The 57,671-nt window shown below is 46.4% G+C and carries 50 protein-coding genes and 4 pseudogenes (1 of these 54 running past the window's edge); 44 read left to right on the top strand and 10 right to left on the bottom strand.

The features are described from left to right. The 15 genes from JOD01_RS17320 to JOD01_RS17250 all read left to right on the top strand — a co-directional run. A protein-coding gene (locus JOD01_RS17320; RefSeq protein ID WP_170163438.1) for a PD-(D/E)XK nuclease family protein crosses the window boundary here: on the top strand, positions 1-533 show its 3' portion. Its footprint begins 160 nt before the window's first position; only the last 533 of its 693 coding nucleotides appear in the window; its start codon lies beyond the left edge, outside the window; it ends in the stop codon at positions 531-533. A 13-nt stretch (positions 534-546) separates the two neighbouring features. Next, complete coding sequence (locus JOD01_RS17315) at positions 547-1,560, top strand: DUF932 domain-containing protein (protein WP_122905051.1); 1,014 nt, start codon at positions 547-549, stop codon at positions 1,558-1,560. A 111-nt stretch (positions 1,561-1,671) separates the two neighbouring features. Further along, positions 1,672-2,091, top strand: coding sequence for a hypothetical protein (locus JOD01_RS17310; RefSeq protein ID WP_204519552.1), 420 nt, complete (start codon positions 1,672-1,674; stop codon positions 2,089-2,091). 124 nt (positions 2,092-2,215) lie between these two features. After that, the gene (locus JOD01_RS17305; RefSeq protein ID WP_052660302.1) at positions 2,216-2,689 is read left to right on the top strand and encodes a DUF6573 family protein; all 474 of its coding nucleotides are present in this window, start codon (positions 2,216-2,218) and stop codon (positions 2,687-2,689) included. Between the two features lie 119 nt (positions 2,690-2,808). After that, a complete protein-coding gene (gene radC, locus JOD01_RS17300) occupies positions 2,809-3,474 on the top strand; it encodes a RadC family protein (protein WP_122905093.1) in 666 nt (221 codons plus the stop codon). A 108-nt stretch (positions 3,475-3,582) separates the two neighbouring features. Further along, positions 3,583-4,707, top strand: a complete 1,125-nt coding sequence (gene dnaN / locus JOD01_RS17295) for a DNA polymerase III subunit beta (protein WP_122905054.1) — start codon at positions 3,583-3,585, stop codon at positions 4,705-4,707. A gap of 152 nt (positions 4,708-4,859) precedes the next feature. Beyond that, on the top strand, positions 4,860-5,117 hold the full coding sequence (locus JOD01_RS17290) for a hypothetical protein (protein ID WP_122905055.1): 258 nt from the start codon (positions 4,860-4,862) through the stop codon (positions 5,115-5,117). Between the two features lie 14 nt (positions 5,118-5,131). Then, positions 5,132-5,653 (top strand): hypothetical protein, encoded by a 522-nt coding sequence (locus JOD01_RS17285; protein ID WP_122905056.1) that lies wholly within the window; start codon positions 5,132-5,134, stop codon positions 5,651-5,653. A 139-nt stretch (positions 5,654-5,792) separates the two neighbouring features. Then, positions 5,793-6,389: a hypothetical protein gene (locus JOD01_RS17280; RefSeq protein WP_204519551.1), complete on the top strand. Its 597-nt coding sequence runs from the start codon at positions 5,793-5,795 to the stop codon at positions 6,387-6,389. 72 nt (positions 6,390-6,461) lie between these two features. After that, entirely contained in the window at positions 6,462-7,559 is a 1,098-nt protein-coding gene (locus JOD01_RS17275) for a Mov34/MPN/PAD-1 family protein (protein ID WP_204519550.1), read from the top strand. Positions 7,560-7,563: 4 nt separating this feature from the next. Continuing rightward, entirely contained in the window at positions 7,564-8,397 is an 834-nt protein-coding gene (locus JOD01_RS17270) for a ThiF family adenylyltransferase (protein WP_204519549.1), read from the top strand. 272 nt (positions 8,398-8,669) lie between these two features. Beyond that, complete coding sequence (locus JOD01_RS17265) at positions 8,670-9,065, top strand: hypothetical protein (protein ID WP_204519548.1); 396 nt, start codon at positions 8,670-8,672, stop codon at positions 9,063-9,065. 457 nt (positions 9,066-9,522) lie between these two features. Continuing rightward, a complete protein-coding gene (locus JOD01_RS17260) occupies positions 9,523-9,771 on the top strand; it encodes a LexA family transcriptional regulator (RefSeq protein WP_238504249.1) in 249 nt (82 codons plus the stop codon). Between the two features lie 209 nt (positions 9,772-9,980). Beyond that, positions 9,981-10,352, top strand: coding sequence for an ArsR/SmtB family transcription factor (locus tag JOD01_RS17255; protein WP_122905062.1), 372 nt, complete (start codon positions 9,981-9,983; stop codon positions 10,350-10,352). After that, the gene (locus JOD01_RS17250) at positions 10,342-12,459 is read left to right on the top strand and encodes a heavy metal translocating P-type ATPase (protein ID WP_204519547.1); all 2,118 of its coding nucleotides are present in this window, start codon (positions 10,342-10,344) and stop codon (positions 12,457-12,459) included. The genes JOD01_RS17255 and JOD01_RS17250 overlap by 11 nt, the downstream gene beginning before the upstream one ends. 292 nt (positions 12,460-12,751) lie before the next feature. On the opposite strand, the gene JOD01_RS17245 is transcribed toward JOD01_RS17250, so the two are convergent. The 4 genes from JOD01_RS17245 to JOD01_RS17230 are packed head-to-tail and all read right to left on the bottom strand — an operon-like array spanning position 12,752 to position 14,850. Continuing rightward, positions 12,752-13,246 carry an arsinothricin resistance N-acetyltransferase ArsN1 family A gene (locus JOD01_RS17245; RefSeq protein WP_204519546.1) on the bottom strand — a complete coding sequence of 165 codons (495 nt, stop codon included), beginning with the start codon at positions 13,244-13,246 and terminating at the stop codon, positions 12,752-12,754. Positions 13,247-13,272: 26 nt separating this feature from the next. Then, entirely contained in the window at positions 13,273-13,464 is a 192-nt protein-coding gene (locus JOD01_RS17240) for a hypothetical protein (protein ID WP_204519545.1), read from the bottom strand. Positions 13,465-13,478: 14 nt separating this feature from the next. After that, positions 13,479-14,345, bottom strand: coding sequence for a permease (locus tag JOD01_RS17235; RefSeq protein WP_204519544.1), 867 nt, complete (start codon positions 14,343-14,345; stop codon positions 13,479-13,481). A gap of 55 nt (positions 14,346-14,400) precedes the next feature. Then, entirely contained in the window at positions 14,401-14,850 is a 450-nt protein-coding gene (locus JOD01_RS17230; protein ID WP_122905065.1) for a MarR family winged helix-turn-helix transcriptional regulator, read from the bottom strand. 206 nt (positions 14,851-15,056) lie between these two features. Between JOD01_RS17230 and JOD01_RS17225 the strand changes: the two genes are divergently transcribed. From JOD01_RS17225 to JOD01_RS17210, 4 genes and pseudogenes are all read left to right on the top strand, one after another. Beyond that, positions 15,057-15,380 carry an ArsR/SmtB family transcription factor gene (locus JOD01_RS17225; RefSeq protein ID WP_204519557.1) on the top strand — a complete coding sequence of 108 codons (324 nt, stop codon included), beginning with the start codon at positions 15,057-15,059 and terminating at the stop codon, positions 15,378-15,380. A gap of 21 nt (positions 15,381-15,401) precedes the next feature. Further along, positions 15,402-16,700: an arsenic transporter gene (locus JOD01_RS17220; protein ID WP_204519543.1), complete on the top strand. Its 1,299-nt coding sequence runs from the start codon at positions 15,402-15,404 to the stop codon at positions 16,698-16,700. A gap of 39 nt (positions 16,701-16,739) precedes the next feature. Then, positions 16,740-17,165, top strand: a complete 426-nt coding sequence (gene arsC, locus JOD01_RS17215; RefSeq protein ID WP_122905067.1) for an arsenate reductase (thioredoxin) — start codon at positions 16,740-16,742, stop codon at positions 17,163-17,165. 466 nt (positions 17,166-17,631) lie between these two features. Then, positions 17,632-18,408 (top strand): annotated as a pseudogene (locus JOD01_RS17210) (NAD(P)/FAD-dependent oxidoreductase); the annotation flags it as partial. A 49-nt stretch (positions 18,409-18,457) separates the two neighbouring features. Here JOD01_RS17210 and JOD01_RS17205 read toward each other — a convergent pair. Continuing rightward, the gene (locus tag JOD01_RS17205; RefSeq protein ID WP_275581971.1) at positions 18,458-18,736 is read right to left on the bottom strand and encodes an ATP-binding protein; all 279 of its coding nucleotides are present in this window, start codon (positions 18,734-18,736) and stop codon (positions 18,458-18,460) included. A gap of 286 nt (positions 18,737-19,022) precedes the next feature. Beyond that, positions 19,023-20,519, bottom strand: coding sequence for an IS5 family transposase (locus JOD01_RS17200; RefSeq protein WP_239565552.1), 1,497 nt, complete (start codon positions 20,517-20,519; stop codon positions 19,023-19,025). Between the two features lie 235 nt (positions 20,520-20,754). On the opposite strand from JOD01_RS17200, the gene JOD01_RS17195 reads away from it, so the two are divergent. From JOD01_RS17195 to JOD01_RS17140, 12 genes and pseudogenes are all read left to right on the top strand, one after another. Then, the gene (locus tag JOD01_RS17195; RefSeq protein ID WP_204519541.1) at positions 20,755-21,210 is read left to right on the top strand and encodes a hypothetical protein; all 456 of its coding nucleotides are present in this window, start codon (positions 20,755-20,757) and stop codon (positions 21,208-21,210) included. A 30-nt stretch (positions 21,211-21,240) separates the two neighbouring features. After that, positions 21,241-23,085 (top strand): N-6 DNA methylase, encoded by a 1,845-nt coding sequence (locus tag JOD01_RS17190; RefSeq protein WP_204519540.1) that lies wholly within the window; start codon positions 21,241-21,243, stop codon positions 23,083-23,085. Between the two features lie 164 nt (positions 23,086-23,249). Beyond that, on the top strand, positions 23,250-24,392 hold the full coding sequence (locus JOD01_RS17185) for a sigma-70 family RNA polymerase sigma factor (RefSeq protein WP_204519539.1): 1,143 nt from the start codon (positions 23,250-23,252) through the stop codon (positions 24,390-24,392). A gap of 11 nt (positions 24,393-24,403) precedes the next feature. Continuing rightward, positions 24,404-27,724, top strand: a complete 3,321-nt coding sequence (locus tag JOD01_RS17180; RefSeq protein ID WP_204519538.1) for a DEAD/DEAH box helicase family protein — start codon at positions 24,404-24,406, stop codon at positions 27,722-27,724. Further along, entirely contained in the window at positions 27,721-29,562 is a 1,842-nt protein-coding gene (locus JOD01_RS17175; RefSeq protein ID WP_204519537.1) for a hypothetical protein, read from the top strand. Before JOD01_RS17180 ends, JOD01_RS17175 begins: the two co-directional genes overlap by 4 nt. Before the next feature lie 59 nt (positions 29,563-29,621). Further along, on the top strand, positions 29,622-31,088 hold the full coding sequence (locus JOD01_RS17170; protein WP_204519536.1) for a hypothetical protein: 1,467 nt from the start codon (positions 29,622-29,624) through the stop codon (positions 31,086-31,088). Positions 31,089-31,485: 397 nt separating this feature from the next. Then, positions 31,486-31,893: pseudogene (locus tag JOD01_RS17165) on the top strand (transposase); the annotation flags it as partial. 112 nt (positions 31,894-32,005) lie between these two features. Next, positions 32,006-33,232, top strand: coding sequence for an IS256 family transposase (locus tag JOD01_RS17160; protein WP_204519535.1), 1,227 nt, complete (start codon positions 32,006-32,008; stop codon positions 33,230-33,232). Between the two features lie 224 nt (positions 33,233-33,456). Then, a pseudogene (gene istB / locus JOD01_RS17155) lies at positions 33,457-34,035 on the top strand (IS21-like element helper ATPase IstB); the annotation flags it as partial. Between the two features lie 338 nt (positions 34,036-34,373). Beyond that, positions 34,374-35,039 (top strand): hypothetical protein, encoded by a 666-nt coding sequence (locus tag JOD01_RS17150; RefSeq protein WP_204519534.1) that lies wholly within the window; start codon positions 34,374-34,376, stop codon positions 35,037-35,039. Positions 35,040-35,041: 2 nt separating this feature from the next. Continuing rightward, a complete protein-coding gene (locus JOD01_RS17145) occupies positions 35,042-35,509 on the top strand; it encodes a DUF6884 domain-containing protein (protein WP_035316981.1) in 468 nt (155 codons plus the stop codon). 120 nt (positions 35,510-35,629) lie between these two features. Continuing rightward, complete coding sequence (locus JOD01_RS17140; RefSeq protein ID WP_007780177.1) at positions 35,630-35,875, top strand: hypothetical protein; 246 nt, start codon at positions 35,630-35,632, stop codon at positions 35,873-35,875. Positions 35,876-36,053: 178 nt separating this feature from the next. Here JOD01_RS17140 and JOD01_RS17135 read toward each other — a convergent pair whose 3' ends face one another. Both JOD01_RS17135 and JOD01_RS17130 read right to left on the bottom strand, forming a co-directional pair. Next, complete coding sequence (locus tag JOD01_RS17135) at positions 36,054-37,382, bottom strand: aspartate aminotransferase family protein (RefSeq protein ID WP_007780175.1); 1,329 nt, start codon at positions 37,380-37,382, stop codon at positions 36,054-36,056. An 18-nt stretch (positions 37,383-37,400) separates the two neighbouring features. Further along, a complete protein-coding gene (locus JOD01_RS17130) occupies positions 37,401-39,143 on the bottom strand; it encodes a sigma-54 interaction domain-containing protein (RefSeq protein WP_204519533.1) in 1,743 nt (580 codons plus the stop codon). A 345-nt stretch (positions 39,144-39,488) separates the two neighbouring features. Between JOD01_RS17130 and JOD01_RS17125 the strand changes: the two genes are divergently transcribed. From JOD01_RS17125 to JOD01_RS19770, 13 genes and pseudogenes are all read left to right on the top strand, one after another. After that, positions 39,489-40,661: an amidohydrolase family protein gene (locus tag JOD01_RS17125; RefSeq protein ID WP_007780171.1), complete on the top strand. Its 1,173-nt coding sequence runs from the start codon at positions 39,489-39,491 to the stop codon at positions 40,659-40,661. Then, positions 40,658-42,022 (top strand): APC family permease, encoded by a 1,365-nt coding sequence (locus tag JOD01_RS17120; protein WP_007780168.1) that lies wholly within the window; start codon positions 40,658-40,660, stop codon positions 42,020-42,022. Before JOD01_RS17125 ends, JOD01_RS17120 begins: the two co-directional genes overlap by 4 nt. Before the next feature lie 15 nt (positions 42,023-42,037). Then, positions 42,038-43,243, top strand: coding sequence for a M20 metallopeptidase family protein (locus JOD01_RS17115; RefSeq protein ID WP_007780166.1), 1,206 nt, complete (start codon positions 42,038-42,040; stop codon positions 43,241-43,243). Then, a complete protein-coding gene (locus JOD01_RS17110) occupies positions 43,237-44,583 on the top strand; it encodes a glutamine synthetase family protein (protein ID WP_204519532.1) in 1,347 nt (448 codons plus the stop codon). Before JOD01_RS17115 ends, JOD01_RS17110 begins: the two co-directional genes overlap by 7 nt. A 474-nt stretch (positions 44,584-45,057) precedes the next feature. Continuing rightward, positions 45,058-46,221: pseudogene (locus JOD01_RS17105) on the top strand (IS1182 family transposase); the annotation flags it as partial. Between the two features lie 137 nt (positions 46,222-46,358). Further along, on the top strand, positions 46,359-47,870 hold the full coding sequence (gene istA / locus JOD01_RS17100) for an IS21 family transposase (RefSeq protein WP_204519531.1): 1,512 nt from the start codon (positions 46,359-46,361) through the stop codon (positions 47,868-47,870). A 44-nt stretch (positions 47,871-47,914) separates the two neighbouring features. Next, the gene (gene istB, locus JOD01_RS17095) at positions 47,915-48,586 is read left to right on the top strand and encodes an IS21-like element helper ATPase IstB (protein WP_338028579.1); all 672 of its coding nucleotides are present in this window, start codon (positions 47,915-47,917) and stop codon (positions 48,584-48,586) included. A 107-nt stretch (positions 48,587-48,693) separates the two neighbouring features. Then, complete coding sequence (locus JOD01_RS17090) at positions 48,694-49,608, top strand: AlbA family DNA-binding domain-containing protein (RefSeq protein ID WP_204519530.1); 915 nt, start codon at positions 48,694-48,696, stop codon at positions 49,606-49,608. Between the two features lie 26 nt (positions 49,609-49,634). After that, the gene (locus tag JOD01_RS17085; RefSeq protein ID WP_204519529.1) at positions 49,635-51,038 is read left to right on the top strand and encodes an SIR2 family protein; all 1,404 of its coding nucleotides are present in this window, start codon (positions 49,635-49,637) and stop codon (positions 51,036-51,038) included. Continuing rightward, a complete protein-coding gene (locus JOD01_RS17080) occupies positions 51,016-53,127 on the top strand; it encodes an ATP-binding protein (RefSeq protein ID WP_204519528.1) in 2,112 nt (703 codons plus the stop codon). The genes JOD01_RS17085 and JOD01_RS17080 overlap by 23 nt, the downstream gene beginning before the upstream one ends. A gap of 417 nt (positions 53,128-53,544) precedes the next feature. Beyond that, positions 53,545-53,871 (top strand): hypothetical protein, encoded by a 327-nt coding sequence (locus tag JOD01_RS19780; protein WP_239565550.1) that lies wholly within the window; start codon positions 53,545-53,547, stop codon positions 53,869-53,871. A 16-nt stretch (positions 53,872-53,887) separates the two neighbouring features. After that, on the top strand, positions 53,888-54,121 hold the full coding sequence (locus tag JOD01_RS19775; RefSeq protein WP_239565549.1) for a hypothetical protein: 234 nt from the start codon (positions 53,888-53,890) through the stop codon (positions 54,119-54,121). 27 nt (positions 54,122-54,148) lie between these two features. Further along, positions 54,149-54,496 (top strand): tyrosine-type recombinase/integrase, encoded by a 348-nt coding sequence (locus JOD01_RS19770; protein ID WP_239565548.1) that lies wholly within the window; start codon positions 54,149-54,151, stop codon positions 54,494-54,496. Between the two features lie 36 nt (positions 54,497-54,532). On the opposite strand, the gene JOD01_RS20085 is transcribed toward JOD01_RS19770, so the two are convergent. After that, positions 54,533-54,748, bottom strand: coding sequence for a helix-turn-helix domain-containing protein (locus JOD01_RS20085; RefSeq protein ID WP_204519527.1), 216 nt, complete (start codon positions 54,746-54,748; stop codon positions 54,533-54,535). Between the two features lie 689 nt (positions 54,749-55,437). Beyond that, complete coding sequence (locus JOD01_RS17065; RefSeq protein ID WP_204519526.1) at positions 55,438-57,411, bottom strand: electron transport protein; 1,974 nt, start codon at positions 57,409-57,411, stop codon at positions 55,438-55,440. Positions 57,412-57,671: the final 260 nt, after the last annotated feature.

Here is a 57,671-nt window from a genome sequence, read left to right as displayed (position 1 = left end):
CTCCGCCGGCGGGAATTCCGAAAGACGTGCAGGAGTTGGCGATAAAGGCGTATCGACTGTTGCAGACCCACATTTTCAAAGGGGAAATTGTCGCGGTCGAGCGTGAAATCATCACTCCCATTACGGAGACGGATCTGTTCCATGTGGTGATTGATCTCATTGTCCAATACGATATGTTTTCCCTCTCAATTTACGACTGGAAAACATCCTGGGCAGTTTATGAGGTCATGCAGAAGCCCAAGCAACTGCTTCTCTATGCTTGGAGCGCATGGCAATCCGACCTTTACGCTTCGGAGGTCGCTTATCTGTTTCCGAGAAAGTATGAAATCAAAACAGCACAGGTAACGCCTGAAGCGATTGCGGAAACCCTTGATTGGGCCAAGACGCAGATTCATCAGGCGAGACACGCTTATCAGGAACTAAAAAAAGGGACCCCACCGGAGATAGCATTCCCGCCCAAATTAGGAAGTGGCTGCACCAACTGCAGCTATATCCGCGAATGTCCCATGACGAAAAAATACCAAGTTCATTGAGGAGGAATGAATCATGAATTACATGCACAATGCAGGAGAAAATTTCAAGCGGATTTTAGACGAACTGAACCGTCAAGCACAGCTAAAAGAAGATTTCGTTGTACCGGCCAATCAGATTCGGATGCGTGACGATGGACACTTTACGTTCCAGACACTCTTTACGAATGAGGCCGCCAGCCCGGCAACCGAATGGGCCGAAAACCAGATGTATCAAAAACTGGAGCTGCCGGCTCGCTTCATGCGCCGCTGCCCAAGTTATTTGAGGGCAACGAACTTTAACTACTTCACAGAGCGGCTGCCAGCGGACGAGGAATGGCTGTTACGTACGTATCGGTCACGGGCCAATCAACTGGGCCACATGATTCGTGGTGCCTTGTCCAAGGATTATAGCCGGTTCGATGATGAACAGTTCTTGGGCATGATCGAATCCATGATCGGGACAGAAGAAGACCATCGGATTTCGTACTGGTACCGCGATGAGCGCGGCATGCACCTGCGGATCGTGTTCCCTGATCTGACAAGAAACATCGGTAGGACGCTGGAGGGACGACCGGATGTCCACATGGTGGGGGTTCACTTGTCCAACTCCGAGGTGGGCGCCCGTTCGGTTACGATTCAGCCGATGGTATACCGCCTGGTTTGCTCGAATGGCTTGATGCGCTGGACCAACGATGGGGAAGTGTTCAAGCAGCGTCACATTCACCTGCGGGAGCGCGAGATGTACTCTCGGGTGGCCGAAGCGTTTACGGCTGCCGTCAAAGCCGGGGATGACATGTTGGAACGGGCTTTGGCCGCCAAAGAGGTGAAGGTGGAAAACCCGCTGGATTTCATCAAAACGCTGGCCAAGGACAAAAAATACAGTCAGTCCATGACAGATACCATCACCAGCACCTACATGGCAGAACCCGGTGACAGCCTGTTCTACGTGATGCAGGCCATGACCCGCGCCGCCCAAACCCTTCAAGGGGATGCTCGGGTGGAGTTGGAACAAGACGCCGGCGAACTGCTTGCTAAGGTGGCTGTCTAACAGAACCAAAACGAAGAAGCCGATCTACATGGGTCGGCTTCTCCCATGATCAAAATGAAGGAGGAATATTGTATGAACGGTCAAACAGTGATATTTCCATGGGATGAACCAATGGATATCGAAGCGGCAGCTTTGATTGATGAAGGAGCAATCCCGAAGGATCTCCCGGAAGAAAATAAAGAAGAAGAGTATAAACAGGCTCAACAATTGGCGGCTGAGATTCTACATTTGGAAGCGATATTGAAAGCCAAGAAGGAAGAGCTAAAGCAGTATGTTGAGCAAAATGGAAAAGTCGTAGTGGGAGACACCCAATTTGATTTTGTTCCGTCGTATTCGTGGGAAGGGAATTGGGAAGCTCTTGCCCGACATATACGGGAAAAAGGGTTGAATCCGTTTGATTTCTTCAAGCTGGGATCAACTGAGGCAACGAAGCTCATGAAAAAGACGGGATGGGATGAAGAGCAGATGAAAGAACACGGTGTCTTTCGTGTCATGTCCGGTAAGCAATTCCGTTCCTCTAAGGTGAAATAACGGAGAAGGGAATACCAGAAGAGCTTGTATATTAATTGCAGCGGAAACTGCAAAGGACCGTAAGCCAGTATCTCAAAGGAGGTGCTGGCTTATTTTATTTATCCGAGGGGGAGGATTGCCAGTCATGAAATTGGAAACGTTTGAGGATTTCCAACGAGCCATATGCGAAGGAAGATTAGTCGACGTATCGGATACGGCTAAAGAGATTGGGATCAGTATTCCGGTAGCGGTCTCTTCTGCCTTATGGAAAACCTATATTGAACCCGAAGAGTCGATTACAGTAGGACAATCAACAAACGAACGAATCTGGAATGTGATTAGTTTACTGCTTTCAACCCTAAAAAGCGGGATGAAACCGTTCGACGATAGCTCTTCTCTCATGGTTCAGTATCAGGTTCATTTCGTAATCAATGGAGTCCTTACCATGTCAACCCTTAAGGCGATCATTCGGAAAACCGCAGAAAGGAAGTCATTCATTCAGATCATGTTGGAGGATGAAGCTGAACAAAACAATCCTGACAGAAAATACTTTTGCAGGGAGTGTAGGTTTACATTGTATCTCGAAACAAAGCCAGAAAGTTACATCGAATGTAGATGAGCTAACTGGTATGAAAAAACATTACATTTCGCCTACCACCGAGGCGATAAAACGTGTGGCTCAAACTTTGGGCCACACGGCCCGGTTTGAGTAGGGAGGTAATGGTGAAGCAAATCGAAATGTTTCAATACGATTTCATCGTAACTGAATTTGTCAAAAAAGCCAAAGAAAGCATCACGTTCTACGGGACGAAGGAAGCGAATTTGAACGATCTGTTGACGATCATTATTGGAAACGAAGCAGATGCTGCAAACATTCAAAAGTTAACTGGCATCGGGATTCAACAACTCGCTTCGATGTCTGCCCAAGAAATCATGGAACTTGTGTCTATCAGTGAAATGGCAGCACAGCGGATCGTCGCCTCCTTTGGTTTGGCACACAAATATGTAACCAGTCCAAGAGAGAAAAGGATAGCCATTCGTCTCCCGCGTGATGTAGCGGAACTAATGATGCCTGAAATGAGGTACTTAACGCAGGAACATTTTATATGTCTGTTTCTGAATACAAAAAATCGTGTAATCGGTAAGCAGACGATCTTTATAGGAAGTTTGGATTCATCGGTTGTGCATCCCCGTGAGATTTTTAAAGAAGCAATCAAGAGGAGCGCGGCATCGATTATTTGTCTGCACAATCATCCGAGCGGAGATCCAACCCCAAGTAAGGAAGACATTTCGATCACGCAAATTTTGCGGCAAGCAGGAGAGGTGGTTGGTATTAGCCTGCTTGATCACGTCATTATCGGGGATGGAAAGTATATTAGTTTAAAAGAACAGAGGTACTTTTAGTACGGTAAGGTAACGTATTTGCCGAAAAGATTCTACCTATCACCGGGGTAAGAAAACGAGTGGCTCGAACTATGGGGCCACTCGGCCCCGGTTCGAGTAGGAGGAAGCATGAAGACGAAAATCGTGATTAAGGATTCAGAACGTTTAGTTGCTGATCTGTCGAAAGCATACCGAGCAGTTGCAAAACAGACGACGATTCCGATTCTAACCGGTTTTCATCTCCAATTCACGGGAGAATCTTTGACCATTACCGGTTCTGATACGGATAACACCATCCAGATTACGGAGGATGACAATTGCTCATCGTCTCAACCATGTGCGGTAGTCGTACCGGCAAGAATATTCCTGGACATTGTGCGTAAGTTGCCAGCGGGTGAGATCCAACTGAAAATTGGGGAAAATGAGATCTCCATTACCGCGGGGAAATCGACTTTCGAGCTAAAGACGATGAAAGCTGATGAGTACCCATCCTTTTCGTTGGACGATACCGGCGTTTGTGTTGAGATACAAGCATCTGATTTGGCTAACGGGTTACGTTTGGAGTATGCCTGCTCGGTATCTGCTATGCGCCCTACCCTACAGGGCATCCATATCGTTAGCAAGGAAAAGGCAGTAACGTTCGTCGCAACGGATTCTCATAGGCTGGGATCTTGGACCGTTCAGCTGGATCAAGAACTGAAGTTACCGAAGATGATTTTGCCTGCCACGGCTGCAGAAGAGATGGTAAAGCTAATTGAGGACACGACCGATAAGGTCACCATCCACTGCACAGAGAACTCGTTACGACTCACTTGCAAGAACGTAACGTATGCTTCTAGGCTAATTTCCGGTACTTACCCGGAAATATCCAGGGTAATCCCAACAATTATTTCGACAACATTTGTGGCAAATCGGGATGAGTTAGTCAAGGTACTGGAGCGGGTGAGCATCGTCTCCAAGGAAGGAAAAGCCAATATGTGTCGCTTACAGGTGATACAATCCGCAATGCCTTCTCTTCTCATTTCGGCCAGTCAGGAAGGGATGGGAAAAGTACAGGAGGAAGTGTTTGTCTCGGATCTCGAAGGCGATACTTTTGAGATGAAGTTCAGTACGAAGTATCTCCTGGAGGCACTACGACATATGAAGGCAAAAGAAGTCATGTTTCAAGCATCTGGTGCAAATGCACCGTTAATCATACGACCGACAGGTGATGAAACAGGGTTTGCCTTAATATTGCCTGTGCGATCAGCATAATTTGCAGAGCAGAAGGGGATCTCATTCCCCTTCTGTTTCTTTGAAAGGATGCATTAGCGATGAAGAAAAGGAGATTTTCAACCAATGAGTTCCTAAAACAACTTCAGGTTCGCAGCATCTCATCAAATAGTCCACGTAGGCAAACTCCAGGTATGTTTCGCATCGTCGAATACCTGTATGCCGGCGCCGATGCATCGGAAGTCGATTTCGACAGCTTTACATTGGACGAACTGGATTACGTGTACAATGAAGCCCATTCTCTTTATTCGATGGAAGACATCTATGATGAAGAAACTGAGCGGGCCAATTGGTACAACGTAATCTATGAGTATGTCAGGAGCACGCAGAACATTTACACACTGCTTCATTCTAGGAAGAAACAGTATGCAGAAGAAGACGATTTTATCTGAGGGAGAGCATTGATATGTTTAGTATCGAGGATTGCCAAGTCATTCAGTCGTCCTTGGATAATTTGCTTTCGTTAAAGCTCCTTCACGATGCTGGGTATCGGGTATCCGACATGGGGTGCTGGGTAACGGATTATGCGTTTGAAAACATGGGGGGAGATATCTTTATGAAGGCAACGGAGCGACTGTTTGGTGCTTGCGCTGAGGAAGAAGAGGAAGACGGGTCATATGACATCCGGAAGTTTGTCATCCTATGTCCAGACGTCGAAGAACTTCTTGGGGTGTTTACAAAAGAATGGGTCGAAAGACAGCTCCGATGGAATAAGAGAGTTGTCTGCGACTGGACGGGAGCTGAGATGATCATCGAACTGAAGAAAATGGGCTTTATCATCGAGATCCACGAAAGTCCGTCCTATTTCAATCAGTTCATTCAAGAGCTCATCCAGATCAGGAAGTTACTCGATAGGTTGTTGGTGTATGCCCAATACTTAAAAGGAAATAGAGGTGCGAGGTATGCTGCATTTTACTGTGAAGTTTAGTGATGATTTTACGCAGCACACACCATACTGTACTGTCCAGGTTACCTCATCGGAGGGCGTAAAGGTAGACGAATACGTGATGAGTTTTGATGATTTTGTCGAGTCCATCCGAAATTCTGAATCGGAGAATTTAAAGCCAATGAGAATCCTGGGGGTTCAGAAACGGAAACGACTACGAAAAATCATCGGAAGAAAACGGATGAAAAATCCGGCGATACGTATCGAGACTCCTACCTTGCCCGTCAACTGTGTCAAACACATTTGGATTAATCGAGCGCAGAAGATCCAGATGGTATTTATCGAGGTGCCTAAAGGAAAATGGGACATTGCCTATTACAACACCACTTTTGAACAGGTGGGATTCCCGCGGATGTTGTTTGGGTACCGAATCCGGGATGGTCGCATTCAACAGCTGCACATCTTGGCCGTCAAGGACAAGGGGAGGATTCGCGAGGACACCGAACTATACAAGTTTCCTTACGCGAATGTATCGAATGGTGTGGTTTGTATGGGGGGAAATACGTTGCCGGTTATCAAAGACTTGGCTCAACTTGCTACTATGCACCAGGTCTTTTTTGCGGCTCCCAGTTCTACCTGCTATTACAACACGAACCGGAACGAATCCGGGATCAGTGATTTGCGGGAGCTATACAATCGCATGCAAGGGCAGGATTTTCCAGAGGAATGGTTAACATCCAAGCAACGAACGTTTGGACAATACTGCCAAGAACTGTAGATCAAAGACTTTAGCGAAAGCTATAGTCTTTATTTTTTTTTTGAAATGAATCCAAGAGGAGGCATGGAAAGCATGACTGACAAACTGTTTCAAGAAACTTTGTTCAGCTTTTTAGGAGAAGAGGAACCGGAGGCCATCCAGGACACAGGAAAAGGCAAAAAGACGACGGCAGCCACTAAATCACGGATAGCTTCCAAGGACCAAAAGAAAACGGCTGTATCTGTCACGAAAAGTGAACCGGAAACATGGGAACTAAACACCGAGACGATCATCCGGTATGGCGGGGAGAACATTCCTCTGACCGATTACTTTACACCGGAAGAAATCACGAATGGTCTTCCAGACAGTTCTCCAACTGATGAACAAACTAAAGGAGACAACACCGAAGAGAAGTTGAGGAACATTACTGGCGAAGACGTGAGGAAACGGATGGAGAATGACTTTGGCGAACTAACTGAAGAGTTAACAACGATGACATTCATCAAGGAAAAGAATATGATTATCCCTGTTCTAACCGCACGAAAGAAAGGAAGCGGCATGATCTTGGAACGCCGACATGGTGTCTATCTGAAGTTGGAGGATGCTGTGGCAAATCGCCGGTCCAACATGTATGTTCCCGGAGCTGATGGTCATATGTACCATATCCGCGAAACAGAAGCGTTAACAATCTGCAAAAGGGCTCGGAAGGTTCCTAGTGTTCCGACGTTGGTAGAAGGTGTGCGTCTAAAATTCCCCAGGATTCCCTGGGGGATTCTGACGCAGTTTTTGATTGTTGCCCGTTACTTCGCCCGGACACATGGCGCTGAGGTTCATGGCGAGATTTACTGGGGAGAAGAAGGGTACCAACTGGTGATTCCGGCACAGATTGTGTGCAGAGACATGTGTGAACCAACTGAGCAAGTAGCTTACGTGGAAAACGTCGTGAAAGTGATGGAAATCCACTCTCACCATACGATGGAAGCCTACTTTTCTTCCCAAGATGATCGATCTGAGCAGGCGCCAATCCTCTACGCGGTTGTGGGAAGGGTGCTGGATTTCTTCCCGCAAATCCTGGTGAGGACGTGTCTGGACGGGGAGTATCTGATCATCAATCCCCATTTCGTCTTTGAATCACCGTTGGAGTCTCCGACGAGCTTGGACTTTCCTCAAGTGTCCGTGAAAGGAGCGTGAGACGATGATACGGTTTAACGAACGGAAGAAGATCTTTTACTATATCGTTCAGATCGGCGCAGGCGCAAATGGCGGATATATTCTGCAGCAATGCGCTCAAATGATGAATATATTCAAGGTACAGGGGTTTTACCTGGTGGCCGATCCGGATACGGTAGAACAAAAGAATTTGGCTAATCAACTCTTTATACCAAAGGATGTCGGACAGAAGAAAGCTGCGGTACTGGCTAACCGGTACCGCAGCCATTATCAAGTGCCGATCGCTGCGTTTGATGAACGGTACATTGAGGATGAAAGAACGTTAGACCGATTGTTTCAGTTTACGGATTATCGAGGCTGTTACAGTTGGGACACGTTTTTTCTTCCGATTTTGATCGGCGCAGTAGATAACAACTACACACGCCAGGTCATGCACAGTTACTTTCTCAGTCAAGAAAAGCTGCTCTACATCGATGTGGGAGTGGAAGCTGCCTGGGTTCCTCGTGACCGCCGACCACGAGAAGAGTGGACGGAGGAGGAGAAGCAGCGTCACGCGAATACTGGATGGACAGGACAAGTAGTAGCCGGATTGAGATTGAACGGAAAAACGTTTCTGGAACCGGTGGCCGGCCGCTTTCCAGACATATTGGAGGATAAGGACGAGATTGCTCCTTCTGGAATGGCATGTTCCCAGGTGATTGCATCCGAGCCGCAGCGGTTGATTACCAACCGGTTTGCAGCGCAGGCAGTGGCCGGTTACTTGAATGAATTGTTTGGGGAGAGAACGTTGTCTACACACGTGACGTTCTTCCACGCGAAAAAAATGTACATGCGTGGGGAAAGGATTCAAGAAGGTTGAGAGTGTCCAGGAAATGGGCACTCGATTTTTGTTTTTGCTGCGAAAACGTAGTACTATTCGGATACTGTTTCGGTTCACCTGACTGTTACACGTCAGTGTATGGATGGTTGTTGTGGTAAGAATCGCAGGAAAAAATATTGAAGATATCAAATTACTCAAAAAAAACAATCAAAAAGGAGTCGAATATGTCTACAACATTTAACGAACGTCAGGCACTACATATGACATTGCAATCTCTGCTTGAGCAACGACTATCTCTAAGAAGAGAGTATATGGAACGAGACAAAGAACTGGGGGAGGAGATCAAGCAGATCTTACACCGAATCCGTGAGTTGGACGAGCGGTATGGTGTACCTTCTGGCACGGATGATCAGCAAGGAGAAACAACAAGTGGATCGGCGGTTCCCCATGAGATACAGGCACAGCGAGCGGGTAAAGCCCGAAAGCCGTATCAGCATCATGATTATCCGGGAATAGCCAGGGAGGTAGAAACGATTTTGGAGGAAGCGGCAGCACCGCTGACACTGACAGAACTTTACGGGGAACTGCAAAAACGTCGGGCAGTCGAATGGGCGAATCCGTACATGATTCTCCAAAAGGCGCTGAAGCATTCAGAGAGAGTCAAGATCGAGAAGGAAGGCAGAAAACTGGTGTTTTCGATTCGGTAAATTCTCTGATATGAGGCCTTGCCAGGGCACCGGAAAGACTGCATGTAGTTCGTCGCCTGGATGACAGTTGCGGGCGGATCGCTGGTAACGGAAACGGGCGACGCAGGACCCGAGGAATGAAGAAGGGCGTCTGCTCTTTGATCGGTTGATAACGACAGCGCGTGGCAACCAATAAAAGGCGACCTCGGCCAGATCGAGACGGAGTGGTGTCCTTCTCGTTGCCGAAAGCGGCCCAGACTGGAAAGCAGACAGCTGCGCCGGATGAGTTCAATTCGATTGGGGAGAAAGAGGCACGCTGATGTTTCTTGACGGTGGACCTGGATGGTCTCCAAAACTGTTAGACCCCAGGGAAAATAACTTACCGATGCTCCACTAATGTGGAGATTTTTTATTTGCATGTTCGTCCTTGTTCGCATATAATACAAACAAATGTTCGCATCATTGGGAGTGAGCTTCCATGCTGTCTGACATCGAGCGAAAGGTTTTGCGCATTATCGCCAACTTTTCCGTTGGTCGTCGGCGCACGCCGACAGTGGATGAGCTGTGCGTAAAAACCGGGCGCAGTCGTAGCGGCGTGATGGAGGTACTGGCCGCGTTGGCTCGGGAAAAGAGTATCGAGTGGATGCGATCCAGCCCCGGACGACATCACATTGCTGGAGGCGTGGGAAAGAAGGGAGTCAATAAGCTGGAGAGTAAGATAGGATAGATAACATGTTTGCTGCAAGTCGATTTGTTCTGCCTATATCTTGATGAGATTGTACATAATTCACTTAAAAGTAATTAGATGCTGTTAGGTAAATCCTAACAGCTTTTTAATTTATGCACACATACATTCAAAAGTTCATTTGAATGTATAAGGATAATGGTTTATGATAATAATGATCAAACGATGGTTTGATTGTCGGAGGTGATTTCATGAAAGAAAAAGATACATGTGAAATTTATTGTTATGACGAATCCAAGGTTCGTCGTGTCCAAGAGACTCTTGGTCAACAAGACATCCCAACTATGGCAAAGATGTTTAAGGTATTAGCGGATGAAACACGCATGAAGATAGCGTTCGCGTTATGCCAAGAAGATGAACTCTGCGTATGTGATGTAGCCAACATCATCGGGTCTTCGATGGCAACGGCTTCCCATCATTTGCGGATGTTAAAAGAATTGGGATTAGCAAAATATCGCAAGGAAGGGAAATTGGTTTTCTACTCGTTGGAAGATGAACATGTACGACAGCTTGTTCAAATTGCTTCGACACATAGTCAGGAGGTCGTGACCCATGGGAAGTAATGCAGAGCAAAAAAAGGTCTATCGGGTTCAAGGTTTTACCTGCACCAACTGTGCAGCCATCTTCGAGAAGAACGTCAAAAACCTGCCTGGCGTTCAAGAGGCACAAGTGAACTTTGGAGCTTCGAAGGTAACTGTTTTTGGAGAAGCAACTGTCGAGGAACTAGAAAAAGCAGGGGCATTTGAAAATCTGAAGATTATACCCGAAAGTGAACGGGTTGAAGAAAAGAAAGAACCGTTCTGGAAAGCGCACGGTAAAGTAGTGCTTTCAGCTGTCCTTCTACTCTTTGGATACCTGTTGGGTCAGCAATTCGGGGAAGAACATGTCCTTACTGCTGTAGTCTATGCTGCTTCCATTCTCATCGGCGGCTATGAGCTTTTCATTAAAGGGATTAAAAACTTGTTCCGTCTCCAGTTCGATATGAACACTCTCATGACCGTAGCCATATTAGGGGCGGCGGCGATTGGTGAATGGGGTGAAGGAGCAACAGTAGTCATCCTCTTTGCGATCAGTGAAGTATTGGAGCGTTACTCCATGGAAAAAGCTCGACAATCCATTCGTTCGTTGATGGACATCGCTCCGAAAGAAGCGTTAATCCGTCGTGGTAGCGAAGAGCTAATGGTTCATGTGGACGACATCCAAGTGGGCGACATTATGATCGTCAAACCAGGGCAGAAACTTGCCATGGATGGGGTTGTAATCAAAGGAACATCCACCATCAATCAAGCTGCTATTACAGGGGAATCTGTACCTGTCACAAAAACCGTTGGTGATGAAGTGTTCGCAGGTACGCTAAACGAAGAGGGGCTTCTTGAAGTCAAAGTAACAAAACGGGTTGAGGATACGACGATCTCCAAGATTATTCATTTGGTGGAAGAAGCGCAAGCGGAACGCGCTCCGTCTCAAGCATTCGTTGACCGATTTGCAAAGTATTACACGCCAGCGATTATGATCTTAGCACTGGGCATTGCTGTTGTTCCTCCGCTTCTACTTGGAGGCGGTTGGGGTGAGTGGATCTACCGAGGATTGGCGTTACTAGTGGTAGGATGTCCGTGCGCGCTGGTGATCTCCACACCTGTATCGATTGTCACTGCCATTGGGAATGCCGCAAAGAACGGTGTCTTGATTAAGGGTGGCATTCATTTGGAGGAAGCAGGACGATTGTCTGCAATCGCTTTTGATAAAACAGGAACTTTGACGAAAGGGGTACCAGTGGTTACGGACTTTATCACCTATGGTGGTCAAGAGAAAAATGAATTGTTGGCTATTGCAGCCGTCATCGAAAAAGGGTCCCAACATCCACTGGCTTCAGCAATTATCCGCAAAGCTGAAAACGAAAACGTCGATTTGTCATCCGAAGTAGAAGAGTTCCGATCCATTACTGGTAAAGGGGTAAAGGCAAAAGTAAAAGGGGAACTGTACTACATCGGCAGTCCGAATTTGTTTTCCGAGTTGAATACTTCGAACCTAACCGAAAAAATAAAAGCCGAAATCGAAGGTTTGCAAAAACAAGGAAAAACGGTTATGGTACTCGGAACGGAAAATGAGATACTTGCCCTAATTGCCGTTGCCGACGAAGTCCGGGAAAGCAGTAAAAACGTAATTCAAAAACTTCGAGAGTTGGGTATAACGAAAACCGTTATGCTTACAGGGGATAACCGTGCAACCGGGGAGGCAATTGGAAAACGGATTGGAATTCATGAGGTAAAGGCGGAACTGATGCCTGAGCATAAGCTGGAGGCCATTAAACAGCTGAAAGCACATGGGAAAGTAGCAATGGTGGGCGATGGTGTCAACGACGCGCCGGCACTTGCCACTGCTGATGTAGGGATCGCCATGGGTGGTGCCGGAACCGATACGGCTCTAGAAACAGCCGATATCGCACTAATGGCCGACGACTTGACCAAACTGCCGTTTACAATTAATTTGAGTCGAAAAACACTCAGTATCATCAAACAAAACATTGCTTTCTCGCTTTTAATTAAGCTGGTAGCACTACTGTTAATTGTTCCAGGATGGCTCACACTGTGGCTTGCCATCTTTGCCGACATGGGAGCGACTCTTATCGTTACGTTGAACGGATTACGCTTACTAAGGGTAAAAGAATAACTGTGTAAAGTGACTAAGAGGTTACGTCGGGACAATGAATTTGATCCGAAGGGTAACCTCTTTTTGTTTGGAACGATGGTTGCAGAAAAGATGGGGTTGAAGAAAAGTAAAAGGGAATGGTAAAAAGCGCCCTTATTTCAAGGCGATTCAGCGTGTAGACCTTGATATCCGGACTTGCATGTTATTATTGGGGGGATGTTTTTGATACGAAACTTCTAACTGGAAAATTTCTATCCATTTGATTAGTAAAAAAAGAAGGCTCCTCAACATGAAGAGCCGATAGCATTAGGAGCTATAAGATTTTTTCCATCGCCATCACGTCAACGAACTGGCCGTCCAGAATGCCCTGCTTTTCAAACACGCCGACTTCCCGGAAGCCCCTCTTTCGATATAGTCCCTGCCCGAGGCCATTGAAGGGGAATGTAAAGAGAACGATTTTATAGAATCCGTTGTTTTTCGCCTCTGTTTCTAATGCTTCGAGTAAATGGTTACCCACCCCACGGCCTCGTACACGGCGATCTACATAGACGGAAAGGTCAACTACGCCGTTATAGGCACAACGATGAGAATAACGGTTCAAGGAGGCCCATCCTACAACTGATCCCTCCACTTCAGCAACAAGTACGGTATATCGACCTTGATGTTCTTGAAACCAGTTGTCCATATAAGTTAAGTCTTTTGTATCCAACTCCAACGTGGCAATCCGGTCCTCAATTCCCTGGTTATAGATGTGAAGGATGGACCCCAGATCGTGATGCTGAGCTTTCCGAATCGTAACCTGTTTCATGGCCTTTCCCCCAAAATCCTGTTTCTTTATTTTTGATCACAGCAGTTCTCTTTGTCGTTCTTCACTTCTTCAATATTTACATTACAGCACGATTCTTTGTCGCTTTTCACTTCTTCAATATTTACATTACAGCACGATTCTTTGTCGCTTTTCACTTCTTCAATCTTCACATCGCAGCAAGATCCTTGCTTACCAAAGATTTTTTTCAACAAACCCATAGATATCACCTCCTTTAAATGAAGTAAAACAGGAAGCCGGATAGGGTAGCCATCATCATAACAGAAGCCACGAAAGCAGCAACCAATCGCTTCTGAAAGATGGTATTCAACAGTGTTACTTCAGGCAAACTGGCTCCGGCAGAACTGATCATCAAGGCCATGACCGGTGCAATTGCCATGCCTTTGGCAATCAGGATCTGGGACATGGGAATCATCATCGACAGACGAACGTATAACGGAATTCCAATGGCTGCAGCCACAGGAACCAACCACCACTGGTTACCGCCAAACATAGAGGAGATCCATTCAGTTGGAACCACGCCATGAATGACCGATCCAATAGCCGCGCCAATGATCAGATAGGGGTAGACGGTTTTCATTAGCCCTACCGTCTCCGACCAAGCTGCTTTCCAACTGAATGTGTTCGTTTTTTCTTCAAAACCGGTCATAACCACTCGCTTCACAGCCTTTTCGAATCCAAGCTTTTCAAGGGTAAAACCGATCATGACCGACAATACAGAGGTAATCACGGTATAGGCTACAGCTACTTTGACACCCAGCATGGCGCCCATCAGCGTGATAATGGTCGGGTCAAGGACAGGGGAGGAGAACAAAAACACCATCACGATGCCAAAACGAATTTTCTTATTCAATAGGTTCACGACAACGGGAATGGTGGAGCAAGAGCAAAACGGCGTGACAAAAGCAAAGAGCAGAGCTGCCAGCGCGCCCAAGACAGTGTTTTTGCCTGATAAGTACTGATTCAATTTGTCATAAGGAATAAATCCTTGAATCAGATTAATCAGGAGCGAAATTGCCACAAATAAAAGGGTTAACTCAATGGCAATCGAGAAGAAACTTTCCAATACATCCCAAAACATGATCATCACCCTTGTCTTTTTATTTGCAAAATGCAAGTATTATGTTGAAAAGAAACTACCCCAAGGGAGTAGTACAACACTTGTCGGTTTTGGCCATCGCCTCATTCAACAACTTAATGGAACGAATGACAGTCTCTTTTTCAAACTCGTTCATATGCGAAAAGATTTCATCCAAGTAAGCGTTCATCTGCTGATCGATTGTCGCGGCCACTTCTTTTCCCTCTGGTGTAAGGGAAAGGATATGTACCCGTCGATCTTCCGGATCGGGTGTTTTTTTCACCAGATTCATTTTCATCAACGTTTGGATCTGCCGGCTAAACGTTGTAATGTCTGTCCCCAACGCTTCTGATACTTGTTGCATGGATGGTTTGTGCTGCCGTTCGATTTCATATAAAATGTGGCTTTGAATCAAGGAAATCTCCCGGCCGCCTGAGATGCAGCAGTATTTATTGAGAAATCCGAAACGGCGGGTCATGATTTGGAATAGTTCTCGAAGGTTTTCCATGGAAAATCACCTCTGCTTAAGTTATATACGTTTTATTTGCAAAATGCAACTAAAAAATTATCAAGAAAAAAATTTGATCGATATCACATAATAAAGTGAACTTGGAATCAAGAATGCCCAAACTTGGGGGAAAGCCGTTTTTCATATTGAAATAACCATATGGTTATAATAATATTGTGTCGAGAGAGGAGGGTGTGAGATTGGACATGGACACGAAGACATTAGTCAATGCATTGAAAGCATTAGCTGACCCGACAAGGCTAAAAATCATCACCTTGTTAAATACCCGTAGCTGTTGCGTCTGCGAACTGGTCCCCATCTTTGGGATTTCCCAACCGGCTGTGTCCAAACACATGAGCCGTCTAAAAAGTGCGGACCTGGTGATTGAAACAAGAAAGGGGCAATGGGTTTTTTATTCCATCAACCAAGAACGGTTTGAACAAGTATGTCATGCATTGGGCAACCTGCCCGATTATTCCCATGAATTTGAGAAACTGGGAGAGCAGGGGTTGTTGGTGACCTGCGAATAGAAAAAAGATGGGAGAGAGATCATGTTTGCCATCTGGAGTGCCTTTCTGATCTTCGCCGTGACGTTGACCTTCGTCATTTGGCAACCGAAGGGACTGAACATTGGTTGGTCCGCAACGGGCGGAGCGATCTTGGCTTTGTTGTTTGGCGTGGTAAGTATTACAGATGTTGTTACGGTAACCGGCATTGTATGGAACGCGACGCTTGCCTTTGTGGCTATTATCTTGATTTCGTTGATTTTAGACGACATCGGCTTTTTTGAGTGGTCAGCCTTGCATATGGCGCGGTTAGCAAAAGGAAACGGCCGACTGATGTTCGTGTATGTGGTTCTCTTGGGAGCCGCCGTTGCAGCCTTTTTCGCCAATGATGGAGCAGCGCTGATTCTTACGCCGATTGTTCTTGCGCAAGTGAGGGCATTGAAGTTTCCAGACAAGATGATTCTTCCCTTTATCATGGCCAGTGGGTTTATTGCGGATACCACTTCGTTACCGCTTATCGTCAGCAATCTGGTCAACATCGTTTCTGCCGATTACTTTGACATTGGATTCGTTGAATATGCGTCACGCATGATTGTTCCTAACTTCTTCTCACTGGGAGCCAGTTTACTTGTCCTGTACTTGTACTTCCGAAAAGATATTCCCAAGCAGTACGATCTATCCCAGCTGAAACAACCCCATGAAGCGTTAAAAGACGTTCGCCTGTTCCGGTTGTCCTGGGTCATTCTGGCTATCCTACTTGCAGGCTACCTAATGAACGAAATCGTCGCCATTCCGGTTTCGGTTACAGCAGGAGTGGCAGCCATCATCTTTATGTTGGCTGCACAAAGGAGTAAGGCCATTGAGACAAAACGTATCATTAAAGAAGCCCCCTGGGCGATTGTTGTTTTTTCCATTGGGATGTACGTTGTCGTGTATGGCTTGCGTAATGTCGGTCTGACCGACATGTTGGGGCAGTTGATCCAAACTTTTGCCAATCAGGGACTGTTTGCCGCAACGGTTGGCATGGGTTTCTTGTCCGCAGTCCTGTCTTCCATCATGAACAACATGCCCACCGTCATGATTGACGCGCTGGCCATTCAGGGGACACAGACGTCCGGCGTCATCCGGGAAGCATTGGTGTACGCCAACGTAATCGGCAGCGACTTGGGTCCGAAAATTACCCCCATTGGCTCACTGGCGACACTGCTCTGGTTGCATGTCTTATCCCGTAAAGATGTAACCATTACATGGGGAAAATACTTCAAAACCGGTATCGTTCTGACGATCCCGACGCTGTTTATCACGCTGGTGGGACTCTATTTGTGGTTGCAAATTGTTGCCTAATAACCGACATCGATAACATCGTAAAGGAGATTGAAACACATGGAAAAAAAACCACTCGTGTACTTTCTGTGCACCGGAAACTCTTGCCGCAGTCAGATTGCAGAAGGCTTCCTGAAAGCATTAGGCAGTGACCGTTATGAAGTAAAAAGTGCCGGTCTGGAAGCACATGGGCTGAATCCCCGCGCCGTACAGGTAATGAAAGAAGCCGGTGTAGACATCAGCAGTCAAACATCCGATGTGATTGATCCAGAAACCCTCGCTCGTGCTGATTATGTGATTACGCTTTGCGGTCATGCCGATGAGCATTGCCCGATGATCCCCAACAAGAACGCAGTAAAATGGCACTGGGGTTTTGATGATCCCGCGAAAGCTACGGGAACCGAGGATGAAATCATGGCAAAATTCCGTACCGTTCGTGATTCCATTAAAGCCCGAATCGAACAGTTCCTTGCTGAAGGCAAATAAGGAGGAACAACATTAGAAGCATCAATACAGTTTTAACGTATCTTCTTCAGTGCGGAACCGACAAAGGTAAAAGAGAACTACGCCAAATTTGAACTGGACTCGCCAGCCCTGCATTTTTTCCTGAATGTACGTCCTTTTTGAGAAATAAGGTGTACTAAACCACTTGGGCTTCCAAGTAGATAACACAGAAGATGTGGTTGCAATGGGGCAAAAGGCTCCGTCAGGAAAAGCTTCTTACCATCGATGAAATGAATACGACTTGCTTCTATACCGTGCAGGATAAAGTGCGGGAGTATGATCCAGATTGAAATGCATGGGAGATATTCTACACGAAGGAAGATTCCGAGACCGGGATTTATCTCTATGCTGTGCACCACCATCTACATCAGCACCAATTGAACCTAGTTCAATCACATACCCCTCTAGCATGAGGGGTATTTTACTAAACACCTCAGGAGGAATAATCATGCAAAAAGTCGTTGTCCTTGGAACTGGTCCTGCAGGACTTACTGCCGCAATTTATCTTGCTCGTGCAAACATGAATCCGCTTGTCATTGAGGGAAATGAACCAGGAGGTCAATTGACCCTGACAACGGAAGTAGAAAACTTCCCTGGGTTTCCTGAAGGAATTATGGGACCTGAACTTATGCAAAACATGCGTAAGCAAGCGGAACGGTTTGGAGCGACATTTCAAAGAGGTTGGGTAACGAAGGCAGACCTTACGAAACGCCCTTTCACGCTAACGATAGATGGATCGGAACAAATTCAAACGGAAACCTTGATCGTCTCAACGGGTGCCTCTGCAAAGTTGCTCGAAATTCCAGGTGAGAAGGAGAATATCGGACGTGGTGTAAGCACATGTGCTACCTGCGATGGTTTCTTCTTCAGAGGGAAAAAGGTCATCATTGTCGGTGGTGGTGACTCTGCGATGGAGGAAGCCAACTTCTTGACGAGATTTGCAACAGAGGTAAGAGTTGTTCATCGTAGAAGCGAACTTCGAGCCTCAAAAATTATGCAAGATCGAGCTCGTAAAAACCCCAAAATTACCTGGAGTTTGAATTGTACTCCCATCGAGGTTATTGCAGGAGAAAAGGGAGTAACGGGTCTCAAAGTAAAACATAACGACACTGGCACTGAAGAAATCATCGAGACTGAGGGTATTTTTGTTGCGATCGGGCATCGACCAAACACTGCTTTCCTCCAAGGTCAAATCAAAACGGACGAAACAGGCTATATTGTCGTGTGAATGTCAATCAAAATGTTGACCACCGTGCTCATCAAAAAATTGACCACTATGGCAAAAACGAATCCACCCGCTGGGTGGGTAACTTTTTCATGATCACGATCTCTGAAATGCTTTGCTTAAAGCGATAACTATCTCCATTCATGACGAAGATATGGACACGATGTGTAAGCCGATCAACCAGAGCTGCCGTCATCTGTTCATCTTTAAAGATCTGTGTCCAATCAGCAAATTGCAGGTTACTGGTGATAATCATGCTGCCTTTCTCATAACGAGCTGCACAAAATTGAAATAGTAACTCTGCCCCCGTTTGCTGGCATGGATGCAGATCTGTTCTCGATAAAGGACAGAGATTAGATATGCGATTCCATTGGTTTTGGAAAGTACAGAGGAACGGATATCCACCGAAGTGAATCGGTCGAAGGATCTATTTTTCTTCTAAGAATATGTATTGGTCCTGGCGACAATTTCTGATAATATTTTACAGAGAGAGGTGAAACTCGTTGAAATCGGTCCAATATTTTGAAGATATTCTAAAAAGGGCACAATCTTTGCCTTTTTTGTTCATAGGTTCTGGTTTTTCACGAAGATACTTAGGGTCTGCTGAACGATCCTCAGACGACACAAATTGTCTGGGAACCTGGTAATTTTACCGCGAACAGTTGTTTCATCAACGAGACAAAAAGATCCCGCAACCTGCGTTCGAGGTTCATCACCAAGAGTTGCAGTGCGATGACGGTTTCACTCGTCGTTGCAAGGCGTGCTCGAATACGACCAAGCCCATACTTGCGCTTGCCCTCTCCGAATTTACCTTCGATAGCGTTACGTTCGCTCGCATCTTGCCTTGCGACCCGCCGTTGTTCCGCCGCCTCTTCGCCTTGCACCGGACGGCCAAGCGCAGGACCACTCAAGCGAATGCTATGTGTTTTGCAAAACGCCCGGTTCTCCCGCGTGCGATAAATCTGATCGGCCAGTACCGCCTTCGGGTAAAAGCCGAAGCGCTTCTTGTACGCTTCAAGCACTTCGATCAGCGTTACGCCCTCGTTGAAGTTATCCCACGACTGGCGTTCCAAAATAGCATAGCCGTTCACCATGCTGACCGATACTTTGGCACCAAACTCTACACGGGCTTTCGCTTTGCCGCGTACGATCGGGCGAACGTGTGGTTGACTGATGCTCACGATTCGATCTTCAATCTGATGCGACCTTCGCTCTAACATGATGCGTTGTTGCCGATACAGTTCCTGAATCACAAGCAAGTCGCGATATTGTTTCCGGTTCAAAAGTGTCAACGGCTGCCGTGAGACCAGGTTGCGGATAATGTGAAGGTTACGTGCAACATACTGAAGCTGCTTGCCGATCGCTCGACGAATGACCTTGCCGCTTGCCCGACGCTGTTTGGCCACGGCCAGGAACTGTTTTCGTGCTTTCTCCCGATATGTCCGTGGTTTGCGGGCATGGCCGACCAACGGAGCATGCAACGTGTCGATGATATCCTCCAGTTTCTCACGTGCCTCGTTCAGCAAGTTCAGATCGGTTGGATACGCCACATCCACCGGAGCACAGGTGGCATCCACCAATAAGACGCCCTGGTTCTGATCTTCTTCGGATGTTGACCGACGCCTGGCCGTACGTTTGCCTTTGGATTTTGTACCGGATTTCGGTTCATCGTCACGGTCGGAATCTTGTGTCGTTTTGGCGGCTTCGACTGCGATGATCTCGTTGATTTCACGGAGAACCTGCTCGCCCAGACGCTTGCGAAAATGCGTCATGAGAGACGGATGGAACGGCGGATGATCCTGATAGCCTTCCAGCCCGATGAAATATTGCAGATACGGATTTTCGACGATCTGCTGGACCGTTTCACGGTCCGACAACTGCAAGCGTTCCTGAATGATGAGGGCACCAAGGGCGACGCGAATCGAAACGGCCTTTTGACCACGAAACGAGTTACGGAAGGACTTGGCGTACTTTCCTTCCGCATACGCCCACGGTACCAACTGAGCCAGCTTTGCCCAACGATTTTCTTTATTCAACTTGCCGCCAAACGGCAAGAAAAAATCATCCGGAAGAAGCAATTGGTTTTCACGATGAGAGACGTATTGGTACATCCAGATCAGCCCCATGTGCAAGGAATTTGAAGGGAAATCGTTGATTTCCTTGCACATGATTTCCACACAAACTAGGAAAAACCCTTGTGGCTACTGGATTTTTAATCTGTTCAGCAGACCCTAAATAGAAGGATTTTTATTTTAAAAAATAAACGCTTTACTTTTTGATGAACCGGTGGTACATTTTACCTAAAGAAAAAATAAATTATTTACTTTTGAAAGTGAGGAACTAATAATGAAAAATCAATATCTTCCGCAAAGCACTTTGCAAGAGGCTCGCGACTTGGTGTACCAGGGCAAAGGCTCCATTATTCCACTGTACCGCAATCATTTTGATTGGGATTCTTTATGGGCAGCTCGGTTTACCGATACTCATGAAGGGGTGCCGGATGTGCTGGACTTGATTGCATTCAGCGATCCGGAAGAGAAGCGTTACCTGATCGAGATGCATTTGGGCACGAAAGAATTGCCCGAGGAAATGGTCACCAAAATCCGCGACAAAAAACTGTTCTTGGTGCTTGCGATAAAGGGGACGTATAGCTCGTCCAAACTGGAGTTTTTGGTTTGGATTGATCATCTGGAAAGACCGATGTTCATCGATCCGGTGTACGACCGCCATCAGATTTGCACCTACGTTCTCTCCGGGGAAATGCGCCGCAGTTTCCATTTTCAGCGCTGTATTCGCAGGTAGGTTTAAAATCTACAATAGGTGGGATGTTGCATGAAGGCAAGTATCATCGCGTTAATCGATCACGTCCGGGATATGGCTACACTCGCCGAGGCGGATCGCGTGCTTTTGCCAATATTGACGCTGCGATATGCCTATCAGCACAAGGAGAGGCTGGATCTGCGCTGCAATTATACTTGGGATGAGCTTTCCAATGACCGCACGAGTGAAAAAATCACCCGGGCGATGAACGACTTGGGCGATCAAATTCCACAAATCCGAGCCGGACTCGCTTTGTTTAAAAAACCGGATATGAAAAGCGCGTTGACGGAACTGATTTATCAGGCGGGCAAAATCGATTTTCCGGAGAACGGAAAGGACTTGATGGATGCCTATTTCGAAGCGGGGGCAAGAGCCAAGAACCGGGCCGGATTGCTGGTTGAGCAAAGTGAGCTGAACTCCATTGGGATCGGCATCTTGGATATTCAACCGGGAACTTCCGTTTATGATTTCTCTGCTTCAAACGGGAGAACCTTGGCGGAAGTGGCAAATTCTCAATCGAATGTGGCGGTATACGGTAATGTTTGGAATGAGGAAGCTTTCAGCATTGCACAATTGTACCTTTTTATTTGCGGAATCAAGCAATTCCACCTGACAAATCACGAACTGATTCCGCTACTTTCTTATGAGCAAGGCGAAGACCGCCAATATGATTATGTCATTTCTCATCCTCCGTTGGGGCTTAAAATGAAAAATGATATTCATACCAGGTTCGGAACGGTGAAAAGAGAAGCCTCTATGGCCTATATCATCTATGCGCTTAATTCGCTTAAAGAGCAAGGTAAAGCTGTTGTTACCGTATCGAACGGGACTTTGTTTCTAGGGGCGTCAACGGGGGAAATTCGCAGAATTTTAATTGAGGATGATCTTATTGAAGCGGTCATTTCTTTCGCGCCCGGTGTTTTTCACAATACGTCAATCCCGGTTTCAATGCTCGTCCTCAACAAAGCCAAGCCGGCCGAGCGTACTGGGCGCATCCAGATTATTGACGCTTCGGCATTGGGACAGCGTAAACGGGGAATTACGGTTTTGGACGATTCGGAAGTCACGCAAATAATAGACTGTTACAAAGGTTTCCACGAAGATAACAAGCTCAGCCGCGTCTTGGATTTGTTCGAAATTAGGGAAAACCGCTACAACTTGCTGCCCAGCTCCTACATGCAGATGGAAGACTCCGATTCGATTATAGGGAAAGTGCTGATTGACCGTTCAACCTACGAGCGCAAAATCGAAACGGTACCGCTCCGAACACTTGCCCGCATCTACAGGGGGTTAAATACGGCAGGGAGCACTGAAACCGGGACGATAGAAGCGAAAGTCATCCAGCTTTCCGATGTGCAACAAGGCATGCTGCATTTGGATACTGTGGAGACTTACCGAATTAAAAATACGACCAAGGAGCACGAGGCAGAAATTCAAGCGGGGGATGTATTGTTGACAAGCAGGGGCATTGCCATGAAATTCGTGGTCGTGCCTGACTTGGCCGGCAGAGGCCCGTTTTACTTATCGGCCAACTTTATCGGTTTGCAGCCCTTTGCAGGCGTAGATCCATATTTTTTGCTCACGTTTTTTGAAAGTCCGATTGGCGAATCTTACATCCGCTCACTGCGGAAAGGTTCGGCCCTGCCTATTATGAATGTAAAAGATATTCAAAATATTCCCGTTCCGAAGCTAAGCGAAAGTGAAATGGCGGAAATCGGACAAATGCACAAAAAGGCAATGGAAGATTATGCTCGAGCGATTGAATTGGCTCAGCAGCAGCGGACAAACGAATTAGAGCGATTATACGAAAAAATGGGAGTAAGCAAAGGGTATAAAAAGAAAAATGGAACGAAATGAGCCGACGGAGAAGGCGAGGGGGCACAACTCATTTATTCGACTAATAGGCAAGGATAACGATGTAAAATGTCGAATATGGCTAAATGCCCCCTGGTCCATTATTTCTTTTTTCCAGCGGCATCTTCAAATGGATTTTCACTCATATGTCCGGCAGAGGTGAACATATGCTCACTGAACAACAGCTGAAAAAATACGGAGAAGCGATACGGAAACTGACGAAAATCGCAATACGAGACAAAGTGCTGGATGCTTACGATATTCTTGAGAGCTTTCTCGAGGTAGACTACGAAGTTGATCATGAAGCGGCCAAAGCTTACGTGAAAAGCCTTCAAGACGCTAAAATTGAAGTGAAAAACGCAAATATATTCGACACGGACATTGATCCGGTTTTTATAGAGGAAGCGTCCCCATCTAAGGAGATGACGGAAGAGGAAATAATCGATTTTTATGAAAAAAGCGCTTCCTATTATGTTGGAGATTCACTCCGGCTTTATTTGCGGGATGCGGGCCGTTTTAAGCTGCTGACTTTAGAAGAAGAAATTGCTGTCGCGAAAGAAGCAGAACGGGGTAGCCGTGATGCAAAGGAAACGTTGATTAAATCTAACCTTAGACTCGTGATAAACATCGCGAAACGTTATCAGGGCCGAGGTTTGGAATTAATGGACCTGATTCAGGAAGGGAATTTGGGGCTGCTAAAAGCAGCCGAGCGCTTTGACATCTACAAAGGCTATCGGTTTACGACATACGCCACATGGTGGATTAAACAAGCGATCACCAGAGCGTTGGCGGACAAATCTCGCATCGTCAGGCTTCCGGTTCATCTAGTTGAAACGATCAATAAATTGAAGAGGCAAATCATTTTATTTGAACAAGACTTCGGCCGTTCGCCCACGGTAAAGGAGCTATCCGAATCTCTCGGCATTGAGGAAAAACGGATATTAGAGCTTTATTACTACATTCATGCCTTTGATTCCAGCCCTTCACTTGACATTTACGTCGGAGAGGAAGATGATTCAACGCTGTTGGAATTTATTCCATATGAAGGGATAGACGTGCTGGATGAAGTCATATTTTCCAGTTTAAAAGACAGCATAGAGCAAGTGCTCGACGAGCTGACCGAACGGGAAGAAAATATTATTCGGCTTAGATTTGGCATCGACGACGGGCGCTACCGAACTTTAGAGGAAGTGGGAAAAGTTTTCGGAGTGACCCGCGAGCGCATTCGCCAAATCGAAGCAAAGGCGCTTCGGAAGCTGAAGCATCCTACGAGAGCCAGAAAATTGAAAAATTATCTGTTTAACGGCTAGGAGGTGGCACAATGACACACACAGATGAATATCTTCTATCTCAATATATTGTGAATTCGATATTGGAAAAAGGCTCAGGAGAAGACAGAGACGTTTGCTTGATCGACCGTCCGAGAGATAAATATTTTATCGGCTCTCTTGCCCCGGCCGTTGACGGAATGTTTGAAGAACAAAGCGATATCGTCTCCGATTCGTTTTTTAATAAATTGTCTCCGACGAGTATGGCCATCGACGGATTGTTTCAACCTGCAGCACAGAGTTGCACGTTCGAAGTTGATGTACGCTTTCATGTTTATTACAGAGTCTATCCGACCTTTGACGAATTGATGGAGCAGGGCAAGCCGGAGCTGATCGAGAAGTTTAAAAAAGTACCGGTATCAATCAACGGTATACGCATTCCTTTTACGCAAAAATACGGAAAAATAACCAGCTCAACCGACCCGGCGCTCGGCGAACGATTGTCGCGAGCGATTGCAGAAGTGCACGACCTCATCGTTCGCGACCCGATGGCTTTTAAGCATAAGACAAAGAAAAAGCGATTTGCTGATGTGCAAACAGAAGAGGAATATGTAGACGTCATCCAAAGCATGGACGGCGAAACGATCTTGCCCGGCTGGAAACCGAAGCTGATTTGTGAATTCAAAAGGCACGACCTCGGCCCGCGCATGAAGCTTTATCTATGTAACGTTTCGGAAGACGATCGAACTGAACGGGAAACGGACCATTATTTTTTCAACTGCCAAATAACCGTTCACATTGAGGACGGTTCCTTTTTGCCGTTCGAGTTGTCCATGCTGCCTAAAGATTATCGGTATGATCGGCGTATGTATGGGCTTGGGCAAAACTGCGGAGTCATATGCTCCGACGACTTGCGTACGCTCGAATCAACCGCCAGCCCTGTATTTATTCAAAGACGACTAGTCTCCAACGACACGGTAAAAGCTTCGTTTTTCCAGTTATCGAAAGAGCCGCTGCCCGTATTAAAACGAATTGAAGAAGAGATGCGGAAATACGAGGAGGAGTGGCACGGTTTTATTGCTGAAGCATCGTTCGACGACTCGGAAATGGAAGCTTGCTTGACAGACTTGAAGCATTATTCGGAAGAAATAGAAAGGTTTTCGCTCGGTGTCAGCATGATTGAGCAAAAGCCGCTTATCCGGAAAGCATTTCAGCTGATGAATCAAACGTTTTACAACATTGACCAAAAGCGCACGCGGAAATTTGAAAGCTGGCGACTGTTCCAACTCGTTTATATTGTGATGATCATTCCGGACCTTGCGACAAGAGAATACCCGGAATTAGGCTCCGGCTCGCACGGCATGGATTATGTCGATGTACTGTGGTTTCCGACCGGCGGAGGAAAGACGGAAACATATCTCGGCCTTGCGATATTCAACGCCTTTTTTGACCGGTTGAGAGGGAAGCATGCGGGTGTCACTTCGTGGATCCGCTTTCCATTGCGGCTGCTCAGCATCCAGCAATTACAGCGCATAGCCGACGTGTATGCCGCTGCCGAGTTGGTTCGCCGACAAACCGCAGAAATTGCGGCTGGCGAGAGCGAGCCTTTTTCTATCGGATACTTTGTCGGCAAACAAAATACGCCTAACGAATTAAACGAACGGATGATTATGCATTGGATGGATGATCCGACAATCGTGGAGAAATACCGGATTATTCAAAAATGCCCTTTTTGCCATCAGGAGTCGGTCATCATAGACATCGAAGAACGTGTGCGCAGACTCGTCCATAAATGCACGACGGACGGCTGCGAAGGCGTCCTTCCCCTATATGTCGTCGATAGAGAAATTTTCAGATATTTGCCGACGATGATTGTAGGGACCGTTGATAAAATTGCCTCGTTGGGCAGTCAACGCAGATTTGCGCATATTTTCGGCCATGCCAACCAAAAGTGCAAAGTACACGGCTACATGAGCTGCGGAGAGTGCACGGAAGATGCGAAATGCATCGAACCGAAGGAGGATGTCGCGTTATACGATGCGGCGCCTTCACTGCTCATTCAGGATGAGCTGCATTTACTCAAGGAATCGTTCGGCACTTTTGCCGCCCATTATGAAAGCTTGATGGACGGTCTGCAGCAAATGATCAATCGCAGCAGAGCGAAGGTGATTGCCGCCACTGCCACCATTGAAGAGTATGAGCAGCATGTCCAGCACTTGTACAATCGGCGGCCACGTCGGTTTCCGCTGCCCGGCTATCAACTGAGACGGTCGTTTTATGCCCGTGAGCTGGACAAGCCGAGCCGCATCTTTGTCGGAATTATGCCCCACAATCGGACACATATTTTGGCGGTACAGGATTTAATCGGCTTTTTCCATCAAACGATTGAAGAAATTCGCAGAGACAAGCAAGGGTTTCTGCAGAAAATGAATTTCTCGCAAATTAAAACCGAAGAGCAGCTCGAGCGCATGCTGAATTATTATGAAACATCATTAACTTATGTCAATTCCAGGGATGACAGCTCCGCGCTGGAGAGAACGATTCACGGCCAACTGGAAGGGGAAATGCTCGCTAACGGATATGTACATCCGCTCATCGTGCAAAGCTTGACGGGCCAAAGCTCGTTCAAAGAAATTCGTGACACGATCGATCGGCTGGAAAAACCGGAGCTGTATCCCGATAAAGAGCGGCTGAATCTGATTATAGCGACTAGCCTGATCAGCCATGGCGTTGACATCGAACGGTTCAATTATATGGTGTTTTACGGGATTCCCCGCCAGGTGGCGGAATTCATCCAGTCCAGTTCACGCGTCGGCAGGACGCATACGGGCATCGTTTTTGTTTGTTTCAAGCCGGGACGCGAACGTGACATCAGCTATTTCCACTACTTCCAGAAATTTATCGAGTACAGCGACCGCTTGGTCGAGCCGGTGCCGATCAATCGCTGGTCCAAATTCAGCATCGAAAAAACGCTGCCCGGCATTTTTATGGCCATCATATTGCAATATTATCAACCGCAAATCCGGCATAAGTTGTCGAAAAACATGTTTTTCAGCGACGGAATCAAGGAAGCGATATTAAAAGGATATATTCAGTTGGAAGATTTAATCGGCCGCATCAAGCATATATATGGAGTTCGTCCGGATTTGACTGAAAGCGAAGACTTTAACAAACAGGTGGAAATCATGACGAGAAAAATTTGGAATGCGATGAAACATCCAGTTGAAGAAAAAGCGCCGGATGAGCTGAAGCGTTGTTTGCGATTCGTTCCGATGGACAGCCTTCGTGACATTGATGAAGAGATTGAAATTTTCAGGGACGAGGCATCCAACCATTTTCAGCAACGGTTTTCCAGAAGGAGACGAACAAGATGAGACGCGGGAAGAGCCAGGTCCTTTACAATTATTTGCCGGGCTGCACATTTGACTACGACAACGACGAAGGCATCTATATCGTCAAAGATTTCTACAACCGGAAGCTCGATACCGACGAAATCAACACCCAATACATTACGAAAAAAATCGTGCAATATTTGGCGCAATGGCCGGAAAGACAGATCGATTTATTAGATGCGCATCATCACCACAGCTACTATTATTGCAAAGTGACTAGCGTTAAATCGGCTCTGTTTCCTTTAACGTTTCAATGCGTAAACGAAAGGTGCAGAAGAGTTTACAGCTTTCGTTCCTTGGAAAATGTAGTTCATTCGTGCAGGCATTGCGGGAAAAGCATACGGCAGCTTCATTTTATAGCCTATCACTCCTGCGGGGAAATCAAGCCGCTTTATGTTCCGAAATGTCCCGCGCATGAGCAGCAGTCGATTGTTTTGGACACAAAAAACAGCCAAAGAATTGCTAATTTTGTCTGGTACTGCGCCGAACCCGGTTGCTCCTTCACGCGGAGAGTGTTTCAAGTGTGCAATTGCGATGAGCGGGAGCATATGAACATTACCGTCCATTCGAAATCGGAAACGTTTTTTCCACATCAAGTCGTGTTTATCAATTTACGCGACGATTTGATCGAGAAATGGATGGACGACAAGACGAGCACGCCGCACGTCATTTTGGCAGCTTATTTTCAATTGTTTGATCACCCGAACACAAGCTTGCGGGCTCTGCTCAGCAATGCTCCGGACCAGGATGAGCAAGTGGAGCAGATGATCAGCGCCTTGTACCGCAATTTAGGCTATACGGAAGAGATGATTGCGATAGAAGTGGAGCGGGCGCTGGCGAATTCGAGAAATCGGGAAAACGATCAAGTTGGCCGGTTGAAACAACAGGTGGAGCAGCTTGTCCCGCTGGATGAAGCCAGCCTTGCGGCCGCAGCGGAGCAATTATTTGAACTGATTAAATTAAAGGAAGAGTCCAAAATCAAAATCAAACCGCTGAAAAAATGGTTTGAGGACATTTCCGGAAGAGCGGCCCTTATCGAATCTTACAAACGGGCGTTGGATCGGGTTGGACTGAACGATGTGTATCTCATCGAAAATTTGCCGGTGACGACGGCCGTTTTCGGATATACGAGAGGATCGCGCGAGCCCGGATCAGCGAGAATAAAGCCTTTCCCGACCAGCTCTTATACCGAAAACAAGTATCCGGTTTATGTCGATACGACGAACAGCGAATCGCTGCTGTTCGAGCTTGATCATCGGCGGGTGCTGGCCTGGCTGAAGCTCAACGGCTTGCATGACCTGGATGTCGAACAGATGACCGACGCCGAAGTGAAGGCCTGGTTTTTAATGAATTTAGGTGAAATCGGGCCTTTCGGACATATCGACCAGACGGACAAAATTACAACGTATACGTACGGGCTGGTGCACAGCTTAAGCCATTTGATTTTGAAAAGCTGCACGCTCATGAGCGGCTTTGACCGGAGCAGCTTGAGCGAGTATATTTTCGAGAAAGCTTTGTCCTTTATCATTTATTCGAATAACCGGCAAAATTTCGTGATCGGCGGCATGTATACTGCTTTTGAAAATCATCTGGCGGAGCTGCTCAACCGGGTTGTTGATTTCGGGGACAGCTGCGTGTATGACCCGATATGCAGTGAGCACGGAGGCGCTTGCCACGGCTGCATGCATATCGCGGAATTTAGCTGCGATGGCTACAACCGCAATTTGGGACGCAGCTACGTGTTTGGCGGCTCACATCACGACGGCACCCGGATCGTTGGATTTTTTGAAATGGACGTCCGGACCCGGAAATCGGATTAACGGTATCTAGAGCATTCACTTTGAGGGAAAGAGGCATTTTAAAGACGGGAGGATGGCATATGGGCGTACCGGTTACGAGCTATACGATTTTAAGGGCGCTTGCCGACAATGAGCCGAAATCTTACGAATACGACATGGCGAAAATGGCCTTCGAGCCTTTTGACGTGTTTGCTTTTTTTATTCATGACCCGGTTCAAAACCGACAGTTTCATCAAAAAATGACCGGCGATTTTTATCGGTTTCACAGCATGACAGGCAAAAATCTTTGCTTTTTTGCGCTGGTGAACCCGCCCGACATTTGGGAGCAGCGTGCCGTGCATAGAGAGCACGTTCATTTTTTTCGCACGTGGGAGAGCGATACTTTAAGTGCGGCTAAGCAAAGCTTGACGGCATCCTCATTGGCCGAGGCGCTCGATATTCCTGCGGAGCAGCTGCCAGTGCTAGTCATTACGAACAATTTTCAATTGAAAAGCTTTTATTGGGTTCAAACGTGCGCGGAGCATGTGACGGAGCAATTTGCCCGCCTTACGGCTGTGGCGAACGAGTTTCAAGAACAATTTGCTTATTCGGTTAATGAGGGCAAGACTGCGGAAGCGCAACGCATCCTGTTTCAAATGCTGGACGATGCGGGCCTTAACCTTTGCAACGGCTACGGCAAAGAATCGCTTTATCAAAATATGGCTGCCGCCTTATCCGATATTATGGATTTTATCGCCGTGTCCGATCGGCAAATCGATGCCTATGTCCGAAAAAAAGCGGAGCGAAAAGTAAACGATACTTTACATCGATTGCTGGCCGAGCTAAATTCATTGAAGCAAAAAATGCCGCAGGACGTTGGCGATGCTGAGGAGCGGGAAGAATTTTTGCAGCTCGAAAGCTTGTCATTGAAAATATCGAAATACATTGCTCTAATGAAGAAAAAAACGGATACGGAAGATTTGTTTCACTTTGAACACGTCTTGGAGTCCGATACTTTGGAAATTTTGCGGATCGGCCTGCAGGTGACGGACTATTTGTCGCAATATACGAGTCTGAAGCCGACTCAGATGAATCGGTTTGACTTTACCCCCGGGCTCATTTGCCTCACGAAAGTGTTTGAAAAAGAAATTAATTTATCCGTCGTACAATGGTTGCGGAAAATATACGGAATCACGCTTCCGCAATATTACAACCGGTATCAGCCGGACAGGCAGGTGATCGTCGCTCCGCAAATTCCCGACGGTAAGCCGATTGATTTGAATCAACCGGCTGGACCCGTTCAGTGGAGGGCCCCGGGGATTGGGCAATCGGAATTGATCGCCCGTTTCAACATTAAAGCAGATAATTTGCCTCCTGATTGGAGCTTGCAGCATTGGAGTTATTTGCTTGACCGCTGGAAAAAGACGGCGAGATACCGGAATCGAGCCGCGCACACCGAGCTGGTCACGTTGGACGAAACCCATGAAGTCAAAAACATATTGCTTGATTTACATAAGAGCGGCATTTTTCAAAAAATGGCCGCTTTAAAGAAATTAGCCAGAGAATGAGGAGCGTTTTTGGAATGACGAGTGAGGCACTTTGTGGCAGGCCATTCTTCCTGCTTCACAAGGATTTTCTAAACAGTAAGAGTAATGAACTTCCTGATAGCGAATACCGAAGCTTAAACATGTTACTATTATTTATAAATTCTTTTCCAAGGAGGACTGGATTTGGCACAGCTTTCAAAGTGTCCACTTTGTCACGGTAATATTCAAGTAATCATAAAGTCATTCATATACAACGCGGACAATCAATCATTTTCAATACCTAATATTAAATAAGTAGGGGCTGCTGAACAGATAAAAAATCCGGTAACCACAAGGGTTTCGCCTCGTTTTCATCGAACTCATGTGCAAGGAAATCAACGATTTCCCTTTAAATTCCTTGCACATGGAGCGGATATGGATGTACGAATATATCTCTCATCGTGAAAACCAATTGCTTCTCCCCGATGATTTCTTCTTGCCGTTTGGCGGCAAGTTGAATAAAGAAAATCGCTGGGTCAAACTGGCTCAGTTGGTGCCGTGGGTATATGCGGAGAAAAAGTATGCCAAATCCTTTCGCAAATCATTTCGTGGACAAAAGGCCGTTTCTATCCGTGTCGCCCTCGGGGCACTCATCATTCAGGAACGTTTGCAACTGTCGGACCGGGAAACGGTCCAGCAGATTGTCGAAAACCCGTATCTGCAATATTTCATCGGGCTGGAAGGCTATCAGGATCATCCGCCGTTCCACCCGTCGCTCATGACGCATTTTCGCAAACGTCTGGGCGAGCAAGTTCTCCGCGAAATCAACGAGATCATCGCGGTTGAGTCCGTATAATTGTGTAAAAACAGAATCTCTCTGAAAAATAAGGGAGCCATTTCAGTTCCCTCCGGATAGAATGTGGTTGACTAGATAACATTCGAAAGAGAGGGAATTTGAAATGGCTCAATACCAGATTACCGTAGATTCGCAACTTTTGCATCAGCTTTTTCTCGGCAATTCACAGGATTCGGGAGTGTCCAAGTTGTTGGAATCCGTATTGAACCAAGTCTTGCAGGCACAGGCGACCGAACAGTTGGGGGCGGAACCCTACGAACGGACAGATGAGCGTCAAGCATATCGAAATGGTACATACCCACATCAATTGACTACACGTGTCGGTACGATCACGCTTCGTGTCCCTCGCATTCGCGGCGGGAAGTTCTCCACCGAGTTGTTCGCCCGTTATCAACTCAGCGAACAGGCACTGGTGCTGGCTCTCATGGAGATGGTCGTCCATGGTGTGTCTACCCGCAAGGTGGCCCAGATCACAGAAGAATTGTGCGGTACGGAGTTTTCCAAATCGACCGTGTCCGATCTTTGCAAACGGTTAGATCCCATGGTGACCGCCTGGAATAACCGTCCGCTGCACGCTTCTTCGTTCCCCTTTGTCATCGTCGATGCCCTGTACCTGAAAGTACGCGAAGAAGGACGAGTGCGGTCACGCGGCACTCTCATCGGGATCGGTGTCAATGCCGACGGATACCGGGAGGTATTAGGCGTCATGCTGGGTGACAGTGAGTCAGAGGCCAGCTGGAGCGAATTTTTTGGCTGGCTGAAAAGCCGTGGGTTACAAGGCGTCGATCTGATCGTGTCGGATGACCATGGAGGGTTGGTTCGAGCCATCCGCAGGAATTTCCAAGGGGTGACCTGGCAGCGATGCCAGACGCACTTCATGCGCAACATTCTCGCTGCCACACCCAAATCCTTGCAGGACGAGATTCATAGCCGGATTCGCCCCATTCTGGAGGCACCGGATGCAAAGACGGCACGGATGCTGTTAGAGAAGGTACTGGAGGAGTATGAAACGAAAGCGCCGAAAGCCATGGCTGTCCTGGAAGCAGGCTTCGAAGATGTCACAGCCGTCTTGGCATTACCGGAAAAGTACCGCAAGCGTCTTCGCACGACCAATCCGTTGGAGCGGTTGAATGAGGAAATCCGCCGCCGTGAACGCGTGATTCGGATTTTTCCGAATCGAGAGTCTGCCATCCGCTTGATAGGGGCATTGCTCATGGAGATCGACGAGAAGTGGGCAAGTGGGAAGAAGTATCTGGATACGTCCGACTATCTTGCATGGCGCGAATCGCAAGCAGGATCTCCCGGTTCGAAAGTTACACGCATCGGTTGACCGACGTAGCCTGTCAAGGCCGCGAAGCGTTCCATTTAGCCTTGACAGGCTGAATGAAACACACTTTTGAAAAACCCAGCAAGAGATTGCTGGGGCTGCCATACGGCGAGTGACGGGGTGCAGGGGGCGAACTCCCTGCGTCTTCTCCTTCGGGGGACGGAAGGGGGCGTTCTAACCGAGGGAGAATTTACACACAAATATGGACTTGATCAAGGGATGCTAACCAAATCGCGAGTCGCATCAAGCACGCCAAATTCCCTTACATGAAAACGCTCGATCAATTTGAATTCTCGGCGATTCCGTCCCTCAATAAGCCCAAATTGCTTCAACTGGCTCGTTGTGAGTACATCGAAAAGGCAGAGAACATCATGTTTATCGGAAACTCTGGCACTGGCAAAACTCATCTCTCCATTGCACTCGGGAAGGAAGCTTGCCATCATGGCTATTCCGTTCAGTTTTGGACTGCCGCTAAAATATGTAACGAGCTTATGGAAGCTCAGTCCCAAAAGCGAATCCTCCAGCTAGAGAGGCAATGGTTGAAAACGGATTTGATTATTTTGGATGAAGTCGGGTTTGTCCCTCTGAGTCGGACCGGGGCGGAGTTATTATTCCAATTTTGTGCGGCCCGCTATGAGAAAGGAAGCATGATCATTACCAGCAATCTGGAATTTACGGAATGGACACAGATTTTCAAAGATGAGCAAATGACGTCAGCCCTGGTTGATCGACTTACCCATCGTGCCCATATCTTTGCAATGAATGGAGACAGTTATCGCTTTAAGCAGAGCATTCAAAGATCGTGATCATGAAAAAGTTACCCACCCGACGGGTGGATTGATTTTTGCCATGGTGGTCAATTTTTTGATGAGCACGGTGGTCAACATTTTGATTGACATTCACAAAATATCAAATTTTGCTATTTTTGACTTCAGTAGTGTTGGCTCAAAAGTCGAAGTATTGTTTATTAATCAAGTCATCAAAATTGTTGGGTAACATTTGTTTTTTAATGTGAAATTTATTAAGCGCTTCTTTTATTTAACACTAAGTAATATATCAGTTGTGTATAAAAATTTAAAAGGCTAGACTGAGAGAGGTAGTTTTGACAAAAGGTTATCTTAGTTAGCGTTTCGGGGGAGAACAAATGAATAAACTTGACCTGTGGAATGATTTTTGTTCGCGATTTAGCATATTAGATAATGCGGTTCCTCTTTTTGATACAGAAGGATTAACGGTTAATATTGTTAATAAAGGTAGTAATGGGCGTAATGTATTGAAACGAAGCGAGCGAATGAAAAGCCTTATTATTAATGAAGTTAATAAGATAGAGGCTGATTACAAAAATGGGACGCAATTATATGAAGGATTAATATACATTATGTTTTGGAAAGAGGGAGACAATGTAATTCCCCTTTACATAGGAAAAACAGAGAAATATGGAAAAGCGAATAAGAACATCTCTGCAAATCTAAAAAACATACAAAATGAGGCGTTCTTTGCGAGATGGGGGTACAATTATTCTTATCATCTGGGTGACCTAAGTGCTGTTGTGTGCTTCGGACATCCAGAGGAAAAACAGACCAAGAAATACAAAAAATGGGCATCGATGATGTTTAATGAGTTTCCTTCTGATAAGCCACAGTTAAAAAAAGAAGTGTACTTTTGGACAACTGCTTGGAAAACAGGAGATGTTGGTGTCTGGAAGGAATTTGGGGCAACATCGTTGACTTTTCTAGAATATTTACTTATTGGCTTGGCAAGTGATATATTTCCTGACTTCCTATTAAATACAGAAGGAGTGAACCGGTGAAAATGAAAAAAAGATTATGCGTTACTCCCTGCGGTTCAGCAAAGATATGGCGTAAACAGCCTAATATAGGGGCTATTCAAGCAAAGGATGTATACATCGGGTCTTTTGCAAAGGCTTGTCAGGAATACGCAGCTACTTTCTTTGATGATTGGGTAATTTTATCTGCCAAATTTGGTTTTTTGCTTCCAACTGATTTTGTTTCAGGAGATTATAATATCTCTTTCAATAAACCAAATCCAGATGTCGTAACAATTGAAGCGTTAAAGCAGCAAATCATAAACAAGAGACTTGGGGGATATGATGAAATTGTCATACTCGGAGGAAAAAAGTATTCAGATATTGTTACCAAAGCATTTGGAAGAAATTATGATTATTTTTTCCCTTTAAGTAATTGTAAGGGTATCGGGTACATGATTCAAAGATTGAAGTTATCAATACACTCAGGTAAAGAAATAGAAAACATTAAGTAGGGCTTGCTGAACGAATTAAAAATTGAGTAACCACAAGGGTTTTGCCCCGTTTTCATCGAAGTCATGTGCAAGGAAATCGACGATTTCCCTTCAAATTCCTTGCACATGGAGCGGATCTGAATGTACGAATTTCTCTCTCATCGAGAAAATCAACTGCTTCTCCCCGATGATTTTTTCTTGCCGTTTGGCGGCAAGTTGAATAAAGAAAATCGCTGGGTCAAGCTGGCTCAGTTGGTACCGTGGGTATATGTGTTGCTGACGAAAGATAATGCCCAATTGCTGACGGGATTGCCTGTCCGAAATATGCCGAATATAATGACCATATCTCAGAAAAGGAAAAGGATGCCTCCCAAGATGTGGGCCTGAGGCAACAGGCTCACGGGATGCATCCCCCCAAAACAGTTCTTGCGATTGGGCGATACCAGTAAAACATGCATCGCATGGCAAGCGAGCCTATCATGCCCGCCCCTCCATGTAAAGCCGCCCACGTGACCATTCACCTGTTAAAAACCCATTTACACAAAAAAATTTACATTCCCGAATTTTACCACCCCGCATACTGCCTGACCGCATCCATGTTAATTTTTTTCTCGGCCAGATCCGAGAAGGCCTGATCCAAAACCTCCACAGCCAGATCAATCTCTTCCCTGGAAATCACGAGCGGTGGGGTGATCTCGATCACATTGCTGTGAATCCCCACGTAAAACACAAGCAGCCCCAGTTCAAAGCAGCGGTAGCAGACGGCCGCCGTTTTTTCTGCCGCCGGCGCTTTGGTCACTCGGTCTTCCACCAGTTCTACGCCGATCGCCAGCCCTCGTCCCCTGACATCCCCGATCCATTCAACTTTCGCTTGAAGCTCTTTGAGCCGCTTCAGAAAATATTCCCCGTTCACCCGCGCCCGCTCAATCAACCCTTCCTCCTGGATGATCCGGATGTTTTCCAGGGCCGCGGAGCAGCTGACCGGATTTCCGCTGGCGGTAAACATATGGATGCCTGTACCGACGTCGAGAATCTCCTGCTTTGCCACAACAGCGCTGATGGGCAGGCCTGCGCCCAGGGATTTGCCCAGGACCACCACATCTGGCACGAGATTCTCATGATCAAAGGAAAACCATTTTCCTGTCCGCCCCAAACCGACCTTCACCTCATCAAAGATCAGTTCCATGTCATAGCGGCGGCACAGCTCCTGGAGGCCGGGCAGAAAATCGTCAGGAGGCACAATCAGCCCCCCGTCGCTTTGAATGCCTTCTACGATGATCCCGGCCGTATCTTCGGGAGGACAGATCGTCCGGAAGACTTCCTGTTCCACATATTGCAGAATCTGTTCCGTCAAGCGGGGCGTTTCACCAAACGGCGGTCGATAGGGATTGGGGTAAGGGATCTTGACCACATTCCCGCTTCCGATGAAACGGGTCTGCGCCGGATGCCCGGACAGGGAAAGGGAACCCATCGTCTGTCCGTGATAGGAGCCCATAAAAGAAATCATACGCGCGCGTTTTTTGGCTAGGGGAACCAGCTTGGCGACACAGTCATTGGCATCAGACCCGGAGTGGCCGAACCACACTTTCTTCGGAAAAGAGCCCGGAGTCATGTTCACCAGCTCTTGCGCCAGGGAAAGCATCGTGGGCTCAGGGGCCGACAGCTGGGAAGTAAACGACAGCCTTTCATAGGAAATCTTGATTTTGGAGCTGATGCGCGGGTGTCCGTAGCCGATGCCTGCCACGGCCCAACCTGCGGTCAAGTCCAGGTAACTCTTGCCATCCTGATCGGTGATGCGGGTCCCTTTGGCGGATTGGACGGCGATCGGATAAAAACGGATTTTCAGTGCATTGGCAATCAACTGATCTTCGGCGGCGAGAAACGGATGAGACATGGGGGATCCTCCTTTTCCTTACCCAAAAAATTTATATTTTTTCAGCTTGTAATTGAGATTCTGTCGGGAAATGCCCAGCTGTTCACTGGCTTTCGTGATATTGCCTCCGGATTCTTTCAAGGCCTGCTCGATCATCAGGCGTTCCAGTTTTTCAATCTGTTCAGGCAAGCTGCCGTCCAGTCTCGACAGCTGTTCTTCCGCAGGGGGGATCGCCCGCTGCAGCATTTTTTGCTTGAGGATCGGGGGCAGGTGGTCAAAGCAGATGGTCCGCTCGTCATACACCAGATTCAGGCACCCCTCAATCACATGCTCCAACTGGCGCACGTTTCCTGGCCACGGAAAGTTCATGAAAAACTGAAAGACATCCGGTTCGATTCCCTCCACCGTTACATCCAGGGCTTTGGCATGCTTTTCAATAAAGTGGCGGATCAATACGGGAATGTCGTCCTTCCGGTTCCGCAAGGGGGGAATCACCAGATTCACGACGCCCAACCGGTAGTACAAATCCTCCCGAAGCCGGCCGTTGGCGATCGCCTCCAGGGGATCTTCATTAATCGTCGCAACGACCCGGACATCAACATCCACCGTTTTTGATGAACCCAATCGCTGAATTTTCCGCTCCTGCAGCACGCGAAGCAGCTTCGCCTGCAGATCGATGCCCATCGAGTTGACCTCATCCAGCAAAAGGGTTCCCCCATGGGCCTGTTCAAACAGACCGGCGCGGTCCACTGCTCCCGTAAAACTTCCCACCGTCGTACCGAACAGCAATCCTTCCAGCAGTGTTTCCGGCAAGGCGGCACAGTTTTGGGCGATGAACGGCTTTTGTTTCCGGGGGCTCTCATTATGGATGCTTTGGGCAAACAATTCTTTTCCGGTTCCCGTTTCCCCTACGATCAAGATGTTTGATCCGGACCGTGCCGCCCTGCGGGCCTGTTCGACGGTTTGCCTCATCTCCCGGCTGGAAAAGATAATGCTGGTAAAATGAAACCGCGTATTGTTCTTCGCCTGCAGGGAGGAGGGAGCAGCGGATTCGCCGGGATTCTGCTTCTGCAACTGCATGATCGTTTCCGTCAGCTGCTTTTGCTCAGAAATATCTTTGCAAATTTCCATCGCTCCGCTTTTCCGCGCCCCCATGTATAAAGGAACGGTTTTCGTCAGCGTGGTTACCGCCTTTCCGTTCGTGGCAAAATGCGTTTCCCGCTGGCTGAGAGTCCGTCCCGTCCTAAGAGCGGTCAACAGGGTGCTGGTCGTTTCATCTACGTTCCAGACATCCTGCACCCGCCTGTTGCGGACAGACTCCGGTTCCAAGAGATCGACTTCGCCCATTTTCCGGTTGTAGAAAAGGATTTTTCCGTGCTGGTCAATGACGCAGACCCCCTCATCCAGCTGATCCAGGATGAGATCGAACCTTTGCATGACCTCGTGCAGCTCCTGAATCTGATGCTGAAGCTGCTGGGTTTGGGTAATATTTTTCAGCGCGAGCAAATAGCATCCGCTCTCTTCCAGGAACGAAATATTCCCGACCAGCTGCTGGGTGCCTAAAGAGATGGGAACCCCCGTTTTTCCTTTCCTGTTCTGCAGGCTCTTTTTAAATTCTTCGGACGGAATCAACTCAAACACGGAAGAGCCGATGAGTGTATGAGGGCTCCCGGAAAACAGGCGGGCGGCAGGCCGATTGAGATCCAGGATGCTGCCCTCCTCATTGACGAGCAGGAGGCAGTCAAAAAACGTGTTCCAAACATTTTGCAGCAGAAGGTCCATTTGAATCACCTCCATACGAAAAAATGTGAACTGAAAAATATTTTTCGGTTACCAAGGGGATGCGGTTGAATCGACGATCTTTTTGAAAAGATCATATCAAACCAAAAACCAAATTTACATAATTCGAAATATTTTTACCTGACATTTCTCCGCCTTATTGTGCAAGTGAAAAATATCTTTCAGAAAAATCTTTTTCCAAATGCAAAATATTTTGCGGATTCAATTTCCTTCTCGTCTCAAAAACATGTCGAAATAACAACGATTTTTTAGAAAAGTAAATCATCTTCATGACTGGCACAATCCTTGCGTTCGGAAACAAACAAATACAAAGACGGGAGGGGTTTCATGTCAAACGTATCTTTAAAACAAAGCCCGGCCATCGATGTCCATGCACATCCGTATGTCGCCAATCGGGAACCGTACACGCCGGAGGAGTTCGTCCGCAAACTTTCCCTGGCGGTCATCCCGAACCGGATTCCGGAACATTACGTGAGGGTAAGCAAACAGCCTTTCCCCGGGAGCAATATGTGGGTGCAAATCCTGATCCAGCGCATGGCCCGCTATTTTTCCTGTGAGTCGACTCTGGAGGAGGTCGTGGAGCACCGCAATGCCCGTGCCGCCAAGTTTCAGGACTATACCCGGGGGTTGTTCCGGGATGCGAACATCACGGGGATTGTCGCCGATTTCGGCTATCCGACCCCCATGTTGAGCAAAAAGGATTATGCCGAGCTGTGCGGGACGCGAATCTGGGAAGTTTACCGGATTGAACCGGAGATGGTCCGCCTGCGCCAGGAATGCGCCAGCTTTGGGGAGTTTACGGAGAGATACCGCGCCGATCTGGCCGCCGCGTTAAAACGGGAAGGGGTAGTCGGCTTAAAGACGATTATTGCCTACCGCAGCGGTTTGGAGATACTGCCGATGGATGAACAGGCTGCAGCGGAAGACTATCCCGCCTTCCAGGCCGATGAGCGCGCCAAGGCGAAGGCCTTGCGGGATTACTGCCTTCATATCGCCATGGAAGAATGCACGAAAGCGGAAAAAGTCATGCATATTCACACCGGCATCGGCGATGGCGATGTGGTTCTTCCGAAGGCCAGCCCGAGTTTTCTCTTGGATCTCTTAAGGGACAAAAAGTATCTCGATACGAAAGTCCATCTCGTTCACGGGGGCTATCCGTGGGTGGAGGAAGCGGCATTTATCGTGAGTATCCTTCCCAACGTCTATATGGATATTTCGCTGCAGAATCCGTTCAGCGGCCATGGGGTGAAGCGGATTCTCTCCCAGGTTTTCGAGTTCGCGCCGTTTGACAAGGTCATGTACGGATCCGACGCCTTTACTGTGCCGGAAATGAATTGGCTGGGGGTTCATCTGTTCAAGGAATGCTTCGAACAGGTGCTCAACACGTGGGTACAGGCCGATTACATGGACGCGGAGACCGCGCAGGTGATCGGAGAAATGGTGCTGTATCGCAATTTTGAGAACATCTATCAAAAGCAAATAAAGGAGGCTTATGTATGAGCAAACCCAATGCACTGGAGCTTTCTGTGGAACGGAAGCTGGGGTACTGGCAGATTTGGGCCCTCGGCGTGGGTGCAGTGATCGGGGACGGGGTATTCCTGTTGATGGGTCAGGGAATCGCCACGGCCGGTCCGGGGGCCATTTTGGCTTATCTGGTCGCCGGGCTGTCACAATTGTTTCTGATGGTTGCCCTCGGGGAGTTGGCAGTCGGCATGCCCAATGCCGGTGCGATGTCCCTGTGGGTTGAGCGGTTCATGGGAAAATGGTGGGGATTCCTGGCCGGATTCACTTTTGCGGCCGGGTGGGTGATTGCCGGCGGGAGCGTCGGTTTGGCCCTGGGGCAAATCACGATGTGGTTCTTTCCGCAGCTGGAAGGGGGCTTTTGGCCGGTATTATTCGCTATTTTCTTTCTATCGGTGTTTGCTGTCCTCAACATTTTGGGAACAGAGATTGCCGCAAAGACCCAGCTTTACCTGGTCCTGATCATGACGGGCGTGATGGCTCTGTTCTCTCTGATTGGTCTGAAGGAGATCAATCCAAGCCATTTCACGCCGTTTCTTCCCAATGGCATGGAAGGCTTCTGGGCCGCCATTCCGCTTGGCACCTACGCCTATTTGGGAGCGGTTACGCTGGCCACAGCCGGTGGGGAGTGCAAAGATCCAAAGGATTTGCCGAAAGCCTTGGTCTGGTCGAGCATTACGTTTCTTGTTCTTTATACGTTGGCGCAGGCCGTACTGCAGGGCTTGATTCCTTGGGACAAGATGACCATGGACAGCTCTCCGTTTACGGCCGCCTCCGAGATGGTGTTCGGCTTTGCCGGCGCCTTCATCATGAACATGACCGCGTGGATCGCGGCAGCCACTTGTATCTTGATGGGGACGCTCTATTCCGCTTCCCGCATTTTCTATGCGCAGGCGCGTAAAGGATTTTTGCCTTCTTTCTTCGGCTACATTCATCCGAAGACCGGAACCCCGGTTTATGGCATTTTGGCCGTATGGGCTTGCTCGGTCGGCTTGGTGATCCTCGGTTCGATCAATCCCGATCTGCTCTATGTGGAGCTGTCGACGCAATTGGTGTTGGCCTGGATGGTTTCCTGGACCCTGGCTTTGATTGCTGCTGTGCTGTACCGGAAGCATCACATGCAGGAAATCCGGCAGCTCCCGTGGAAGCAGCCGCTCTATCCGCTGTTTCCGATCCTCGGTTTCATCGGGATCGGCATCGTCTGCTATGGAACGTTTGTCGGCTCTCCGATGACGCTGGTGAGGGGAGCCATCTGGATGGGAATCCTTTATGTTCTATTTAAAGTTTCCGGGAAGTCCAAGTCGCCGGGTGCCGCTTCCCATGAACAAACAACGGTGTAGGAGGGTGCCAGATCGATGGGAACGTTCACGGTAGCGGATGTGGAAGTGAAGCCGGATTTGGCGGCGAGGCTCATCGAAATCCGCCGACACCTTCACCGGTATCCGGAGCTCTCTTTTCAGGAGTTTCAGACGTTTGAATATATCGCCTCCTGCCTGAAAGGGTGGGGGATTCCCTATCGTCAGGTGGGCGAAACAGGCATTGCCGTGGATATCATCGGTGAAAAAGGAGAGGGGCCCCACATCGGCATCCGGGCCGATATCGATGCCCTTCCGATTGAGGAGAAAACGGGGCTGCCTTATGCCTCGTGCCACCCCGGCGTGATGCACGCCTGTGGCCATGATGGGCATACGGCGATTCTGCTGGGAACCGCCTATCAGTTATATCATCGGAGAAAGGAATGGGCTGGTCGCGTACGCTGCATTTTTCAACCGGGGGAAGAAGCCGATGGTGCGGCCCAGCGGATGATCGATCAGGGGGTGTTGGAACATCCCCGTATAGACGGCATGCTGGGGCTGCATCTATGGCCCCATTTGCCCCACGGAACGGTCGGGGTGAAATACGGGGCGGTGACCGCTTCCTGCGATGATTTCGTCATTGAAATTGAAGGAAAAGGAGGCCACAGTGCCAGGCCTCACCAAAGCGTGGATGCGATTGCCATCAGCGCCCAGGTTTTGCAGGCACTTTCCGTGCTGGTCACCAAAGGGAATAATCCGGTGGATCCGGTGGTGGTCCATGTCGGCAAAATTCAGGGAGGGACTGCCAGCAACGTGGTAGCGGACCGCGTGGTGATGGAAGGGACGGCCCGGGCGGTAGCGTTGGAAACCCGCCGGAAGCTGAAGAGCCAACTGATTCAATGGGTGGAGAGCATCGCTGCTTCCTTCGGAGGAAAGGCCACGGTCCAATACACCGAGGGACACCCTCCGGTGATCAACGATGAACGGATGACCCGCGCCCTGGAGGAAAGTGCTGCAGAAATTCTCGGTCCGGGTTCGGTTCGACTCCTGAAGGAGCCGTCGATGGGGGCCGATGATTTCGGCGCGTTTGCGGAAAAGGTCCCGAGCATGTATTTCCGCTTAGGCGTTGGCCAGGAGGGCAGGCCGGTGTACGATCTTCATCACCCGCAGTTTCAGTTTGATGATTCCATTATCCCAATCGGGGTGAAGGTTTTGGTCTGGACAGTTTTAAGCAGGCTGCAAAAAGGAGCGGAGACAGGATGCTAACCAAAGAACAGGTATTGGAAATGGTAGAAAAGGAAAACATTGAGTTTATTCGCGTGGAATTTCTGGATTATGCTGGCGTGACCCGGGGGAGGACGGTCCGGCTCGGACAGCTGAAGGATGCGCTGGAAAAAGGGATTAACTTCAGTACGGCGATCATGAGTTTTGATGTGTTTGACGAATACATTCCCAATCCGACGTATGGGCCAAACGACGGGGACTTTTTCGCCGTGCCCGATCCGAGTACGTTTGCCATTCTTCCTTACCGCAAAAATACGGCGCGCATGCTGTGCGATCTTGTGGATGTGAACGGAGACCCCTGGCCTGGCTGCCCGCGAAGTGCCCTGAAGCGCCTGCTGAATGAGGTGGAATCCCTGCTCGGCGGGAAGATGTTCATGGCGTTTGAGCAGGAGGCCTATTTATTGAAGGAAGTCGATGGGCAGCTGGTGCCGGCTGACCGCAGCCACTGTTTCTCCATCGAAGGGGCGGATATCCAGGAAGATTTTATCCATCGCTTTGTTCATTCTCTTGAGGCCATGGGTGTGCAAACCGAGCAGATCTCCAGCGAGTATGGCCCCGGCCAACTGGAGGTCAACTTAAAATATGCTGCGGCCCTGAAAGCGGCTGATGATCAGGTTACATTCATGCACTTGTTCAAGCATATTGCCCGGGATCAGGGGATGGTCGGGACTTTGATGCCGAAGCCGTTCAAGCATCTGGCGGGGAGCGGACTGCATGTGCATATCAGCTTATATGATCATGCGAGGGACAATCTGTTTGAGGATCCGACGGACCAACGGGGCTTGGACATGTCGGAGAAAGCCTACCATTTTATCGGCGGATTGCTGAAGCATGCGCCTTCGCTGATTGCCATCGGGGCCCCGAGCATCAACTCGTATAAGCGCATGCAGCCCGGCTCTTGGGCGCCGGCGCATGTCTGCTACGGGGCAGGAAACCGTTCCGTTCTGGTGCGCATTCCGGAAAAGCGCAGATCAAGGCGCTTCGAATATCGGGGCGCAGATGGTACCTGCAATCCTTACCTGCTGGCGGCATGCCTGGTAGCGGCCGGCCTGGACGGCATCCAGAACCGCATCGATCCGGGTGAGCCCGCCGATTTCGATGTCAGCAAACTGAACGAGCAGCAGCTAAAGGAACGGGGCATTGGCTGGGTGCCCAGAAGTCTGAGCCAAGCGATCGACTATCTGGCGGAGGATACCATCCTGGCGGAAACCATCGGGCGCTCCATCTGGGAGGAATTCATCAAAATCAAACGGACGGAGTGGGATAAGTACTCCCGGTACGTCAGCGATTGGGAACGGGCCGTATTTACGTCGCGGTTTTAGAGCGCCTGTCGCTTCCCGATACAACATCTTGGTACTCTCGATAACGCAAAAAAACCGGCCGCTTTGGGAGAGTCCTGCAAAAGTCCACCTAATATCTGTAAACCGTAACCCTAGTGCCCTTAGGTACTGGGGTTTTAAGTATCGAGAATGTAGCTGTAGTGGGGAGAAGCATGTTTCCGATCTGCGCTCCGGTCTACGTCCTGCAAGGATGTGAAACTGTCCGCTCCACAGCGATCCCGGGGGAAGCGCACGAAGTCCCCGTAGGGGGAAACGGCGCGCAGCTCCGGGGTTTACTCATAGATTGCGCTTCTGTTTCCCCGGGCTCGCTGTTCCGCTTGGCTGGACTCCGCCAGTCGCTCCGCCTGGAAACATGCTTCTCCTCCGAAACAGTAGGTTTTCAACAGGCTGAAACCCAATGCCCCTTCGACACTGGGGTTGTTGTACAATGAAAAGAAAACGAAAGAGTTGGAACCATTGCTACAGCCCTCTAAACAAATCACGGCATCCTTCCATGCCGAATTATATAAACTAATTCCCGCGGATCACCCTTTACGTAAAATCAATGAAATCGTAGATTTCACATTCATTCATGAGTTGGTTCGTTCCTCTTATTGTGAGCATTCCGGAAGACCTGCTAACGAACCCGAACTCCTGTTTCGTCTATTGTTTTTACAAGTTCTCTACAATCTTTCGGATGAACGCATCATTCAGGAAACGCAGGTAAACCTCGCTTATAAGTGGTTTTTAGGTTTAAATCCAGAAGATACCCTTCCTGACCCCTCTCAATTATCCCGCTTTCGTAATCATCGGTTAGGGGCGGGAGCCGTGGATGAGGTGCTTAAATCAGTTGTACGTCAGTCCATCGAAAAAGGACTTGTGAAGTCAAAGACGATCATCATGGATTCCACCCATACACTGGCAGCTTCGCAAAAACAAAAGCCGTTTGAAGTACTGCGGGATGCGGCGAAGCGCTTATTCCGTGTTGTGGTGAAAAAGCATCCAAAACTCGAAAAGAAACTCCCACGGTTACCGGAGTTGAAGAAAGATCAAGAGGATGCTGAAAAGATCATGCTTCACTACTTGGCGGAACTTGGAGAGACTGTCGAGACTTTGTTACCCGATCATGAGGGTTCCATCTCGGAGAAGGTCAAGATCGCCAAGGCCATCGTGGAAGACGAACGTCTCCTCGCCAATAAAGGTATTATGTCGGCCATTGATCCAGATGCACGCTTTGGATGGAAGAGCAATACGAAATCCTTTTTTGGCTACAAAGAGCATATTGCCATGACCGAAGAAGAAATCATTACGGCTGTGGAGGTCACCGGAGGAAGTACGGATGACGGAAAACAATTCAAACAACTTTTGAACCAATCGCTTGACGTAGGAATAGAAGTACAAGAAGTGATTGCTGACACCGCATATTCGGGTAAAGATAACTTGGACGAGATGAAAGCCAAGAAGATTCAACCCGTCGTCCCACTAAACCCAATCGTACATAACGGAGGGCTAAGGCAAGAAGGTTTTGAGTACAACAAGGATGCAGACTTTGTTATTTGTCCGGCAGGACAACATAGTATCCGAAAGGCTGTCCAAGGAAGCAAGAGTGGCAAAAGTCGTTCTCTCGTTTTCTACTTCGATACGGAGTGTTTATGGCATGATTTAAATGTACTAAATGGCAGCTAATTTATGCTCATATTAAAAAGAGCCACTTGCCAACATCTATTAAAAAACATACACTCCCCTTGGGCATAACGTTCATGGGAGGTATATAGGAGATGTTAGCAATGGCTGAAGTCAATTATATCAGACATGAAACAAACACAAAAGGTCGCTCCTACTTTTCTGTTGCAAGACAGATGAATATGGATCGCAGGACAATCAAGAAGTATTCGGAGATGGAGGATTTCAATCAGGAGGTGAAGTCTGTACAGACAAGGAAAGCCAATGTAATGGATCCGGTTAAACCAATCGTTGATCAATGGCTACTTGAAGATATGGGGAAGAAAAAGAAGTTCAGAAGAACCGCAAAGCGAATCTATACTCTTCTCGTTTCGGAACATGGATTCCAAGGCTCTGACCGTACGATTCGTGCCTATGTGGCGAAAAGGAAAGCCGCCTTATTGGACGAGAGCAATGACACTGCCTTACCGTTAGAGGCGAAGGCCGGCACAGCACAGGTAGATTTTGGGGAAGCTCCTTTTAAGCACAGGGGAAAAGAGGTCATCTTGCCCTTCCTCGTCCTCTCATTCCCTTACAGCAATTCATTCCTGTTTCAAGTGTTCCCTTCCCAAAACCGGGAGTGTTTTCTACAAGGACTGACGAACATGTTCGCCTTTCTAGAAGGCGTGCCGCATACGATCCGTTTCGATAACCTGTCACCTGCGGTGAAGAAAGTGCTGCCAAACGGGGAACGGCAAGTAACAGAGGAATTCGCTCGTTTTGTTGCCCATTATGGCTTCCAATATGAATTCTGCAATCCGGGAAGCGGAAACGAGAAAGGGCACGTGGAAGCGATGGTCAAATACATACGAAACAACTATCTGTTGCCGGAAATCCACTATGAAGACCTGTCGGTCTTGAATGAGAAGACCCTGAATTGGAGCCTGGGGGATCGGAAACGTTGCCACTATGAAAAGGATACCCTGATTGCCGAACTATATTTGGAAGACAAGGAGCGCTTCCTCCAACTGCCCGGTAAAGCGTACGAATGCGTTCGGTTCGAGCAGGTCAAAGCGGATAAATACGGAATCGTCCGTATTGACCAAAAGCAATATTCCACTTCGCCGCGCTTTGCGGGACAAGCGGTCTTGGCGAAGATCTCATTTGATACGATCTCGCTTCTGAACGAGGAAAATGAAGTGATCGTACGCCACCCCAGATTATATGGGGAGACAAAGAAGTCGATGGACTGGCAACCTTATCTGACCTTGATGGCAAAGAGGCCAACCGCTTTGAAATACAGCTCATTCTACGATCAATTGCCGGAGGAATGGAAAGCCTTTTTCGGTGAATGTACAGTCGAGGAGAAACGGAATGCTCTCCAACTTTTATCCGTCATATTAAAGGAACAGGATTTCGACATATCTCTACAAGCCCTACGGATTGCATCCGAACATGGACATCCTACCACGGAATCCATCAAGCACGTCTATTATCAGCTTGTGAATGGACGAGGCATTCGAGAAACACTGTCGCTTCCGCCTTCAGTGCCATCAACTAGAAATTCAAGCAGAGGCCTCTCTCATTATGATCGGTTGATGATTATGCCAGGAGGTGAGCAGCGGTGAGAAGCCTCATTGAAGAGCATGCCAAGCGTTTGAAATGAAGTTGGATACGGGAGAATTATCACGCGGTGGAAGCTGAAACACATGAAGAATTTCTGCTCTGCTTATTCGAAAGGGAAATACAGCAACGAGAGGAACGGAAGCTCAATCTCCTTCTCAGTCAATCCTGTTTGCCGGATATATCTGGCAAGCAGCTAGAATGGCACGGTATTCATATGAATGGAAACATTACAAAGGAAGAAATCTTGCAAGGCAGGTTCATAGAGAGAAAAGAGAATTTAATCCTATATGGAGGCGTCGGGGTCGGGAAAACGCTTATGGCAGCCTTGGCAGGCTGGAACTGCATCCAAAAAAGCCAAAAACGGGTGCGCTTCTATACAGTCGCTCAACTCGTGAACAGCCTGTTAGAGGTTAACGAGAAAGGAACTCTCGGTAGGCTGTTTAAACAAATAGAGAGCCTGGATCTATTAATTCTTGATGAATTAGGCTATGTACCCCTTCACAAGCAAGGAGCAGAATTACTGTTTCAAGTGATCAATCTGTGTTATGAAAAGCGTAGTGTCATCATAACCACGAACTTACAGTTCGGCCAATGGAATCACGTTTTTGGCGATCCAATACTGACGGAAGCATTCATTGATCGTCTCATTCACTATTCGCATTTGATTGTTTTTAATCGTGATAGTTTTCGTCATAAGGATTCACTGATGAATCGATGATACCCTGGTTGGCAAGTGTGCATTTTTAATTGCCAAACGGTACATTTTCTACTTGCCAAATACAAATATTGCAAGGCTAGAGAAAAAAGAAGGAGTATGGTGATAAAATGTATAACCACGATTATCTAGTGGAACTAATTGAAAAAGGCTATGAATGCGATTATTTAGACTTTAAAGCCATTCAGTATTCGAAGGATAGGTATAGCCATTTACTAAAAGATATAATGGCTATGGCAAACTCTATGGTTGATAAAAACAAATATATAATTATTGGTGTAAAAGATAAACCAAACGGCGATAGAGAGATATTAGGTATAGATGATTCTGCACATATTGACTCCTCTGAACTTCATCAATTGATTTCAAGTAATATAGAACCATTCGTCAATTTTAACTACTTTACTTTTATGTATAAGGGGAAAAAGTTAGCTGTATTAGAATTGTATAATAATACAAATAAACCTTACATGATGAAAAAGAAATACAAGGATCTAGATGCAGGGTATTGTATGGTGAGAAAGGGAAGCCAGCAAGCAATAGCCGTTAGAAGTGACTATGATTTGTTTTATCAGAATAAAGATAAGTTTGAAATCATTATCATGGATAATACTTTGTGGGCGACAGACGATAAAAATGGTTGTGCAAAATTAATGACTTCACTAAGAAATTTAACAAACAACCCTATAACAATTAAATTTGGTCGATTAGTCATAAAAAATATGAATAACGAGGTTTTAACTCAACATCCTTTGTATGGGTTGAATGATTATGTAGGTGCGGACTTCCTTCTTGGCTTATCACCCAAGTCTGAAAAAACTGGGGAACTTCTATTCGGTTTTACATCCACTCAATCATTACAGCTCGGTTTAGATGTTGATGGGTACACGGATGAGGAGTTTATTTTTGAATTGTTTTTATTTGATACAGTTGGTAATGAATATAGTGTTAGTGTAACAAATGCTAATGTTATTGCTAAAGGAGAATTTCTATGGAAGGTAAGAGCTCGTCAAATCGGTCAATAGAGTCATTTGGCAGGACGGAGGAGATTATGGAGGAACGCGAATTTGATAAGTTAAAGAGAAGCAAATTTTTTGTAGGTTCAAAGGATTGGGTTGAGGATTTTTTCGCTGACCCATCCAATAATAAACCGGAAAAACTTCCTGATAAGATTAGGCTGGTATTGAAAAACTATTTGCAACTCGACAATGTAAGTTTTCTGTTTGGTACAGGCTCTTCATTGCACTTGGGCACGACTTCAATACGCAACTTTCCTATTGCTATTGAGAATGCATTAAGGAACGGGGATCAGGAAGTCTATGGATTATTTATTCACTTAGTAAAACAATTTCAAAAATCGGAGTATGTATTGAGAGACGAGTCACAACAACCATCCGAAATTACGGTTCCTTTGGAAGAATTTTTGAATTACCTGCTAGCATTACAATATGTACAGGGTCATTCTAAGAATCTCATTAGTGGCTATAATTATGAAGATTCGTTTGAAGATAAACATATCGAGATAACTCCTCAGATTCTAGAATCTTTAATTTCAAAAATTAAATCAGAATTATTTAAATTATGTGATCTTGATAAACTTGAATATTGGCCCGATGATGAGCAGGTCAGAGAAGAAATGCAGAAGAACGGAAAATACACTTACCATAAAAGTTTTATCAAATCCTTATTAGAGCGACCATTAAATTTAAGAAGAGCGAACATCTTTACTACAAACTATGACTTGGCTTTTGAGAACGCTTTTGATGAATTGGGCGTTCACTATATGAATGGGTTTAGCGGATTTCATAAGCGGACATTTAGGCCTGAGGTGTTTGAATATGATTTATACTATCCGGGAAGTACAACTGAAGGTAGAGTAAGACGAATTGAACGAATGATTAAATATTATAAATTACACGGTTCGATCACTTGGGTACGTGAAGAAAGTTCAGCACAGAATCAGTATGGCTTAGTTGAGCGGCATATCGATTGGGTTAGAAATAACTTAGAGTCGGCTGGGGATATAATTATTTATCCTACCGCTCATAAAAAAGGCTACACGCTTGATTTCCCTTACTCAGAGCTGTTTAGGCAGTTTGCTTCTGTGATTACTCAGCCTCAATCCGTATTGTTTTGTGTTGGTTATAGTTTTTTCGATGAACACATTAACGATATTATTTATCAGGCTTTGTCCATTCCTAGCTTCACACTGATTGTTGTTGACTTTAAAGGCACGGGAAATGAAATGATAAAAAAACTTTATGAACTCGACGATCCTCGTATTGTTATCTTAGAAGGTTCTTATTTAGGAGATTTTAAGACATTCTCAAAAAAAATTATGCCCACTTTCCACGAAATGGAGTATCGAGAGAAAGTATCTACAACTTTAAAGAAGCTATATTCTGAGAAGCAAGCATCCGAGGTGAAAGATGATGCAAGAGCAGATTATTGGTAGAGTGATAAGTGTCGATAGTTTTCGAGTAATAATTGAACTTGATGCAAGCGTTAAGACCTTATACAGAAGTGGATTTAATGATATATACGAGATCGCTCGTATCAACTCGTATATATCGATTCCAGTCGGTGCAGAGAAAATCATCGCAATGATCACCAGGGTTAAAATAAGCGATGAAACTGAATTTGAAGGGTCGGAAAACTCAATACTTTTACCTAAATCCAAAAGATATATTATTGCAACGATGATCGGCACAATTAACAACTCTAATAAGTATATTCAAGGTGTCTACAACTTCCCTATACTAGACAACCCGGTTTGTTATGTATTAAAGCAAGACCTTGAAATAATTTTTGATCATAAGCCAAAAGGCACTGTTATCGACTTAAGAAATGACTACTTTTTGCCGATCGGTAAGTCTCCTACTTTTTCTGATTTTGATATAAAGATAAATCCGGACAAGTTTCTTAACAAGCACGTTGCTGTACTAGGCAACACAGGTTCAGGTAAATCATGTACAATTGCCTCCATATTTCAGTCCATGTTCAGGGGAAAATTTCTAACTAAAGACGGCTTAAAGACGTTAACTGATGCTCATGTTGTAATATTTGATACGAATGGCGAATATAAAAAAGCATTTCAATTTAAAGACGAAGAACTAAAAACAAGGGTTAACACTTTTACGATAACAAAAGAAGGACTAAAAGTGCCCTATTGGTTCATGAATTATGACGATTTTGATTATTTGTTTGAGCCGTCTCATCAAACTCAAGCACCTATCTTTAAAAATGCAATTTCCTTGGCTAAAAAATACAAGAAAAAACAAAGCAATTCTAGTAACAGCAACAATTATAGCCCGATTAGAACAAATTATTTAAAAAGAATTATTGAGATGCTAGAGGACAGCAAGGATTTTAGATTAAGAAGTTTTATTAAAGAAGAATTAGAGGATGACAAGCTATTCATTGAAACAAAACTCCCCGAATATAAAGAACATATATTTAAATTAGAACAAGCTGGTTCGAATTTGACAAAAAACGGACAATATTGGAACGGATCATTAAACAAAGAAATATTAGAAGAAGTTTACGAGGCTATTACTAAGATTAAAGGCGAATGTGACTCAATAGAAAGTGAAAAAGAAAATCATTTTGTAAATGTAGATTTGCCTAGTTATTTTAATTTTTTTGATTTATTTAACAATTACATTGATGATGCGATCATGGAAATAGACCATTCAGATGGTAAGTACAGAGAGTATCTATCAAGTTTAAAATTGAGATTGTCTAGTTTTTATAATGATGATAGAATCAGCACCCCTCTTATGCTTAAAAACGATAATATTAGTGAGGCACTGCATTATTATTTAAAATACATTTTAGGCGTTTTAACGGAACAATATGATAATGATTTCTGTGAATATAGATTTAATCAATCGAATGTGAATAATCCTGAACAAAAAAGTCAAATAACGATAATAGACATGTCTTTGTTGCCTTATGAAGTTTTGGAGAACATCACTGGCCTTATAGGCAGGTTACTTCTTGAATTTGTACAAAGAATTGAAAAAGTGGAGGAGTACGAAGAATTTCGTGGTAAGTATCCCATTGTTATTGTATTAGAAGAAGCTCAAAATTACATCCCTCAAGTAGATCGGAAAAAAGATCGAGTTTCTATATCAAAACGTGTTTTTGAACGAATCGCCAGAGAAGGTAGAAAATATGGTCTGTCTTTGATTGTATCTTCACAGAGGCCTTCTGAATTATCAAAAACGATTCTATCTCAATGCAACACGTTTATAGTCCATAGACTTCAAAATCCTGAGGATCAAAGTTACGTAAGACAATTAGTTTCTTCTGCAAATGCAGATATTTTGAGCCAACTACCTATTTTACCTCAACAGCATGCGATCATCATGGGTGATGCGGTAAGAAGCCCTGTACAAGTTCGCTTAAACGATGTTGTACCAAAACCGGATAGTGATGATCCTGAATTCTTTTCTCAATGGCTTGGAAATTCAATTGATATTGATTTCAAGAAGGTTGTAAAAGAATGGGTTAGCGATGAGTCTGAAAATGGAAATCAATAGAAATTTATACCCAATTAATATGGAACGAATTGATGCTTAGGTGCTGGTCAAAAAATTGGTCAAGAACTCAAAATAATCATCGGAAATTACGGTTCACAGCGAAATGGAAAAATAGCCGAGAACCCTGATATGAGTGGGTTTTCGGCTATTTAAGGAAATTGTGGGAAATTGGCCATTTGATCTTGACAGGGTGGGGGTCGCTGGTTCGAACCCAGTCCGGATCACCATAACGTAAAAAACGCGCTAAATCAACGTTTTGACCCGATCAACTGACCGATGGACGTACCGGAAACTGTAACGCAAGGTGTCGCTCCATGATTCCGCTAGGTGTCGCTGGTCACGAATGGTTAAACGGGGACTGGCCGTGAACCCATACGCTCTCATTCCGTAATAAACGGAAGGGAGCGTTTTTTGATTTTGGACAAGCGTAAAGGCAGACGTACGAAGACAGAAAGATTTTCGGTCACATCCGACTATTCACTAGGTGCGCTATTCGAGCGGTTTTATCATGCGAAAGTAGCGGAAGGGCGGAAGGAGCGGACGTTAGAGAGTTACCGGGAAAATTACGGTTTCTTCGTCGAATATATGGATTTACGCGGGTATGGACGCGACGTGCGTCTTGTGACGCCGGACTTTATCCGCGAATATATCGTATGGAATCTTAACGAAAAGGTCCGGTTTGACGGGCACAAGTTCAAAATCGGAGGCGGAGCAGACCGTTGGACTATCGGCGACGTCCGTTAATACGCGACTGAAAACAATGAGGACGATGTTTCGCTATCTTGCGGAAGAGGGATTGATTGACGCGAATCCGTTCGATAATGTCAAGCCGGTCGAGGAAAATGACAACGAGATTCAAATTATGTCGGTAGAGCAGTTGAAAAGACTTTTGGCAGCACCCAACCAACGGAGATATAGCGGATTCCGAGACTACGTGATTATGAATGTACTTTTGGACGGCTTCCTTCGCATCAACGATGCGCTATCGTTGTGAAAAACGAACATTGACTTCGAACTCGGTATGATAACGATCCGAGCGGAACAGTCAAAAAATCGGAAATCTCGGTCAGTTTCGGTAAAAAAGCAAACGCTCAAGTTGATTCAAGATTTACTTCGCGAAAACGAAGATTTCGACTCTGAGTACGTGTTCCTCGCGAATTACGGGGAGCGATTGAGGGACGGACAGTTCCGTCATCGGTTGAAGGAGTACGCGGACCAAGCCGAAATCCCGATCCGTGTTCATCCGCATCTCTTTCGTCATACGGCAGCTACGATGTTTTTGGAGGCTGGCGGGGACATCCGTCATTTGCAGATGATTCCTTGGGCACTCCGATCTACGCATGATCATGCGGTATACCCATCTTTCTAAAGCGTCGGGGCCGGAAGTTGCAAGCCAGTTCAACTTTTAATCATCCTCGTCTACTATTCGGATGATCTCGTTCATGTCACGTATATTGAGCGCTTCTGCTATTCTTCGTATATGATCGAGGTCTACCCTTTCTTTTATGTTACGAACCATTGGGCTAATGGTTGACTGCGCTATCCCTGTCATGGACGATAATTCCTGTTGAGTAAGATTGTGTTTTTCTAGTAACTCACGAACGCAGAGAACAACCTTCAAAGAAAATTCCTCCAATCTATTGGTAGTATATGTATATAGCCTTATAGTTATAAACAGATAAAGCAATAAGAAAAATTAACCATTGAAAGTATACCACACCTACCTTGAACAGCGCACCAACTCCTCGCGCAGATATTTAAACGGCGTTCACGCCGTTTTCCTCACAATTCCATAATCGGCACCCCCCAAACATAAAAATGGACCCCATCTCCGGGAGCCCAAGGTATTTCAGTCAAGAAAATTATACCATTGGTTCTGGACAAGGGGGAATGGAAGATGAGCGCTCCAGAGCAATTATCTTTTCTCTAAACAGTGAACGAAAGAGAGGTCCGTAAGGCTGTTGTAAAAGAGCTGAAGGGATACAAAGCCCTCCTTGTCGCCGTTCAAAACAAACAAGAGCAGGCCGAGCAGGGAATTGATCAACTGTTTCCACGGTTGAATCAGTCAGACAGATCGAGCGGCACTCCAATATTCACTGGATGAAATGGAGAGGAAGATCATTCAGGAGAAGTACCTCAGCCCGGGTAGAGTGAACGAGATCAACGTGTACCTGGACTGGGACTGACGAAAGCTCAATACCTAAAAAACGAGAGGCGATTTTCCAGCTCGCAACGGCACTCAGGATCATTTGAGTGCCGTTGTATTTTCCAAGCTGTCACTGATTAGGTTTTGACTTTGACTTTTTTACGTTATTTTGATTCTTTGAGATCGCTTCCTACTGACAAGAGGTATTTGATAAGTGCTTCCTGTTCTTCCTTTGTAAACTGTGTTGATGAGTCAACCCAGTATTCGTGTCCAATTCCACTAACATGAGTAAATTGAAGATCTTTTGATGTTTTGTTGGCCGCAATTACCTTTTGTCTTAACTCCTTATCAACCAATGCGCGCAAACTATTCGCCGGGTCTGGATAAATGCCTTTCATTAGTGTACCTTTTACTCCTAGTTGGGTATTGGGGTCAGGACCTACTGCTATTCCACCATCGTGTAAGTATGGGGCGGTCCAATAAAGACCGATTAAACTAGGAACTTTATATCCACCTTGAGAATCACCATGTGCAAATGCCAACTTGATCTGTTCACGGTCAAGATTTTGCGTAGGCACCTTTAGGGAAGTTGCATTTTCTTGTAATGGCACGGGTGTATCAAAGCCATATAAAACAGCCTCTGTAAATATCTTTTCCGTCTTTTTTAGTGCCTTGGCTCGAGAGGGTTCGGTTTTAATCACATTGACAGGTATCACTCGGTTATTTGTTAATGCATTACCAGCATGGCATGTAATACAACCAGCACGGGAAAATACATCTTGTCCAAGTGCAACTGTTTTTGTATCAACTTTCTCTGGTTGCTTAGGAGGCACTATTGTATTTTGCCATGCGGCCATACCGTTTACTTGTTCCCCGACTCGATACCCCGGTGAGCTTAAAAACAGGCCATCTGGGGCTACTAATGTCACTTTGGGGAAAGTAGGCGGTTTTATCATTTCGTTTACGCCCGGAACACCAGGTGTCGGGTCGACACTTGCAAAAAAATCGGATGGTTTCATATTGCTGTTTACTTTATAACGAAATTTAGGATTTGCGGAGTTTTGCAAGATTGTTCCGAGGTAAACCTCCTTGTCCATCCCAAACAATACATGGCTAACATCGGCTTGAGACAGTGAATCTGAGTTTTGAGCATGGACGTTATTACTAAACACACTGAGACCCTTAAATGGCCCTGCAGCCGCAAACCCACTCCAGCCATAAGGATGGTCGCCAAGCGTAAAAGAATCAGGTATTTGGGCAGGATTTGCCTTCATATCTATTGTGGAATCGAAATTCCCTGGCGACCACTTTAAAAAAGTTGAGTCTACAGCTTCCTCTATCGCTATGGGATTGGGTAATGACGCCTTTTTTCCATCGGTTGTCACAACAGTACGGTCTAACGAATCCATATATTTTTTTATATTGCCTATTTCTGCGTGAGTAAGGTATGCCGTAGAGTTTGTTGCCAGTGCCATAAGTAAACCGGCGTTTAGATCGGTATTTGGAGCTCCCTCGATCACCATTTTTGTTTCCCTATCAACTGTTGCATGACAGGCAGCGCAGCTTATCCCGACTTTTAGTCTCCCATCAGCATATTTAATAGGCATTCCCAAAGGGGTATAGGCTCCCTTCGGGACATCGATACCGGTATCAATCTTACTTCCTTTTTTGAAGGTTCTTCCCGCAATTGTTACGGTTTTTGCCAGTTCAACCTTTAAATTGGTCGTTCCTTCACCACGTAATGACAATATTGCCTTTGCAACATTAGGTATGGTAAAAGCTCCGTCCACGATTCCCATGATATCGGTCATAAAGACTTCATTGCCAAAGGTCTCCTGATAAAATGTTTTACGCCCTAGTTGTAATAATGAGTCGTTAATTTGTACTGCTCCATGACGAGGAGAGAGTGTTGATTTATCACCCTTTGTGCTTATCATCTTAGCTTCCTCTTTAGAAATTGTCGTACCCCACAAATCATAGCCTTCAGTGTGTACTGATTGAACCGACATCTGATCATTACTAAGTGTTTTTTCACTCGGGGGGAAATACGCATATTCGGGTTCAAAGATGTTTAACATGCTTATTCCAAATACGAAAATAGCTAAAACCGATAACAGAGTCCAATTTATCCACTTCATACCTGCGTCTCCTTTAGAATTATTAATTACCACAAGGGTTAGTATTCAGGGATGCATCGCTTTTTATTTATCTAACAATGATGTTTTCTAGTTTTCTGGTCAACTTGTTCCACTACTAAGATCGAAGCTAGAATTCAACGGGTCCCAAAGAAAATAATCGAGCCTTTTGCATAAATCTAAACCCTTGAGCAACAAGGTTTTCTGAGCATAAAAAAAGGACTTCACCCCGACTTGGAGAAGTTTTTCGGTGACCAAACCAA

Origin of the sequence: Brevibacillus fulvus (assembly GCF_016908525.1) — a bacterium.
Classification (GTDB): domain Bacteria; phylum Bacillota; class Bacilli; order Brevibacillales; family Brevibacillaceae; genus Brevibacillus_G; species Brevibacillus_G fulvus.
The sequence above is the reverse complement of the archived record's forward strand: the minus strand, read 5'-3'. Positions and strand labels throughout refer to the sequence as shown.

What these genes read in the sequence shown, in the direction of transcription:
- JOD01_RS17315 (WP_122905051.1), top strand. Translation starts at nt 547, where the DNA reads ATGAATTACATGCACAATGCAGGAGAAAATTTCAAGCGGATTTTAGAC.
- JOD01_RS17310 (WP_204519552.1), top strand. Translation starts at nt 1,672, where the DNA reads ATGGATATCGAAGCGGCAGCTTTGATTGATGAAGGAGCAATCCCGAAG.
- JOD01_RS17305 (WP_052660302.1), top strand. Translation starts at nt 2,216, where the DNA reads ATGAAATTGGAAACGTTTGAGGATTTCCAACGAGCCATATGCGAAGGA.
- radC (WP_122905093.1), top strand. Translation starts at nt 2,809, where the DNA reads ATGTTTCAATACGATTTCATCGTAACTGAATTTGTCAAAAAAGCCAAA.
- dnaN (WP_122905054.1), top strand. Translation starts at nt 3,583, where the DNA reads ATGAAGACGAAAATCGTGATTAAGGATTCAGAACGTTTAGTTGCTGAT.
- JOD01_RS17290 (WP_122905055.1), top strand. Translation starts at nt 4,860, where the DNA reads ATGTTTCGCATCGTCGAATACCTGTATGCCGGCGCCGATGCATCGGAA.
- JOD01_RS17285 (WP_122905056.1), top strand. Translation starts at nt 5,132, where the DNA reads ATGTTTAGTATCGAGGATTGCCAAGTCATTCAGTCGTCCTTGGATAAT.
- JOD01_RS17280 (WP_204519551.1), top strand. Translation starts at nt 5,793, where the DNA reads ATGAGAATCCTGGGGGTTCAGAAACGGAAACGACTACGAAAAATCATC.
- JOD01_RS17275 (WP_204519550.1), top strand. Translation starts at nt 6,462, where the DNA reads ATGACTGACAAACTGTTTCAAGAAACTTTGTTCAGCTTTTTAGGAGAA.
- JOD01_RS17270 (WP_204519549.1), top strand. Translation starts at nt 7,564, where the DNA reads ATGATACGGTTTAACGAACGGAAGAAGATCTTTTACTATATCGTTCAG.
- JOD01_RS17265 (WP_204519548.1), top strand. Translation starts at nt 8,670, where the DNA reads ATGGAACGAGACAAAGAACTGGGGGAGGAGATCAAGCAGATCTTACAC.
- JOD01_RS17260 (WP_238504249.1), top strand. Translation starts at nt 9,523, where the DNA reads ATGCTGTCTGACATCGAGCGAAAGGTTTTGCGCATTATCGCCAACTTT.
- JOD01_RS17255 (WP_122905062.1), top strand. Translation starts at nt 9,981, where the DNA reads ATGAAAGAAAAAGATACATGTGAAATTTATTGTTATGACGAATCCAAG.
- JOD01_RS17250 (WP_204519547.1), top strand. Translation starts at nt 10,342, where the DNA reads ATGGGAAGTAATGCAGAGCAAAAAAAGGTCTATCGGGTTCAAGGTTTT.
- JOD01_RS17245 (WP_204519546.1), bottom strand. Translation starts at nt 13,246, where the DNA reads ATGAAACAGGTTACGATTCGGAAAGCTCAGCATCACGATCTGGGGTCC.
- JOD01_RS17240 (WP_204519545.1), bottom strand. Translation starts at nt 13,464, where the DNA reads ATGGGTTTGTTGAAAAAAATCTTTGGTAAGCAAGGATCTTGCTGCGAT.
- JOD01_RS17235 (WP_204519544.1), bottom strand. Translation starts at nt 14,345, where the DNA reads ATGTTTTGGGATGTATTGGAAAGTTTCTTCTCGATTGCCATTGAGTTA.
- JOD01_RS17230 (WP_122905065.1), bottom strand. Translation starts at nt 14,850, where the DNA reads ATGGAAAACCTTCGAGAACTATTCCAAATCATGACCCGCCGTTTCGGA.
- JOD01_RS17225 (WP_204519557.1), top strand. Translation starts at nt 15,057, where the DNA reads ATGGACACGAAGACATTAGTCAATGCATTGAAAGCATTAGCTGACCCG.
- JOD01_RS17220 (WP_204519543.1), top strand. Translation starts at nt 15,402, where the DNA reads ATGTTTGCCATCTGGAGTGCCTTTCTGATCTTCGCCGTGACGTTGACC.
- arsC (WP_122905067.1), top strand. Translation starts at nt 16,740, where the DNA reads ATGGAAAAAAAACCACTCGTGTACTTTCTGTGCACCGGAAACTCTTGC.
- JOD01_RS17200 (WP_239565552.1), bottom strand. Translation starts at nt 20,519, where the DNA reads ATGTACCAATACGTCTCTCATCGTGAAAACCAATTGCTTCTTCCGGAT.
- JOD01_RS17195 (WP_204519541.1), top strand. Translation starts at nt 20,755, where the DNA reads ATGAAAAATCAATATCTTCCGCAAAGCACTTTGCAAGAGGCTCGCGAC.
- JOD01_RS17190 (WP_204519540.1), top strand. Translation starts at nt 21,241, where the DNA reads ATGAAGGCAAGTATCATCGCGTTAATCGATCACGTCCGGGATATGGCT.
- JOD01_RS17185 (WP_204519539.1), top strand. Translation starts at nt 23,250, where the DNA reads ATGCTCACTGAACAACAGCTGAAAAAATACGGAGAAGCGATACGGAAA.
- JOD01_RS17180 (WP_204519538.1), top strand. Translation starts at nt 24,404, where the DNA reads ATGACACACACAGATGAATATCTTCTATCTCAATATATTGTGAATTCG.
- JOD01_RS17175 (WP_204519537.1), top strand. Translation starts at nt 27,721, where the DNA reads ATGAGACGCGGGAAGAGCCAGGTCCTTTACAATTATTTGCCGGGCTGC.
- JOD01_RS17170 (WP_204519536.1), top strand. Translation starts at nt 29,622, where the DNA reads ATGGGCGTACCGGTTACGAGCTATACGATTTTAAGGGCGCTTGCCGAC.
- JOD01_RS17160 (WP_204519535.1), top strand. Translation starts at nt 32,006, where the DNA reads ATGGCTCAATACCAGATTACCGTAGATTCGCAACTTTTGCATCAGCTT.
- JOD01_RS17150 (WP_204519534.1), top strand. Translation starts at nt 34,374, where the DNA reads ATGAATAAACTTGACCTGTGGAATGATTTTTGTTCGCGATTTAGCATA.
- JOD01_RS17145 (WP_035316981.1), top strand. Translation starts at nt 35,042, where the DNA reads ATGAAAAAAAGATTATGCGTTACTCCCTGCGGTTCAGCAAAGATATGG.
- JOD01_RS17140 (WP_007780177.1), top strand. Translation starts at nt 35,630, where the DNA reads ATGTACGAATTTCTCTCTCATCGAGAAAATCAACTGCTTCTCCCCGAT.
- JOD01_RS17135 (WP_007780175.1), bottom strand. Translation starts at nt 37,382, where the DNA reads ATGTCTCATCCGTTTCTCGCCGCCGAAGATCAGTTGATTGCCAATGCA.
- JOD01_RS17130 (WP_204519533.1), bottom strand. Translation starts at nt 39,143, where the DNA reads ATGGACCTTCTGCTGCAAAATGTTTGGAACACGTTTTTTGACTGCCTC.
- JOD01_RS17125 (WP_007780171.1), top strand. Translation starts at nt 39,489, where the DNA reads ATGTCAAACGTATCTTTAAAACAAAGCCCGGCCATCGATGTCCATGCA.
- JOD01_RS17120 (WP_007780168.1), top strand. Translation starts at nt 40,658, where the DNA reads ATGAGCAAACCCAATGCACTGGAGCTTTCTGTGGAACGGAAGCTGGGG.
- JOD01_RS17115 (WP_007780166.1), top strand. Translation starts at nt 42,038, where the DNA reads ATGGGAACGTTCACGGTAGCGGATGTGGAAGTGAAGCCGGATTTGGCG.
- JOD01_RS17110 (WP_204519532.1), top strand. Translation starts at nt 43,237, where the DNA reads ATGCTAACCAAAGAACAGGTATTGGAAATGGTAGAAAAGGAAAACATT.
- istA (WP_204519531.1), top strand. Translation starts at nt 46,359, where the DNA reads ATGTTAGCAATGGCTGAAGTCAATTATATCAGACATGAAACAAACACA.
- JOD01_RS17090 (WP_204519530.1), top strand. Translation starts at nt 48,694, where the DNA reads ATGTATAACCACGATTATCTAGTGGAACTAATTGAAAAAGGCTATGAA.
- JOD01_RS17085 (WP_204519529.1), top strand. Translation starts at nt 49,635, where the DNA reads ATGGAGGAACGCGAATTTGATAAGTTAAAGAGAAGCAAATTTTTTGTA.
- JOD01_RS17080 (WP_204519528.1), top strand. Translation starts at nt 51,016, where the DNA reads ATGCAAGAGCAGATTATTGGTAGAGTGATAAGTGTCGATAGTTTTCGA.
- JOD01_RS19775 (WP_239565549.1), top strand. Translation starts at nt 53,888, where the DNA reads ATGAGGACGATGTTTCGCTATCTTGCGGAAGAGGGATTGATTGACGCG.
- JOD01_RS19770 (WP_239565548.1), top strand. Translation starts at nt 54,149, where the DNA reads ATGATAACGATCCGAGCGGAACAGTCAAAAAATCGGAAATCTCGGTCA.
- JOD01_RS17065 (WP_204519526.1), bottom strand. Translation starts at nt 57,411, where the DNA reads ATGAAGTGGATAAATTGGACTCTGTTATCGGTTTTAGCTATTTTCGTA.